The 56,303-nt window shown below is 63.0% G+C and carries 53 protein-coding genes and 2 pseudogenes (1 of these 55 running past the window's edge); 19 read left to right on the top strand and 36 right to left on the bottom strand.

Annotated elements, in window-relative coordinates; translation table 11 throughout:
- Window positions 1-118: the 5' portion of a DoxX family protein gene (locus tag NKI61_RS16770; protein WP_023700688.1), read on the bottom strand. It extends 296 nt beyond the left edge of the window; the window shows 118 of its 414 coding nt (coding positions 1-118); it begins with the start codon at window positions 116-118; the stop codon falls past the left edge of the window.
- A 145-nt stretch (window positions 119-263) separates the two neighbouring features.
- On the bottom strand, window positions 264-767 hold the full coding sequence (locus NKI61_RS16765) for an Lrp/AsnC family transcriptional regulator (RefSeq protein ID WP_023671442.1): 504 nt from the start codon (window positions 765-767) through the stop codon (window positions 264-266).
- A gap of 84 nt (window positions 768-851) precedes the next feature.
- Here NKI61_RS16765 and NKI61_RS16760 point away from each other — a divergent pair, with 84 nt between their 5' ends.
- The 4 genes from NKI61_RS16760 (at window position 852) to NKI61_RS16745 (ending at window position 2,844) form a co-directional block, all read left to right on the top strand.
- Entirely contained in the window at window positions 852-1,409 is a 558-nt protein-coding gene (locus tag NKI61_RS16760) for an RBBP9/YdeN family alpha/beta hydrolase (protein ID WP_023697757.1), read from the top strand.
- An 83-nt stretch (window positions 1,410-1,492) separates the two neighbouring features.
- Window positions 1,493-1,858: a VOC family protein gene (locus NKI61_RS16755; protein ID WP_023697758.1), complete on the top strand. Its 366-nt coding sequence runs from the start codon at window positions 1,493-1,495 to the stop codon at window positions 1,856-1,858.
- A gap of 402 nt (window positions 1,859-2,260) precedes the next feature.
- Window positions 2,261-2,437, top strand: a complete 177-nt coding sequence (locus NKI61_RS16750; protein WP_023671438.1) for a hypothetical protein — start codon at window positions 2,261-2,263, stop codon at window positions 2,435-2,437.
- Window positions 2,438-2,550: 113 nt separating this feature from the next.
- Window positions 2,551-2,844: a DUF982 domain-containing protein gene (locus NKI61_RS16745; RefSeq protein WP_023685943.1), complete on the top strand. Its 294-nt coding sequence runs from the start codon at window positions 2,551-2,553 to the stop codon at window positions 2,842-2,844.
- 49 nt (window positions 2,845-2,893) lie between these two features.
- On the opposite strand, the gene NKI61_RS16740 is transcribed toward NKI61_RS16745, so the two are convergent.
- Window positions 2,894-3,613, bottom strand: coding sequence for a Crp/Fnr family transcriptional regulator (locus NKI61_RS16740; protein ID WP_023671436.1), 720 nt, complete (start codon window positions 3,611-3,613; stop codon window positions 2,894-2,896).
- 283 nt (window positions 3,614-3,896) lie between these two features.
- On the opposite strand from NKI61_RS16740, the gene NKI61_RS16735 reads away from it, so the two are divergent.
- Both NKI61_RS16735 and NKI61_RS16730 read left to right on the top strand, forming a co-directional pair.
- Window positions 3,897-4,127: a DUF6894 family protein gene (locus NKI61_RS16735; RefSeq protein WP_023671435.1), complete on the top strand. Its 231-nt coding sequence runs from the start codon at window positions 3,897-3,899 to the stop codon at window positions 4,125-4,127.
- A 106-nt stretch (window positions 4,128-4,233) separates the two neighbouring features.
- Complete coding sequence (locus NKI61_RS16730; protein WP_023671434.1) at window positions 4,234-4,734, top strand: hypothetical protein; 501 nt, start codon at window positions 4,234-4,236, stop codon at window positions 4,732-4,734.
- A gap of 37 nt (window positions 4,735-4,771) precedes the next feature.
- On the opposite strand, the gene NKI61_RS16725 is transcribed toward NKI61_RS16730, so the two are convergent.
- From NKI61_RS16725 to NKI61_RS16715, 3 genes are all read right to left on the bottom strand, one after another.
- Window positions 4,772-6,886: an EAL domain-containing protein gene (locus tag NKI61_RS16725; RefSeq protein ID WP_023697759.1), complete on the bottom strand. Its 2,115-nt coding sequence runs from the start codon at window positions 6,884-6,886 to the stop codon at window positions 4,772-4,774.
- Window positions 6,887-7,010: 124 nt separating this feature from the next.
- A complete protein-coding gene (locus NKI61_RS16720; protein WP_352840098.1) occupies window positions 7,011-7,586 on the bottom strand; it encodes a sigma-70 family RNA polymerase sigma factor in 576 nt (191 codons plus the stop codon).
- 150 nt (window positions 7,587-7,736) lie between these two features.
- Entirely contained in the window at window positions 7,737-8,126 is a 390-nt protein-coding gene (locus NKI61_RS16715; RefSeq protein WP_352840097.1) for a DUF427 domain-containing protein, read from the bottom strand.
- Window positions 8,127-8,945: 819 nt separating this feature from the next.
- Here NKI61_RS16715 and NKI61_RS16710 point away from each other — a divergent pair.
- From NKI61_RS16710 to NKI61_RS16695, 4 genes are read left to right on the top strand one after another with little or no spacing between them, the layout of a single operon-like run.
- Entirely contained in the window at window positions 8,946-9,437 is a 492-nt protein-coding gene (locus tag NKI61_RS16710) for a Csu type fimbrial protein (RefSeq protein WP_023685937.1), read from the top strand.
- A 26-nt stretch (window positions 9,438-9,463) separates the two neighbouring features.
- Window positions 9,464-10,186 (top strand): fimbrial biogenesis chaperone, encoded by a 723-nt coding sequence (locus NKI61_RS16705; RefSeq protein WP_023819045.1) that lies wholly within the window; start codon window positions 9,464-9,466, stop codon window positions 10,184-10,186.
- A complete protein-coding gene (locus NKI61_RS16700; RefSeq protein WP_352840096.1) occupies window positions 10,158-12,578 on the top strand; it encodes a fimbria/pilus outer membrane usher protein in 2,421 nt (806 codons plus the stop codon). The genes NKI61_RS16705 and NKI61_RS16700 overlap by 29 nt, the downstream gene beginning before the upstream one ends.
- Before the next feature lie 14 nt (window positions 12,579-12,592).
- Window positions 12,593-13,546 carry a Csu type fimbrial protein gene (locus tag NKI61_RS16695; protein WP_031246640.1) on the top strand — a complete coding sequence of 318 codons (954 nt, stop codon included), beginning with the start codon at window positions 12,593-12,595 and terminating at the stop codon, window positions 13,544-13,546.
- On the opposite strand, the gene NKI61_RS16690 is transcribed toward NKI61_RS16695, so the two are convergent.
- The 7 genes from NKI61_RS16690 to NKI61_RS16660 form a co-directional block, all read right to left on the bottom strand.
- Window positions 13,540-14,526, bottom strand: a complete 987-nt coding sequence (locus NKI61_RS16690; protein ID WP_023743307.1) for a branched-chain amino acid ABC transporter permease — start codon at window positions 14,524-14,526, stop codon at window positions 13,540-13,542. The genes NKI61_RS16695 and NKI61_RS16690 overlap by 7 nt on opposite strands.
- A 1-nt stretch (window position 14,527) precedes the next feature.
- Complete coding sequence (locus NKI61_RS16685; protein WP_023693757.1) at window positions 14,528-15,415, bottom strand: branched-chain amino acid ABC transporter permease; 888 nt, start codon at window positions 15,413-15,415, stop codon at window positions 14,528-14,530.
- Between the two features lie 175 nt (window positions 15,416-15,590).
- On the bottom strand, window positions 15,591-16,295 hold the full coding sequence (locus NKI61_RS16680) for an ABC transporter ATP-binding protein (protein WP_023743305.1): 705 nt from the start codon (window positions 16,293-16,295) through the stop codon (window positions 15,591-15,593).
- Window positions 16,292-17,095 carry an ABC transporter ATP-binding protein gene (locus tag NKI61_RS16675; RefSeq protein ID WP_286441604.1) on the bottom strand — a complete coding sequence of 268 codons (804 nt, stop codon included), beginning with the start codon at window positions 17,093-17,095 and terminating at the stop codon, window positions 16,292-16,294. The genes NKI61_RS16680 and NKI61_RS16675 overlap by 4 nt, the downstream gene beginning before the upstream one ends.
- A gap of 2 nt (window positions 17,096-17,097) precedes the next feature.
- Window positions 17,098-18,306: an ABC transporter substrate-binding protein gene (locus NKI61_RS16670; RefSeq protein WP_023743303.1), complete on the bottom strand. Its 1,209-nt coding sequence runs from the start codon at window positions 18,304-18,306 to the stop codon at window positions 17,098-17,100.
- 208 nt (window positions 18,307-18,514) lie between these two features.
- Complete coding sequence (locus tag NKI61_RS16665; protein ID WP_352840094.1) at window positions 18,515-19,573, bottom strand: GSU2403 family nucleotidyltransferase fold protein; 1,059 nt, start codon at window positions 19,571-19,573, stop codon at window positions 18,515-18,517.
- 207 nt (window positions 19,574-19,780) lie between these two features.
- A complete protein-coding gene (locus tag NKI61_RS16660; RefSeq protein ID WP_352840093.1) occupies window positions 19,781-20,371 on the bottom strand; it encodes a YdeI/OmpD-associated family protein in 591 nt (196 codons plus the stop codon).
- A gap of 171 nt (window positions 20,372-20,542) precedes the next feature.
- On the opposite strand from NKI61_RS16660, the gene NKI61_RS16655 reads away from it, so the two are divergent.
- Window positions 20,543-21,157, top strand: coding sequence for a hypothetical protein (locus NKI61_RS16655; protein WP_352840092.1), 615 nt, complete (start codon window positions 20,543-20,545; stop codon window positions 21,155-21,157).
- A gap of 190 nt (window positions 21,158-21,347) precedes the next feature.
- Here NKI61_RS16655 and NKI61_RS16650 read toward each other — a convergent pair whose 3' ends face one another.
- Window positions 21,348-22,259 (bottom strand): S1C family serine protease, encoded by a 912-nt coding sequence (locus NKI61_RS16650; protein WP_023832787.1) that lies wholly within the window; start codon window positions 22,257-22,259, stop codon window positions 21,348-21,350.
- Window positions 22,260-22,680: 421 nt separating this feature from the next.
- On the opposite strand from NKI61_RS16650, the gene yghU reads away from it, so the two are divergent.
- The gene (gene yghU / locus NKI61_RS16645) at window positions 22,681-23,550 is read left to right on the top strand and encodes a glutathione-dependent disulfide-bond oxidoreductase (protein WP_023693764.1); all 870 of its coding nucleotides are present in this window, start codon (window positions 22,681-22,683) and stop codon (window positions 23,548-23,550) included.
- Window positions 23,551-23,670: 120 nt separating this feature from the next.
- Here the strand turns inward: yghU and NKI61_RS16640 are convergent.
- Window positions 23,671-24,869, bottom strand: a pseudogene (locus NKI61_RS16640) (aminotransferase-like domain-containing protein).
- Window positions 24,870-25,138: 269 nt separating this feature from the next.
- On the opposite strand from NKI61_RS16640, the gene NKI61_RS16635 reads away from it, so the two are divergent.
- A complete protein-coding gene (locus tag NKI61_RS16635; RefSeq protein WP_023734005.1) occupies window positions 25,139-25,879 on the top strand; it encodes a sulfotransferase family protein in 741 nt (246 codons plus the stop codon).
- A gap of 22 nt (window positions 25,880-25,901) precedes the next feature.
- Here NKI61_RS16635 and NKI61_RS16630 read toward each other — a convergent pair whose 3' ends face one another.
- The 4 genes from NKI61_RS16630 to NKI61_RS16615 all read right to left on the bottom strand — a co-directional run bounded on the left by NKI61_RS16630 (window position 25,902) and on the right by NKI61_RS16615 (window position 27,719).
- Window positions 25,902-26,090 (bottom strand): hypothetical protein, encoded by a 189-nt coding sequence (locus tag NKI61_RS16630; protein WP_023671412.1) that lies wholly within the window; start codon window positions 26,088-26,090, stop codon window positions 25,902-25,904.
- Window positions 26,091-26,373: 283 nt separating this feature from the next.
- Window positions 26,374-27,078, bottom strand: a complete 705-nt coding sequence (locus NKI61_RS16625; protein WP_352840090.1) for a Crp/Fnr family transcriptional regulator — start codon at window positions 27,076-27,078, stop codon at window positions 26,374-26,376.
- Between the two features lie 171 nt (window positions 27,079-27,249).
- On the bottom strand, window positions 27,250-27,423 hold the full coding sequence (locus tag NKI61_RS16620) for a hypothetical protein (RefSeq protein ID WP_023754596.1): 174 nt from the start codon (window positions 27,421-27,423) through the stop codon (window positions 27,250-27,252).
- 140 nt (window positions 27,424-27,563) lie between these two features.
- The gene (locus tag NKI61_RS16615; RefSeq protein ID WP_023671409.1) at window positions 27,564-27,719 is read right to left on the bottom strand and encodes a DUF1127 domain-containing protein; all 156 of its coding nucleotides are present in this window, start codon (window positions 27,717-27,719) and stop codon (window positions 27,564-27,566) included.
- A gap of 618 nt (window positions 27,720-28,337) precedes the next feature.
- Between NKI61_RS16615 and NKI61_RS16610 the strand changes: the two genes are divergently transcribed.
- Complete coding sequence (locus NKI61_RS16610) at window positions 28,338-29,174, top strand: SLC5/6 family protein (RefSeq protein WP_352840089.1); 837 nt, start codon at window positions 28,338-28,340, stop codon at window positions 29,172-29,174.
- 318 nt (window positions 29,175-29,492) lie between these two features.
- Here the strand turns inward: NKI61_RS16610 and NKI61_RS16605 are convergent, their stop codons facing one another.
- Window positions 29,493-30,560 (bottom strand): M35 family metallo-endopeptidase, encoded by a 1,068-nt coding sequence (locus NKI61_RS16605; protein ID WP_023735414.1) that lies wholly within the window; start codon window positions 30,558-30,560, stop codon window positions 29,493-29,495.
- A gap of 269 nt (window positions 30,561-30,829) precedes the next feature.
- On the opposite strand from NKI61_RS16605, the gene NKI61_RS16600 reads away from it, so the two are divergent.
- From NKI61_RS16600 to NKI61_RS16590, 3 genes are all read left to right on the top strand, one after another.
- The gene (locus NKI61_RS16600; protein ID WP_023697777.1) at window positions 30,830-31,456 is read left to right on the top strand and encodes a nuclear transport factor 2 family protein; all 627 of its coding nucleotides are present in this window, start codon (window positions 30,830-30,832) and stop codon (window positions 31,454-31,456) included.
- 48 nt (window positions 31,457-31,504) lie between these two features.
- A complete protein-coding gene (locus NKI61_RS16595; RefSeq protein WP_352676042.1) occupies window positions 31,505-33,463 on the top strand; it encodes a hypothetical protein in 1,959 nt (652 codons plus the stop codon).
- A gap of 97 nt (window positions 33,464-33,560) precedes the next feature.
- The gene (locus NKI61_RS16590) at window positions 33,561-36,644 is read left to right on the top strand and encodes an ATP-binding protein (protein ID WP_352840087.1); all 3,084 of its coding nucleotides are present in this window, start codon (window positions 33,561-33,563) and stop codon (window positions 36,642-36,644) included.
- A 234-nt stretch (window positions 36,645-36,878) separates the two neighbouring features.
- Here NKI61_RS16590 and NKI61_RS16585 read toward each other — a convergent pair whose 3' ends face one another.
- From NKI61_RS16585 to NKI61_RS16530, 12 genes are all read right to left on the bottom strand, one after another.
- On the bottom strand, window positions 36,879-37,862 hold the full coding sequence (locus NKI61_RS16585; RefSeq protein WP_023689831.1) for a substrate-binding domain-containing protein: 984 nt from the start codon (window positions 37,860-37,862) through the stop codon (window positions 36,879-36,881).
- A 120-nt stretch (window positions 37,863-37,982) separates the two neighbouring features.
- On the bottom strand, window positions 37,983-39,035 hold the full coding sequence (locus tag NKI61_RS16580) for an ABC transporter permease (RefSeq protein ID WP_023705098.1): 1,053 nt from the start codon (window positions 39,033-39,035) through the stop codon (window positions 37,983-37,985).
- Window positions 39,035-40,552 (bottom strand): sugar ABC transporter ATP-binding protein, encoded by a 1,518-nt coding sequence (locus tag NKI61_RS16575; RefSeq protein WP_352744680.1) that lies wholly within the window; start codon window positions 40,550-40,552, stop codon window positions 39,035-39,037. The genes NKI61_RS16580 and NKI61_RS16575 overlap by 1 nt, the downstream gene beginning before the upstream one ends.
- Complete coding sequence (locus NKI61_RS16570; RefSeq protein WP_352840085.1) at window positions 40,549-41,562, bottom strand: LacI family DNA-binding transcriptional regulator; 1,014 nt, start codon at window positions 41,560-41,562, stop codon at window positions 40,549-40,551. The genes NKI61_RS16575 and NKI61_RS16570 overlap by 4 nt, the downstream gene beginning before the upstream one ends.
- 263 nt (window positions 41,563-41,825) lie before the next feature.
- Entirely contained in the window at window positions 41,826-42,290 is a 465-nt protein-coding gene (locus NKI61_RS16565; RefSeq protein ID WP_352840084.1) for a GFA family protein, read from the bottom strand.
- A 31-nt stretch (window positions 42,291-42,321) separates the two neighbouring features.
- Window positions 42,322-42,858, bottom strand: a complete 537-nt coding sequence (locus NKI61_RS16560) for an isochorismatase family protein (RefSeq protein WP_352840083.1) — start codon at window positions 42,856-42,858, stop codon at window positions 42,322-42,324.
- Between the two features lie 80 nt (window positions 42,859-42,938).
- A complete protein-coding gene (locus NKI61_RS16555; protein ID WP_352840082.1) occupies window positions 42,939-44,945 on the bottom strand; it encodes an amidase in 2,007 nt (668 codons plus the stop codon).
- Between the two features lie 99 nt (window positions 44,946-45,044).
- The gene (locus NKI61_RS16550; protein WP_352840081.1) at window positions 45,045-46,109 is read right to left on the bottom strand and encodes an SEL1-like repeat protein; all 1,065 of its coding nucleotides are present in this window, start codon (window positions 46,107-46,109) and stop codon (window positions 45,045-45,047) included.
- Complete coding sequence (locus NKI61_RS16545; RefSeq protein WP_352840100.1) at window positions 45,998-46,810, bottom strand: tetratricopeptide repeat protein; 813 nt, start codon at window positions 46,808-46,810, stop codon at window positions 45,998-46,000. Before NKI61_RS16545 ends, NKI61_RS16550 begins: the two co-directional genes overlap by 112 nt.
- A gap of 343 nt (window positions 46,811-47,153) precedes the next feature.
- Window positions 47,154-48,761: a WD40 repeat domain-containing protein gene (locus NKI61_RS16540; RefSeq protein ID WP_023749536.1), complete on the bottom strand. Its 1,608-nt coding sequence runs from the start codon at window positions 48,759-48,761 to the stop codon at window positions 47,154-47,156.
- 105 nt (window positions 48,762-48,866) lie between these two features.
- The gene (locus NKI61_RS16535; protein ID WP_023708724.1) at window positions 48,867-49,637 is read right to left on the bottom strand and encodes an exodeoxyribonuclease III; all 771 of its coding nucleotides are present in this window, start codon (window positions 49,635-49,637) and stop codon (window positions 48,867-48,869) included.
- Window positions 49,638-49,644: 7 nt separating this feature from the next.
- Window positions 49,645-50,292, bottom strand: coding sequence for an alpha/beta hydrolase family protein (locus NKI61_RS16530; RefSeq protein ID WP_023708723.1), 648 nt, complete (start codon window positions 50,290-50,292; stop codon window positions 49,645-49,647).
- On the opposite strand from NKI61_RS16530, the gene NKI61_RS16525 reads away from it, so the two are divergent.
- A complete protein-coding gene (locus NKI61_RS16525) occupies window positions 50,183-50,629 on the top strand; it encodes a hypothetical protein (RefSeq protein ID WP_198018664.1) in 447 nt (148 codons plus the stop codon). The two genes, NKI61_RS16530 and NKI61_RS16525, sit on opposite strands and share 110 nt — an antisense overlap.
- Before the next feature lie 21 nt (window positions 50,630-50,650).
- On the opposite strand, the gene NKI61_RS16520 is transcribed toward NKI61_RS16525, so the two are convergent.
- The 4 genes from NKI61_RS16520 to NKI61_RS16505 all read right to left on the bottom strand — a co-directional run bounded on the left by NKI61_RS16520 (window position 50,651) and on the right by NKI61_RS16505 (window position 55,780).
- Entirely contained in the window at window positions 50,651-51,778 is a 1,128-nt protein-coding gene (locus NKI61_RS16520; protein ID WP_023708721.1) for a tetratricopeptide repeat protein, read from the bottom strand.
- The gene (gene ku / locus NKI61_RS16515; protein ID WP_023685883.1) at window positions 51,775-52,680 is read right to left on the bottom strand and encodes a non-homologous end joining protein Ku; all 906 of its coding nucleotides are present in this window, start codon (window positions 52,678-52,680) and stop codon (window positions 51,775-51,777) included. The genes NKI61_RS16520 and ku overlap by 4 nt, the downstream gene beginning before the upstream one ends.
- A 271-nt stretch (window positions 52,681-52,951) precedes the next feature.
- Window positions 52,952-55,438, bottom strand: a complete 2,487-nt coding sequence (gene ligD / locus NKI61_RS16510; protein ID WP_023708720.1) for a DNA ligase D — start codon at window positions 55,436-55,438, stop codon at window positions 52,952-52,954.
- Between the two features lie 117 nt (window positions 55,439-55,555).
- On the bottom strand, window positions 55,556-55,780 hold the full coding sequence (locus tag NKI61_RS16505; protein ID WP_023673483.1) for a hypothetical protein: 225 nt from the start codon (window positions 55,778-55,780) through the stop codon (window positions 55,556-55,558).
- 399 nt (window positions 55,781-56,179) lie between these two features.
- Between NKI61_RS16505 and NKI61_RS16500 the strand changes: the two are divergent.
- Window positions 56,180-56,303 (top strand): annotated as a pseudogene (locus NKI61_RS16500) (aldo/keto reductase); the annotation flags it as partial.

The following is a 56,303-nucleotide window of genomic DNA, read 5'->3' as shown; positions in this document are numbered from 1 at the left end:
CGGCGGTCATGTTCATATCCATGAACTTGAAGGCTGCTCCCATCGCGAACATGGCGGCCAAGGTCAGGCGGGCGATGAGAATGGCCGCGGTCTGCCACGGCGATTGAACGGCTTCCATGATGTGCTCCAAAGGTTTGCAACGGGTTTCGCCCCAAGGACGGGCGCCACGCCGCCGATCCTACACCAGCCCGCGAAATTCTTTCGCGGCAAAGCCGGACCTCGCAAAAGGAGGCGCTTGCAATCCTCTTGCCGCGCGTGGCCGCTCAGAGCTTCGCCATCAGCTCCCGCCCCAACCGTTTCGGCGGCTCGGCGCGCAGCACCACATTGGTCGTCACCGCGCCGTAGCGGCCGATGGCATCGACGATGCTTTCGAGGTCGGGCGGCGACGGCACGACCACCTTGACCAGAAAACAATCCTCGCCGGTCACCCGCAGCACCTCGACCACTTCCGGCATGGCCGCGAATTTCTTCAGGCAGGTCTGGATGTGCTCATGCGTGGTGCGCAGGCGGATCATGGCCATGGTGCCGAGACCGAGGGCGGTGGGATCGATCGCGGCCCGGTAGCCGGCGATGATGCCGCGCTCCTCCAGCCGCTTCACCCGCTCCGACGTCGCGGGCTGGGACAGGCCGACGCGGCGGCCGAGTTCGGAAATGCCGATGCGGCCATCCTCCTGCATGATCTCGATGATTGCCATGTCGGTGGGGTCGAGCCGTGGCCGGTAATCGCCGTTTGCCATGAACACCTTCAATCCATCGGAATTCTTCATCGCTTTCCGATGATCTCTCATTCCGCGAACAAGGAGAAGCCCTAGGATTGGGACATCATCTGCGGCGAAGAAACAGGATTTTCCATGACCGACTTCATCATTCTGCCGGGCAGCGGCGGATCGGGCGAGGCCCACTGGCAGACACGCTGGCAACAGGCCGACCCGGCGATGCGCCGCTTCAGCCCGGCAAGCTGGGAGCTGCCGGATTTCGACGACTGGGTGGCGGCGCTGGACGTCGCGGTGTCACAGGCACAGACCCCGCCGGTGCTCGTCGCCCACAGTCTCAGCTGCCTGCTGGTCGCGCATTGGCAGGCGGTGTCGAGCCGTCGGATCGGCGGGGCGTTTCTGGTTGCGGTTCCCGACCCGGCCTCGCCGGTCTATCCCGCTTACGGAATTCCCTTCGCCGATACGCCGCGCGGGCCGCTTCGCTTCCCCTCGCTGATCGTGGCCAGCACCGACGATCCCTATGATCCGAACGGCTATGCCGGTGAGAAAGCCACACAATGGGGCAGCGAACTGCACATCGCCGGGCCGCTTGGTCACATCAACAGCAATAGCGGGCTGGGCGACTGGCCGGCGGGAATGGAGCTGCTGACGGCCTTCGTGAGAGACAGACAGGCCGACCACGCAATCGCACCGTAGGCGCCCGAAGCGTGCGCGCGGGCTTGCCCCGACTTGTCCCGCCAGCTATCTCTCGGGAGGGGCGTTTGTGAGGGAGCCTGCGAATGGTGTCCGTCCGATATCTGGTCCGCGATGTCGATCTGTCCATCGCGTTTTATACGAGCTATCTGGGCTTCGCGCTGAAGCAGCAATTCGGTCCGGCGATGGCCATCCTGACGCGCGGCGACCTCTCGCTCTGGCTCGCCGGTCCCTTGGCGTCGGCAGCCAGGCCGATGCCGGACGGCCGGACACCCGAGCCGGGCGGATGGAACCGCTTCGTGCTCGAGGTCGAGCAATTGCCGTCAATCGTGACTAAGATGGTCGAGGCCGGCGTGCGGTTCCGCAACCAGATCGTCGAAGGTCCGGGCGGGCGACAGATTCTTTGTGAAGACCCGTCCGGCAACGTGATCGAGCTGTTCGAGCCCAGCTAGACTTCGGCCGTCGCCTCGGATTCGGCGCCGGGCTTTGCCTGGCCTTCCCACTGCCGCTCCGCCTCTGCTTTACGCTTCGGACAATCCTCGTAGTCATGCTCTCGCGAACCGCAATAGGAGCAGCATTTTGCCGGCGTGTCGGTTCGAAGCATTGTGGCCATGCACAAGAATGCACGAAAATTCATCCGGTTGCAGCAGCGTCCGCGACGTCGCTGCTGGGATGCGTGACCGCCAGCCTGGCACCGCCCTCAATAGCCGCCGCCGAGGATCGGCAGAATCTCGGCGGCAGACATTGCGCGCGGCGCGTATTCGTCCGGCCTATATCAAAGTTAAATGCGGATGCTGGGCGTGAGGTGGTAGGTGATCGCGATGGGGGGACTCTCAACGCGCTCGAGGTGTCCCATGGACGTTCGAAATCTGATTGCCAAATTGTCAGCCGCGGTATTGCACCGCCGCGCCGCGTCTTCGCCGATACTGTTCAGGCCGATCCGCAACTCGCTCGCCGACATCCCGTTGAAGCCGGCGCCGCGGCCGCCTTATCGTCCGCATCGGCCGATCTGGCCGGCAAGCAACATGTAGCTCGCCGGGCTGCAACCAGTTTGTGATTTCCTCGTTTATGGCGATCCCGTTTTCAAGGAGGCAAGTGATGAGATCGATCCGGGCGAGGCGCGAATGGTTTGGATGGTGAGCGCATGAGCCGTTTTCTGCCCCTGACGATCAGATTCGTGGACGGCAGCGCGATGACGGTGTCGTCGATCGCCGACGCCAGGAGGGCGCTAGGCGGAACATGGAAGAACAAGCAGACGGCGGCCTACAAGGCGGCCGACAGGCTGGTGGATGACGCGTTGAACGGCATTTGCCGCCCGGACATCGCCTTTGCCGCTTTCCAGAATGCCGCCGCCCAACAGGGCTTGCTGAAGCCGGCGAAGCCAAGTGCCGCCCTTGCCATGCTCGACGAATTGGCGTCGCTGGATGGGCATCGTTGAAAGACCGGCTGACGGATTGCCTGCGATGTCATGGCGAACGCCGGATAGCCTATCTCGGCTCGCGGTTCATGCTGAGATAAGTCGGGTCGAACTCGGCGATTTCCACCAGCTGCTGCCAGTCCAGAATGGTCACCATGTAATTTGCCCAGCCGATCACACCGATCTTGCGCAGCGCGCCGATGACCCGGTTCATGTGGACGACCGAAAGCCCAAGCACATCGGCCAGTTCCGCCTGCGACAGGGGAAGCCGGAAACTCATGCCGTTGGTCTGCTTGACGACCTGGAGCCGCACGAACAGCTCGCACACAAGATGCGCCAGATGCGAAGTCTTGGACCGCCGGCCCATGGCCACGATCCATTCCCGATGGATGGCGCCATCGACGAGCGTGTCCAGCCAAAGCAAGCGGCTGAGATGAGGCGCCTGTTCGGTGATCGTCCTTAGCCGACTGTGGTCGGCGGCGATCACCCGGCATGGCGACAAAGCTATAATGCCATGGTCCATTGTCTTGAGCAGGAAGGCGTGCAAATCGACAAAATCGCCTGGCACCTGCAACGAGGTGAACTGGCGGCCGCCATCCTCCAGCACCTTGTAGCGCGCCGCCAGACCCTCGATGATGAGCGTGCTGTAGCCTGGCCTCGATCCCTCTGAAACGATGTCCTGACCGGTGGCAAAATCCATCTCGATGGTCATGGCGGCGGCCAGCAGCCCCTTTTCCTGCTCGGACAAAGCGTCATGCTGGCCAAGGTTGAGATAAAGCGGTTCTAGCATCGAGGATCCAGTTCGAGATTTCGTGGACATTCGTGGCCTAGCCAAACGCCGGAGATCGGGTGCGGTTGCAATCGGCCGGCACGGCGACGGCTCCTGGCAGGAAATCTGCTCAGGGCACAGTCGCATGGAACCATGGGTGCGGGTTGGGATTTAATCCATGTCGCTCAAAAATGGCCCCGATTTTGAGACAACGACATGCATAAAAACACAGACCTGAAGCGCGTCGCCTGCGTCCTTCAACCGCGATGCGCCTTAGCGTTCTCACGCAGGGATCCTTGCACACATGGAACGGTTCTACTTCGACTTGTACAACGCCGAGACCCAGATTGATGAAGAGGGGCAGCTTTTTCCCAGCCGGGAGCGTGCGGGAGCCGAAGCGCTGCGCATATTGCACGATGTGGCGCGCGACGAGATACCGGAGGGCGACCACCGGCGGATCACCGTCAAGATGCTGAACGAGAACAGGGAGCAGATATTCGAAGCGTCGCTGACCATGGCGTCGCTGTGGAGTTGAACTCGTCGACCCTGTCGAGGACTGTATGGAACCTCTTGCCCTCCCCTCTGTTTCCTAAGGAGGGGCCAGCGGCAGAAGCTGCACGGCTGATTGACTGGAGGCATCTATGTCCTTGCAAAAGCTTCATCCCGAGCAGGTCGACGACACACGCAGGCTTGCCTATTCGACCTTTGCCCCGGCGCTGATCGGTTCGCTCACCAAGCGTCTGGCGCGGTGTCAGGGCGTCAAGGAACTGGGCGCCCTGGAAAAGTCGCTCATCCGCCTGATCGAAGACTCTGATGTCGATGGGCCGCAAGCCGAGGCGATGAAAGAGTTCGCCATCGAGCTGGTGGTGTCGACGATATCGGAAGCCCGCGCTCACCCCGACACCAAGAGCGATGTCGAAGCCGTTGGCGAGCGCCGCGCCGAAGGCCGCTCCGAGAACCCGCAGACGCTCGAGGAGCAGTTGCAATCAGGCCTCGAAGACAGTTTTCCGGCCAGCGATCCGCCCGCCGTCCTCTCGACCGCCATTTCCGGCGGCTCGAAGGACCTTGTCGGCACCGACGAGGTGTTGCGCCGCAAGAAGGAGGCGGCGCAGCGAAAGCAGGAGAAGGCCGACGCCGGTTAGCCGGACAAGTCGCGCCAGCTCGGGCGATGAGAAGCCGTCAGCCGAAGCGCTTTTCCGGTGACTGTCCGCTGGATGGTGACTGTTCGCCGGCCCGCGCGACGATCGCCTCGAGCGGCTCCGGCCGGTGCAGCAGAAAACCCTGGCCATAGGCCACGCCCATGCCGCGCAGAATGTCGAGCGCTTCCTGCTGCTCGATCTTTTCGGCCACCACCGCGCAGCCGAGACTTTTGGCGATGCCCGCTATGGCCGAGACGATCTCGCGGTCGAAACGGCTTTCCGCGATATTCTCGATGAACGAGCCGTCGATCTTGATCTGATCGACCGGAAAGCGCCGCAAATATTCGAACGAGCTCATGCCGGCGCCGAAATCGTCGAGGCTGACACGGCATTGCCGCTCGCGCGCCTTGCGCACGAACTGCTCGGCGGCGTCGAAATTGGTGACGGCCGCGGTCTCGGTGATCTCGAAGCCGATGCCGGAATGCGGCGCCCCGGTCTCGGCGATGACGGCGTCGACGAAATCCCATAGCAGCGGATCGCTCAGCGTCTGCGCCGACAGGTTGAAGCCGAGCATGATGGCGCCTGACCGCATCGCCGCGCCATGCTGCGAAAGCGCTGTCCTGATGATCCAGCGGTCCAGCCGCGAGGCAATGCCGAAGCGCTCGGCGACCGGAATGAATTCGTTGGGCGGGATCAGCTTGCCATTGCGCCCGGCAAGCCGCGCCAGCACCTCGACGTGGCGGCTCTCCTGCCAGGGCTGGCCGAGCAGATGGATTTCCTGGCCGAACAGTTTCAGCCGCCCGTCATCCATGGCGTCGACCGTGTCGGCGGCGACACGCGCCGCGTTGAGGCCGCCGGAGCCCGACGCCGCATCGGCCGAAAACACCGCGAAGCGATTGCGCCCGGCCGCCTTGGCGGCATAGCAGGCGTCGTCGGCGCAGGCCAACGCATCGGCAACTGTGGTGGTGGTGTCCTCGACGAAGGCGATGCCGATGCTGGCCGCGAGTTTTCGCGAGGTCGCCGGCAGTCCGAGGTCGGCGTCACGGACCGCCGCAAGAATCGCGCCGGCCAGCGCCTCGGCCTTGGCCGATTGGCAATTGGGCACCAGCAGCGCGAACTCGTCGCCGCCGAGGCGCGCGGCACGCGCCGATGCCGGCAGGCAGCCCAGAATACCGGCGGCGACACCCCTCAGCGCCAGGTCGCCGGCGGCGTGGCCGGCAAAGTCGTTGAGCGCCTTGAAGTAGTCGAGATCGACATAGAACACCGCCAGCGGCAAAGCCCGCTCGGTGGCGATATGCACGGCCAGCAGCCGGTCGAAGGCGGCACGGTTCAACAGGCCGGTCAGCGCATCGTGGTGAGCGGCGTAGGCGAGTTCCCGCTCGCGCTTCTTGTCCTCGGTGATGTCGCGCACGGTGCCGAGAATCTGGCCCGCCGTCTCGGGCGCCGCGATGAAGCGCACCAGCGATTCGACATGGCGGATTTCGCCGTCGCGCCTGACGATGCGGTATTGCGCGGCGACGACGCCGTCGGTCGAAAGCGGCGCCAGATGGGCGCGCTCTGCGGCATCCTTGTCGTCGGGATGCAGATAGGAATGCCAAAGGTCGGCAGCCACCTCGTCGGTGTCGGCGACCAGGCCGAATATCTCCCTGGTGCGGGCGTCCCAATAGCTCTTGTTGGCGTCGATGTCGTGATGCCAGATGCCGGTGCCGCTGGCCGCCAGCGCCAGGCGAAAGCGCACATTGACCCGCTCGAGTTCGGCTTCCGCCTCTTTCTGCCGGCTGATGTCGGTCTGCACGCCCATCAGCCTGACCGGCTTGCCCGTCTCGTCACGCTCGACAATGCCGCCGCGGTCCAGCACCCAGATCCAGTGGCCGTCCTTGTGCTTGAGGCGCAGCTCGGTCTCGATCGAGGCGGTCAGGCCGGAAATGTGCCGCTCGCCGCTGGCCAGCGCCCGCTGGCGGTCGTCGGGATGCGTCAGCTTCAGCCAGAGGTCGTCGCTGTTGGCAAGCTCGCCATCCTCATAACCCAGCATGTGCGACCAGGTCGGCGAATAGAAACAGTCGCCGCTCAAAATATCCCAGTCCCATACGCCGAGATGAGCGCGTTCGAGCGCAAGCGCCCAGAATTCGCCGTTGCGTATTTTCTCTTCAGCCATGCCCTGGTTTCGCTCACTCCGTCGCCGCCACTATGCACGCAAGCAGAGAAGAAACCGTTACCGGGTGCGCCGCGCCCACAGTGCGGACAAGGCCTGCAATCGTGGACCATGCCGTAAGGCGTCATCATGCGATTGGGGCTCGTCCTGCCATTGGCGCCCTGATTGGAACCGCCCTGGCCGGGCCTGGCTCGACGATCCTTATCGCGCGGCGGCGCGCATTGTCCTCGAGCAGGCCGCGCAGTTCCTCACGGCCGCGCGCGATGCGCGACATCAGCGTGCCGGCCGGAACGCCGAGCATCTCGGCGGCCTCGGCATAGGAGAAGCCCTCGATGGCGACCATGGTCAGCGCGGCACGGCGGTCCGGGCTGATCGCCTGCAGCGCGTCGATGATCTCGCGCGCGGCGACGTTCTCCAGCTGGTCGGCGGGAGAGGCTTGCGCCTCGCCGGCCTCCAGCGGCAGCATCGAGGCCTCGCCTCGCCGGTTCACCTTGCGCATCTGGTCGATGAACAGATGATGCATGATCGTGAACAGCCATTTTCGCGGGCTCTCTCCCGTCTGCCAGTTGTCCAGCCGCAGCAGCGCCCGCACCAGGCAGTCCTGGACGAGATCGTCGGCGGAATCGCGGTCGCGCAGCAGCGAGCGCGCATAGCGGCGCAGGCGCGGGATTTCGTCGAGAATGGCTCTCTGCTTTTCGTCCATGACATTTTGTCTTTGTTTCGGCATGCCGTTGCCGCAAAACCGCTGCGCCCCCGGGTGAGGACAGCTTTGGCTGATCTGAAAAATTCCTCTGTTCATGCCTGTCGTCGGCTCCAAAAACGCTGGGCACTTTTGGGCGACAGGCATGACGCGCTAGCGCGGCGTGGCGTCGATGGCGACCCGGTCGGGATAGAAGGCGCCGTGGGCGCGAATCTCGGCCATCTCGTCGAAGGGCTGCTCATAGGCCCACATCGCGTCGTTACCGGTTTCGCCCGCCGGCAGCACGTTCCAGTAGCTGGAGTCGCCCTTGTAGGGGCACAGCGTCGACCGCTCCGTCTTCCTGAGCTTGCGGAAGTCGATGTCCTCGAACGGGATGTAGAAGGAGAAGGGATGGGGCGGCTCGGTCACCATTTTGGCTTTTGCCGAGGAAGCGATGATGTTGCCGCTTGCAAACACGACGACACGCCCGTTGAAGGGCTCGACGGTGATCACCTTGCCGGGATTGCGCCTGAAGCCGGGTGACGGGTTCGCATGCTGATTCATGACTGCTCTCCTTGTCCACTGGTGGTTCGATGCCGGGTCGACGGCGTCAGCTCTCACTGGTCACTGATGGGCCGGCGACAGCGGTCACACGCGACAGCTTCTGGCGCTTTTCGAGCTGTGGCTTTTCATAGGTCTTCTTCATCGTTCTTCCTTTTCTGACGTCTGGCAGCCGGTCCGCGCGGCTGCCGGCCGTGGATCATGGCTCCAAGGGACAACAGGCGCATCTCCCGTCCGGCCGATGCGCCGCCGAAGGAAATCCGGGCCAGCGTGGCAAGAACGATTCGCATGTGTTTCGCCGCGATCCGACGGCGGTGGATTTATCTCAGCCGGGACGGCCATGCTTGGGCCGGGCGGAACACGGTTTGGCGAATGCGGCCCTGTCAGCACGACCGCAAGGCTTGGACAGGCGCGAACAGCTACCGGCGCGGCTATGGCGATGGCTGCTTGGCGCCGGTGCACGCCGCGAAATATCGATAATAAAGGACGAAAGGTGAGACTCTACAAAATAAAGATGATTTGCCAGATATTTTCTTCTTTTCGGCACGAGAAGCAAAATAAATTTTCGACAGACGAACTTTCACTTCGGAAAAATGTCCATTTCATCTCTGTTAACCAAATATTAACCAAAATTATCCGATACATACCGAAGTTATTCGCTGTCGTAGTCCGAATCTAAGTTGTAATAATCATTGCACAGTTCGCTTCTGACATTACTGTATCGTTGATGTCTTGCGAAGCATGCAACGGAGGAGCTGTAGGAGTGAAATCCGGGTCAAGACTGTGTTGCGAGGAACGGTCTGCCCGACGGAGGAAACACGCATGAGATTGCTGAAATATGCGCTGCTGGCGGGAGCGTCGCTGCTTCCCATCCTGCCCGCGATCGCCGCGACCGCGACGGGCAGCATGAATGTCCGCATCACGATTACCGACGAATGCAAGGTGCAGACGGCGAGCGATCTCGATTTCGGCTCGCACGGTGTCATTGATGCGAATGTCGACCAGACCAGCACCATCAACGTGCAATGCACGACCGGCAAGTCCTACAATGTTGGTCTGAGCGCCGGAGCGGGCGCGGGCGCAACGGTTGCTGTTCGCAAGATGACCGGGCCGGCGTCGGCGACGATCGACTACACCATCTACAGGGAAAGCACCCGGACGCAGCTTTGGGGCACCACGATCCCCACCGACACGGTCGGCGGAACCGGCAACGGCGCCATTCAGCCGCTGACGGTCTACGGGCGTGTTCCACCGCAGACGACACCGGCGGCGGGCCTCTACACCGACACGGTTGCGATCACCATAACGTACTGACAATCGATACCAACACGAGGACGATCATGCGATCCATGCTTTCATGCATCGGAGCCACGGCTGTTCTGTTGCTGTGCGCCGGTCTCTCACAAGCCGCTTCGCTCAGGGTGGCGCCGACAGGTCTCGAGCTGATCTCGCCCGACGCCTCGGCGGTTCTCAACCTCAGCAACGATGACCCCAAGCGGCCGATCAATGTGCAGATACGCGTCTTCGCCTGGAGCCAGGCTGGCGGGATCGAGACGCTGACGCCGACTACCGACGTCGTCGCCAGCCCGCCATCGACCAAACTCGGACCCAATGCCCAATACGTGGTTCGCGTCGTGCGCGTCAGCAAGGCGCCGGTGCGGGCCGAGGAAAGCTACCGCGTCATCGTCGACGAGTTACCCGACCCGTCGCGCAAGAAGGCCGGTACGGTCGCGCTCGCGCTGCGCTACTCCGTGCCGGTGTTTTTCCGCGACGCCGATGCCGCCGCGCCGGCAGTCGCCTGGAGTGTTTCGCGCAAGGGCGGCAGTCTTGTGCTGACAGCCAGCAATACCGGTGAAAGTCGTCTCCGCTTGTCCAACCTATCCCTGACCCAGAACGGCAAAAAGCTCGGCAACCGAAACGGGCTCGTCGGTTATGTCCTGGGCGGCGCGACCATGCAGTGGCCGATCGGCAGCGGCAAATCACTGTCCGCGGGCTCCGTGCTTTTGAAGGCACAGAGCGATCTTGGACCCTTCGATGCCAACGTTGCCGTCAAGGGCAAGTAGCGTCGCTGTCATCGTCGCGGTTGCGACTTTCACACCTTGCTTGGCGGTGCGTTCGCAGGAATTTCCGGCCGTGACGAACCTCGAACAGCCGGCTTCCGTTTTACCAGCGGGCCGCAGCCTCTATCTCGAGGTGTTCATCAACGACGTTTCGACCAAGCTGGTCGGCAATTTTATCGAGATGCCGGATGGTGGGCTGGCGGCGGCGCCCCAAGAGCTGAAGGAGGTCGGCCTGAAACCGCCGGAGGACATAGCCGACGCCGGCGGCCTGGTCAGGCTCGACCAGTTGGCCGACGTTTCGTTTCGGATCGATGAGGTAGCCCAGCGCCTCTACGTCACCGCCGCCAATGACAGCCGCGAGGCGCGCATGGTGGATCTCGGCTTGCGCTTGCAGGACCGGCCGGCGCCGCAATCGGGCTTGGGCGCGGTTCTCAACTATTCGCTGTTTGCCAGCTCCAACACATTGTTCGACAAGGACGTCGAGCTGTTCCAAGGCGTTTCCGGCGGCTTCGATGCGCGCGCGTTCAGCCCCTATGGAACGCTCAGCCAATCCTTCATCGCCGGCTATTCCGACGGCAGGCTGGGCGGCTTCACGCGGCTCAACACGACATGGAGCTATTCCGACCCCGACCGGCTGATGACCTACCGCGCCGGCGACTTCATCTCCGGTGGATTGTCGTGGACGCGTCCGATCTATCTCGGCGGCATCCAGGCGCAACGCAACTTCCACCTGCGATCGGACCTGGTGACGCTACCCCTGCCCTCCTTCGGCGGCACGGCGGCGGTGCCGTCGACGCTCGAGGTCTACACGCAGAACGTGCGCACCTATTCCGGCGACATCCAGCCCGGGCCGTTCCAGGTCACCAATCTGCCGGTGTTCACGGGCGCCGGACAGGCGCAGGTGGTGCTGCGCGACAGCCTCGGCCGCGAGACCACGGCCACCTTGCCGTTCTATGCCTCCAGCATGCTGCTGCGCCAGGGACTGCTCGACTTTTCCGTCGAGGCAGGGATGGCGCGGCGCAATTTCGGCATCTCCTCCGACGATTATGACGGCCGCGTCATGGGGGTCGCCAGCGCGCGTTACGGCGTGACCGACCGGCTGACATTGGAAGCCCATGCCGAGGGCGGCGCCGATCTGATCAATGGCGGCATAGGTGCTGCCTTCCCGCTCGGGGCATATGGCGCGGCTTCGCTGGCGGTCGCCGGCAGCCATCATGACCGGCGCACCGGCTCGCTGGTCGATGCCAGTGTCGAATTCGGCTATGACGGCTGGGCGATCAACGCCCACATGCAGCGGGCCTTTGGCGGCTATGAAGACATCGCCTCGGTGACGGCACAGCCGGTCATACTCGATCCCGATGATTTCACCCGTTTCAGCGCCGGTGTGCCGCGGGCGGTCGACCAGGTGACGCTCAGCGTGCCGATGCCGATCGATTTCTCCAGCCTCAACTTCTCCTATACCCACCTCAAGGATGCCGAAGGCGAAAACAGCCAGATCGTCGGCCTGTCCTACAGCCAGGCGATCTTCAAGCGCAGCACGCTCTATGCCACCGCCTTCGCCGATCTCGACGACGACAGCAGCTATGGCGTGTTCGCCGGGATTTCGATCCCGTTCAACGACGAGATCTCGGCGTCGACAGGCGTCGAGCAAGGCCCTGAGGGCCTCAATGTCACTGCCGACCTCGCCAAATCGGAGCGGGCCGAGGACGGCAGCATCGGCTGGCGGCTGCGCACCTCGGAGGGCGAGGTCCCCAATCGTTCGGCAGCGGTCAGCTACCGCGCGCCGTTTGCGCGTTTCGAGGCCGGCGCCCAGCAATTCGACAAGGACTTTCGCGTGACCGGCCAGATGGACGGCGCCATTGCGGTCGCAGGCGGCGGGGTGTTCGCCACCAACCGCATCGACGATGCCTTTGCCGTTGTCGATGTCGGCACGCCTGATGTCGAGGTCTTGCATCAGAACCGGCCGGTAGGCAGGACCGACAGCAAAGGCCGCATCCTGGTCACCGGGCTCAACTCCTATGAGCTGAACACGGTCTCCATCGACCCGAAGAATCTACCAGTCGACGCGGATGTCCCGGCTACCAAGGAGACCGTCGTCCCAGCCGACCGCAACGGCGTCGTGCTGAAGTTCGGCGTGTCCGAGGCGGCGCAGGCCGCGCTGGTGACGCTGGTCGACTCGAGCGGAACGCCGCTCGAAGCCGGACTGTCGGGACGCGTCGATGGCGGCACTGAAGACTTTGTCGTCGGCTATGACGGGCAGGCCTATATCAAGGGCCTCGGCAAGCAGAATTCCGTGCAGGTCGAGCGCGCGGACGGCGGTTCATGCCGGGCAGAGTTTCCCTTCGAGGCGGTGCGTGGCCGGCAGGTGGTGATCGGGGACGTGGTGTGCCAATGAACATCCGACGCCAGGTGCTGCGCGCAACGTTCATCATTGTCCTTATGCTGCTGCCGTCGCTCGCCCGCGCGCAAAGCTGCAGTTACACCGTCACCAGTTTGAATTTCGGCCTCATCGACACGCTGTCGGGCACCGCGGCGACATCGACAGCCACCTTCACCGCGACTTGCAGCGGCAGTTTGCCATTGCTGCTGCCGGTCCTGGTGTGTCCGCATATTGCCGCCGGCACCGGCGGTGCAACCTCGGCGGCGGCCCGGCAGATGGCGAGCGGCGTCAACAGCCTCAACTATCAACTCTATTCGGACCCCGCAATGACCGTTGTCTGGGGCACCCATAACTGGGCCTATGCCTCGCGCCCGCCACCGCTGCTGCTGAGCCCCAATCTCTTCGGCAACTCAACCGACACCCTGACGCTCTATGGGCGGGTTCCCGGCGGCCAGGCGACCGTCCCGCCGGGCACCTATGTGTCGACATTTTCGGGCGGGCAACTCGAGTTCCGCTCCCGGACAACCCTGTTGAGCAGCAGCTGCGACACCGGCGCGGGCAACTTGGGCACCAGTCCGACCTTCACCATCAACGCCACGGTCGCGGCAAACTGCCTGGTCGCCACCCAGAACATCGATTTCGGCCCCAAGGGGGTGCTCGACGCCAATGTCGACGCCACCGGCCAGGTTACGGTCACCTGCACCCCGTCTACCGCGTACACGGTTTCCCTCAATGGCGGCACGACAGGGGGCACGCCGACCACCCGCAAAATGTCGAAGGGCGCCGAGAGGGTCACCTACGGCCTCTACAAGGATCTGGCGCGCTCGCAGCCCTGGGGTGACGCCGGAACGCCGGGAAGCACGGTGGCCGGCACCGGAACCGGTACGGCCCAGGCGCTCACCGTCTATGGCCGCGTGCCGCCGCAGACGACGCCCTCGGCCGGCGTCTACACCGACACGGTGGTGGTGACCATCACCTATTGATCGCGGCCCGCCTCGCCGTTGGCCGGCGCCAGCCAGCGCGCGTAAATCTCGCCGACGATGCCGCGGCGAAAGACCAGCACGCAGATCATGAAGATCAGGCCGGTGGCGATGGTCACCGGGAAGCCGGAGGTGGCGAGCGTGTTTTCCAGCCCGACGACGAGGCCGGCGCCGACGACAGGACCGACCATGGTGCCGATGCCGCCGAGCAGCGTCATCAGGATCACCTCGCCCGACATCTGCCAGGTGACGTCGGTCAGCGTCGCGAACTGGAAGACGATCGCCTTGGTGGCGCCGGCAAGCCCGGCAAGGGCTGCCGACATGACGAAGGCGGCGAGCTTGTAGCGGCCGACCGAATAGCCCAGCGAGATGGCACGGTTCTCGTTCTCGCGGATCGAACGCAGGATCATGCCGAAGGGCGAGTTGACGATGCGCCAGACGGCGAAGACGCCGATGAGGAATACGGCAAGCACGACGAAATACATGTTGAGCGTGACGTTGAGATCGACGATGCCGAACAGATGCCCGCGCGGCACGCCCTGTATGCCGTCCTCGCCTTCGGTGAACGGCGCCTGGACGCAGAAGAAATAAAACATCTGCGCCAGCGCCAGCGTGATCATCGAGAAATAGATGCCTTGCCGGCGGATGGCGAGGAAGCCCATGACCAGGCCGAGCACGGCCGCTCCGGCGGTGCCGAGCAGGATGCCGGCCTCGGGCGGCCAGCCCCATGCCTTGACGGCGTAGGCGCAGAAATAGGCGGCGGCGCCGTAGAAGGTGGCGTGGCCGAAGGACAACAGCCCGGTGTAGCCGAGCAGCAGGTTGAAGGCGCAGGCAAACAGCGCGAAGCACAGCATCTTCATCAGGAAGATCGGATAGACGAAGAAGGGCGCGGCTATCAGCGCCAGTATGGCCAATGCCAGCAATACCCGCTCAAGCCGCACGGAGGCGGCGGTGCGCTGGTCGTGAAGGGCTGCCTCGCTCATCTCAGGCGTCCCTTCCGAACAGGCCGGCGGGGCGCAGGAGCAGCACGATCGCCATGATGACGAAGACCACGAGGTTCGACGCCTCGGGATAGAACACCTTGGTCAGGCCCTCGGCGAGGCCGAGCATATAGCCGGTGACGATGGCCCCGAGAATCGAACCCATGCCGCCGACCACGACGACGGCAAAGACGACGATGATGATATCGGAGCCCATCAGCGGACTGACCTGGTAGACGGGTGCTGCAAGAATGCCGGCCAGGCCTGCAAGGGCCGCGCCCAGCCCATAGGTGAGCGTCAGCAGCAGCGGCACGTTGACGCCGAAGGCCTGCACCAGCTCGGGATTTTCGGTCGCGGCGCGCAGATAGGAGCCGAGCCTGGTCTTTTCGATCAGGAGCCAGGTGCCGATGCAGATAATGAGCGAGGCCACCACCACCCAGCCGCGATAGTTGGGCAGGAACATGAAGCCGAGATTGGTGCCGCCGGCAAGCTGCGCCGGAACGGCATAAGGGTTGCCCGACACGCCGTAGTAGAAACGGAACACGCCTTCGATGACCAGCGCCAGTCCGAAGGTGAACAGCAGCCCGTAGAGCGGATCCAGGCGGTAGAGCCGCGACAGCGCCACGCGCTCGACTGCCATGCCGAAGACGCCAACGATGAGCGGAACCAGGAGCAGCGCCGGCCAGTAGCCGATGCCGAGATGGACGAGCAGCAGGTAACCGATGAAGGCGCCGAGCATATAGAGTGCGCCATGGGCGAAATTGATGATCCGCAGCAGGCCGAAGATGACGGCCAGGCCGAGGCTCAGCATGGCGTAGAAGGAGCCGTTGATCAGCCCGACCAGCATCTGGCCTAGTAAGGCCTGGACGGGGATGCCGAAGATCATGGTCATGGCGTCACCGAGGGTGTTGCAAGCGGGATGCGTCTGTGCGGCACGTACCCCCACCCGGACCTTCGGTCCGACCTCCCCACAAGGGAGAGGTAGGGCGGTGGCCCTCCACCCTCCCTCTTGTGGGGAGGGTCGCTGCGCAGCAGCGGGGTGGGGGTACTGCCGTGGGCTGTCGTCATCATACCCCCAACACCTCGTGCAGCTGTTGCGTGTGAGCGGCAAGCTCGCTTGCGGCAAAACCCTCCACCACCTTGCCGTGCTCCATCAGGTAGAAGCGGTCGGCGATGCGGGCGGCGAAGCGGAAATTCTGCTCGACGAGCAGGATGGTCATGCCGCGCTTTTTCAAGGTCGCCAGCAGTTCGCCGATGCGCTGGACGATGACCGGCGCCAGGCCCTCGGTCGGCTCGTCGAGCAGCAGCATCTGCACGCCCGTCCGCAGGATGCGGGCGATGGCCAGCATCTGCTGTTCGCCGCCGGAGAGTTTGGTGCCGGGGCTGTTGCGGCGCTCCTTGAGGTTGGGAAAGAGACCGAAGATTTCCTCGACGCTCATGCCGCCCTTGGCCACAACCGGCGGCAGGATCAGGTTTTCGTCGACGGTGAGCGTGGCGAAGATGCCGCGTTCCTCCGGCACGAAGCCGATGCCGCGATGGGCAACACGATGCAGCGGCAGGCGCATCAGGTCGCTGCCGTCGAAGGTGACACTGCCGCTGCGCTTGCGGACCAGCCCCATAATGGCGCGCAGCGTTGTGGTCTTGCCGACACCGTTGCGGCCGAGCAGCGTCACCGTCTCACCGCGAAAAACGTCGAGGTTGACGCCATGCAGCGCATGGCCCTCGCCATACCAGGCATGGAGATCGCGCACGGCAAGCAGCGGCTCACTCATGCTCGGTCCCCCTGCTCGGTCCCCATGTAGGCGACCCTGACGCGCTCATCGTTGCTCACCGTTGCGTAGTCGCCGGCGGCGAGCACCTGGCCGCGCTGCATGACGGTGATCCAGTCGCAAAGGTCGGCGACGACGGTGAGATTGTGCTCGACCATCAGCACGGCGCGGTCCGTTGCCAGCGAGCGGATGATGCCGGAAATGACGCCGACATCCTCGTGCCCCATGCCGGCCATCGGCTCGTCGAGCAGCAGCACTTTCGGGTCGAGCGCCAGCGTGGTGGCGATCTCGAGCACGCGCTTTCGGCCATAGGAGAGATCGCCGGCCGGACGATGCGCGACATCGTCGAGACCGACGACGGCAAGCAGTTCGCGCGCCCGTGGCGTCAGTTGGTCAAGCGCGGCCAGCGAGCGCCAGAACTGGAAGCCGAGCCCGCTCGGCCGCTGCAAGGCGACGCGGACATTGTCGAGCACGCTCAGATGCGGAAAGATCGCCGATATCTGGAACGAGCGGACGAGACCCATGCGCGCCACCCTGGCCGGCGCGGTGCGGGTGATGTCGTTGCCCAACAGTTCGATCCTGCCGCTGCTCGGCTGCAGGAACTTGGTCAAGAGGTTGAAGATCGTCGTCTTGCCGGCGCCGTTCGGCCCGATCAGCGCATGGATCTGGCCGTGATGGACGTCGAGGTCGACATTGTTGACGGCAATGAAACCGGCAAAGTCGCGCCGCAGGCCGCGGGCGGAGAGCACCACCCGCGGCTTGATTTCGGCACCGTCCGGCTGGACGGCCACGGCTTGCGCCATCGTCACTTGGTGACGAGCGGGCAGCCGCTGTCTTCGGCCTTGATGAAGGCCTTGTCGCCCGGAATGGTCGCAAGGTAGGTGTAGTAGTCCCAGTCCTTCTTCGACTCCTCGGGCTTCTTGACCTGATAGAGATACATGTCGTGCACCATCGACCCGTCGGCCTGTACCTTGCCGTTGGCGTTGATGATGTCGTCGACGGGCATTTCATGGAGTTGCTTGGCGACCGCCTCGGTCTCGTCGGTGCCGGCCTTGTCGATGGCCTTGAGATATTGCAGCACCGCCGAATAGGTGCCGGCCTGGATCATGTTGGGCATGCGGTTGGTGCGCTTGAAGAAGCGCCCGGCGAAGTCGCGGCTCTTGTCGTCGCGGTCCCAGTAAAACCCTTCGGTGAGCACCACGCCCTGCGCCGCCTGCAGGCCGAGGCCGTGCACCTCGGCAAGGGTGAACAGAAGGGCTGCCAGCCGCTGGCCGCCGGCGACAATGCCGAACTCGGCCGCCTGCTTGATGGTATTGGAGGTGTCGAGGCCGGCATTGGCAAGGCCGATAACCTTGGCGCCGGAGGACTGCGCCTGCAGCAGGAAGGAGGAATAATCCGTCGATCCCAAGGGGTAACGCACCTCGCCCAGCACTTTGCCGCCGCTTGCCTCAACAACCTTTGAGGTCTGCTCCTTCAGCGAATAGCCGAAGGCATAGTCGACGGTGATGAAATACCAGCTGTCGCCGCCCTGCTGCACCAGCGCGCCGCCGGTGCCGACCGCCTGCGAGTGGGTATCGTAAGCCCAGTGGAAACCGTAGGGCGAGCATTGCTTGCCGGTCAGGTCGGCCGATGCCGCTCCGGTAACGATGTCGATCTTCTTCTTTTCCTTGGACAACCCCTGGACGGCGAGCGCCACCGAGGATGTCGTCAGTTCCATGATCGCGTCGACCTGCTCGGTGTCGTACCACTGGCGCGCAATGTTGGAGGCAATGTCGGGCTTGTTCTGGTGATCGGCGTTGACGATCTCGATCGGCGCGCCCTGCACCTTGCCGCCAAAATCCTCGACCGCCATCTTGGCGGCCTCGACCGACCATTTGCCGCCGAAATCGGCATAGACGCCCGACTGGTCGTTGAGGATGCCGATCTTGACCTTGCCGTCGGAAATTTCGCCGGCCGCCGCCGGCATCGCAGTCGCCGCAAGCAGCGCGGCTGAGACGAGATAGGATGCTTTCACAGGTGGTTCCTCCCTTGTGGCCGACGCTGGAAAACGCGGCGGCCTTGCAATGGTTCAACAGTTCCGTCCGGTTCTCGCTGAAATCCGGGCCAGCGCCCGCCACTTCTCCTCTTGGCAACCCCTCCGCCCTGGGTGCGCCGGGAACCGTAGCATCACATTTCGCGAGGCGAGAATGCTATTTTCGTAGCATGGCGTGCTAGCGCGGCCGCTACCAGTCGGGCTCAATTGGAGAGTCTTCGGAAAAGCCGCTCGGGCCAGGCAGAGAGAGCGTTGCGGCCGAAGCGTCCAGCAGTGCCCCCGGAAGCCCTTTGAGATGCTCGCTGTCCAGCGGAAGCGCAAGATAGCCCGTGGCAATGCGTGCAGCCGCTTCCGCCTGTTCACGATCTCTCATTGCCTTGACCGCAGACCGATCAGGCAGCGTGGCCAGCCAAGCCTTGTGCAGAGCGAACATTCGAGGGTCGACCGTCGGCATGCTTACGGGATAGCCACGCTCATCGATCGCCACAGCCTCCACCTTTGGAGCGTTGATGAGCCATTGCAGCCCCTCCATGGGTGCGCTGTCGAGATCGTCGGCAAGCTGTGTAATCGAGGTAGTGGCGTTGTCCTTGAGGACATGTCTTGCCTGCGGACGGATCAGGTCGACCAGATAGCCATCACGGTTCGCTGCCCTGAAGGCCCGGGGCTGGAGCGGCTTGAAGGACCTGTCCACTTTACGCAACACGCCTATCAGGCCGGACTGGCTTACCCTCTCGCCGGTCACGAAGCTGATGCGGCCTCGGGAATCGAAGAGCAGGTCGATGTCGCCGGTTGCCGTGAGACCGCTGGTGATCTGGACGCCCGCCAGAGCCTCGTAAGCGAACAGCGCATTCGTGCCGACGACCAGCAACTGCTTGCCCAGCAGGTCTGTTTCGGCGCACCGCCGCAATATCCGTGCGGCGATGGCCGGTACCCTGCCCAACCCCATTGCCACATTGACTTTCGCCAGGCCGTTCAGGCGATCGGCCAGACCTGCCAGCAGATCCTTGTTCTGCACCCTGCCCTCGGAAAACGCAGCGAACGCCTTCTCCGTCTGGCTGCTTTTTGGCCCGAGTGAATTCTCGACCTGCCGGACCTTCCGCAGCAGGTATTCAGCACCGTTGCGCTCAACCCAGCGCATGCTGCCTGCAAAGCGCCTTTGGCGCTGGTCATCAGCATGCTGCCAGGCCTCGTAGACCTGTTGCGTATCTATGAGTTGGCGCCGCTGCTCGCCGGTCAACTCTCTCAGCATCGGTTTCCACTCTTAAGTCAGGATCAAGTCAACATAGTGGAAAACTCTTAATTAACAACATGTTGTTATGTTTTTTCCACTATCGCAGCTATCACCCGAACGAGGAGTGGAAAATACCGTAAAAACAATAGGTTATGTCCGAGCAAGGCCAGAACCTCACAAGCGGGTTTTTAGCTGCGCGCACCATGGCAGCCGCTTGCCGTCGCCTCACCGCTTCTGCGGATAGATCGTCTCGCCGCGCTTCAGCATCGCGACGAAAGCCTCGATCTTCTTCTTGCGCCCCGCCTCCGTCTTCATGTTGTGGGTGCGGAAGGCGAGCGCGAAGCGGTTCTGGGCGGAAAGCTTCGCCAGCATCTCTTTTGCCGCGGGTTCGGCATCGATGGCTGCCTGCAGATCGTCGAGGATCTTCATGGCTGAGCCATAGGCACGGTCCCAGCGGCCGTCGGCCTTGGCCGCCTCGACCTGTTTCAGCCCGTGTTCGGTCATGCGGCCCTCCTCGACCAGGCGGGCGACATTGTCGATGTTGATCTTGCTCCAGATGCTCTTTTTGCCGCGCGGCGTGTAGCGCTGCAGAAAGCTCTTGTCGTCGAGCGGCTTGCGTATGGCGTCGATCCAGCCGAAGCACAGCGCCACGTCGATGGCCTGCTTCGGCGTGATCGAGGCGAGGCCGGAGCCGACCTTGTGGACCTTGATCCAGACCTCGCTCTCGCCGGCATGATTTTCGCGCAACCAGGCGTAAAAACTGTCGGGATCGGGGAATTCATGAACCTTGTCGGGATCGACCTTGAACGGCGCCATCATCACCTCGTTGTTGCCGGGCCGGCTGTATCGGCTGTCGATGCCAGTTTCCGTCCGCGGCGTCGATACCCCCTAGCCTATTGCGAGCCGGCTTGCGCCCAAGCCGGCGCTCATGGCAGTTTCCCGGCTGGTCGAGCCGGGCAAGGCAGACTGCAATTCGGGGGAAATGCCATGCGATCGATGTTACTCGGCCTCATCCTTCTGCTGCCGGCCTCGGCGCTCGCCGAACCCATCGAAACCCAGAAGATCATCACCGCGCTGACCGGCGACTTCAATGGGGACGGCGCCGCCGATCTGGCGATGATCGTCGAGACCGAGCCCGAAGACGATACCATGGACATGCATTTCTTCCTGAGGGACAAAAAGTACAATTTTCTGAAACCCGCCGGCGTCGTGCATGAGCAGGTCTACGGCGAATGGAACGACTACGACCAGCCGCATTATGAGGGCTCCGGCATCGAACCTGAGTTGACCGCACTGCCCAACGGCTCGATCAAGATCTATCTGCCGGGGCTGATCGGCCCCGGCGAGCGGACCGACATGACGCTGACCATCGCCTGGCGCAACGAAGCCTTCGTCGTCGCCGGCGTTGCCTATGACCATTACAAATACCAGTCCGTTGTCGTCTACAGCAGCTGCGACTACGACGTGCTGACCGGCAAGGGCAAAAGTATGCAGACGCAGGATGATGACAGCAAGGTGAACAGTATCGTGTCTGTCGAAGGCCAGGTCGTGCCCTTCGCGGAGTGGGACACGGGGACGCCTTTTAGGGTATGCGGGGATTGAGGGGGCAGCCAATCTCCCCCCTCGTGGGGGAGATGGCCGGCAGGGGGGCCGCTGTCCCGCCAACGCACCGGCCAGTGTCAGCCACGTTTATCCCGCGATTCTTGTCAGAAAATAGATCGAGAGGTCGCGATCCTTCGCGCCCCCCCCTCTGCCCTGCCGGGCATCTCCCCCACTTGGGGGGAGATTGGCTTCACTGCAGATGCGGTTTCTTCAAAAAGCTGTTTCGGTCGGCGGATTTCACTCGCAGCCAAGTCTCACGACCGTCACGCACGACCCTGAGAGGAATCTCCGAACCCGCCGGATTCTGCCATAGCTTGCGGTAGAAATCGGCGAGACCGTCGACCTCGCCATCGCGCACGTCGGAGATGATGTCACCCTGGCGCAGGCCGGCCTTGGCGGCGGGGCCGCCTTCGGCGACGCTCATCACCACGACCGCGCCGTTCGACTCGGCCGAGAAGGCGCCGAGCCATGGGCGTGGCGGCTTCGCCACTTGGCCGCGCGTCAGCAGATCGTCGAGGATCGGGGTCAGAAGGTTGATCGGCACGACCATGTTGATGTCGGCGACCTCGCCGTTGCGGCTCATCTGCAAAAGCAGCGAACCGATGCCGAGCAGGCTGCCATCCTGGCCGATGAGCGCCGCGCCGCCCCAGGACGGGTGCGCCGGGGCAATGAAGATCGCCTCGTCGAGCAGATATTCCCAATAGCCGGCGAATTCCTGCTTGGTGACGATGTGTGCCTTGACCGAGCGGCCGGTGCCGTCGGCAAACACCACGGGGTCGCCGATCTTGGCCTTTGACGCGTCACCCAGCGCCACCGCCGGCAGGCCGAGCGGCGCCAGCGCCTGCACCAGTCCGAAGCCTGTCTCCTGGTCATAGGCCAGCGCATGTGCCGGCACGACGCGGCCGTCCTGGTCGGTCAGCCAGACCTCCTCGGCCTCGGTGATGAGATAGCCGATGGTGAGCACCAGCCCGTCGCCGCGGATGATGACGCCGCTGCCTTCCCGGCGCGTGCCCAGGGCATTGGCCGTGAAGGCATCGTCGGGAACCATGGCGCGCACGCCAACGACGGAGCGCAAGAGCGGGGAAACGGGATCGATCGGCATGCTTTCATCCTGGCAGATATGCGTGGGCAGTATCCTCTATAGGTATGCCGCGCTGCACAGGGCGCAAGGGCTTAGGCAACAAGGCAATCATTTCAGAGGCTGGCGCTGCTCCTCGTCCGCCTGCCGGCACCTTCTCCCCCGTATAGCGACGGGGAGAAGGGAGATGGCCGCAACATCGGCGCTCTTGGCAACGCTGGCAATTGGCGAAATCAGTAGGCGACAGCGTCCTTCTCCCCGTCACTATACGGGGAGAAGTGCCCGGCAGGGCGATGAGGGGCGGCGCTGACATCGATAATAGTTCAACACAAGTTGAACCTTTCTGAATTGCACCTATGTGTTCCAGCATCTACGTTCCGCCGACTTTTCCGCCATCAGTCCCGCGCCGTCGTTTTCGCCCCGCCAAACCCAAGGAATTCCCCGCATGACCGAATACACCCCGCCGAAAGTCTGGAGCTGGAAGAAAGCCAATGGCGGTACTTTCGCCAGCATCAACCGGCCTATTGCCGGTCCGACGCATGACAAGGTGCTGCCGGTCGGCAAGCATCCGCTGCAGCTCTATTCGCTGGCGACGCCGAATGGGGTCAAAGTGACTGTCATGCTGGAGGAGCTTCTGGCGCTCGGCCACAAGGGCGCCGAATACGACGCCTGGCTGATCCGCATCAACGATGGCGACCAGTTCGGCTCGGGCTTTGTCGAGGTCAACCCCAACTCCAAGATCCCGGCGCTGCTCGACCGCAGCGGCAAGACGCCTGTCCGCGTCTTCGAGTCCGGCTCGATCCTGCTTTATCTCGCGGAAAAGTTCGGCGAGTTCCTGCCGACCGAACAGCCGGCGCGCGCGGAAACCTTGTCCTGGCTGTTCTGGCAGATGGGTTCGGCGCCCTATCTCGGCGGCGGCTTCGGCCATTTCTACGCCTATGCGCCCGAAAAAATCGAATACGCCATCGACCGCTTCGCCATGGAGACCAAGCGCCAGCTCGACGTGCTCGACCGGCGGCTGGCGGAGACCGAATATCTCGGCGGCGCCTTCTATTCGATCGCCGACATGGCGGTATGGCCCTGGTATGGCGGCCTGGCGCTCGGCCGCATGTACAATGATTCCGCCGAGTTCCTGTCGGTGCAGGACTACGAGCACGTACAACGCTGGGCCAAGGCGATCGACGCCCGCCCGACCGTGCAACGCGGCCGCATGGTCAACCGCGCCTTCGGCGACCCCGCCATGCAACTGCACGAGCGCCACGACGCCAGCGATTTCGAGACGAAGACGCAGGATAAATTGGTGGTGGCGGAGTGACTTTTTTACCCTCCCCCTTGTGGGGAGGGTCGATCCGCAAAGCGGATCGGGGTGGGGGTCGGCGCCAAGCACCCCCACCCGACCTTCGGTCGACCTCCCCACAAGGGGGAGGTAGGGCGCCTAGCCCTTCATCAATTTCGCCAGCCTCGGCACGCCTTCACCCACCGCGCGTTCATCTGCCAGCGTAAAGCTCATCCGCATCGTGTTGCGGCCCGAACCGTCGGCGTAGAATGCGTTGCCCGGCACGAAGGCGACGCGGCTTCCTTGACCGAGCGGGCGAGCAGCGCGGTGGCATCCGAACCCTCAGGCAATGTCAGCCAGACGAACATGCCGCCTTCCGGTCGGCTCCAGCTGACGCCATCCGGCATTTCCGCTTCGAGTGCTGCAAGCAAGCCGTCGCGGCGCTGGCGATAGGCGCCGATCAGCTTTTCCACCTGGCTGTCGTACACGGCCTCGGAGACGCGGTGCATGACCAGCTGGTTGATCGACGGGCTGTGCAGGTCCGACGCCTGCTTCATCAGCACCAGCCGCTCGACGACGCGGCGCGGCGCGCAGATCCAGCCGACGCGCATGCCCGGCGACAGAATCTTTGAGAACGAGCCGCAATAGAGCGTGCGGGCGTTTTCGATGCCGCCGGAGCGTTCGCAGTCGAGCGCCAGGATCGGCGGCTGGCCCTCGCCGTCATAGCGCAGCGCGCGATAGGCGGCGTCCTCGATGACGGCAATGTCGAGCTCGCCGGCAAGGTCAAGCACCGCCTCGCGCTGCTGGCGGTTCAAGGTCTCGCCGGTCGGGTTGGCGAAATCGGGCACCAGATAGGCGAATTTCACCTTGCCGCCTGCAGCGGCAGCAGCGGCCTGGTAGGCGGCAGGCGTCATGTTGCCGCCGTCCGGCGTCAGCCGGTCGTAGCGCGGTTCGTAGGCGTTGAAGGCCTGCAGCGCGCCGAGATAGGTCGGCCATGTTACCAGTGCTGTGTCGCCGGGCGACAGGAAAAGCTTGCCGAGATAATCCAGCGCCTGCTGCGAGCCGGAGGTGATGAAGATGTTGTGCTCGTCGCAGGCAATGCCGAGCTTGCCCATCTGGCCGGCCAGCCATTTTCTGAGCGGCAGATAGCCTTCGGAGACCTGATACTGAAGTGCTGCGCTCGCCTCCGCACCGCCCAGCACCGAGGCATAGGCATCGGCGATCGCCTGCGCCGGAAACAAAGCCGGATCGGGGATGCCGCCGGCAAAGGAGATGATGTCGGGCTGGTCGAGCAGTTTGAGCAGCTCGCGGATTTCCGACGCCTTCATGCGTGAGGCGCGCGACGCCAACAGGTCCATCAAACTCACGAGCCCACCTCCCGGGATACGGCATCTGGTCCAGCATGACCGTTCCGGCCATGCGATTTAGGTCAATCTGACTGACCTATTATCAGGCTCCCTCACCCGCTGGAATAGCCAGACCCTCATTCCGCGTGGCCCAGACGAAAAAGCAAACACATTTTGGCCGCTGCACAGGGAAAATTGTTGCGCGCCGAGGGGCGCGGATGCAACCTCATTCCGAGCGGACCGGCATAAAAAGAAAAGCGGTCTCAACAAGGGGGGTTAAAATGACGCTTGAGCTCATCGGTGCCGGATTCGGCCGCACCGGCACATGGTCGACCTTTGCCGCGCTGAACAGGCTGGGCCTTCCCAGCTATCACATGCAGGAAGTCATCCTCAACAAGGCCAACAAGGGCCATCTCGACTTCTGGCGCAAGGTGGCCAACAGCCCGCCCGGCACCCAGCACGACTGGACCAAAGTCTTTGCCAACTACAAGGCGACGGTCGACAATCCGGGATGCTGCGTGTGGCGCGAATTGATGGCCGCCTATCCCGACGCCAAGGTGCTTTTGACGCTGCATCCGCGCGGCGCCGAGGCCTGGTACGACAGCACCATCGACACCATCCACTTCACCGAGACATTGTGGCAGTTCAAGGTGCTGGAATGGCTGACGCCGTTCGGCCGCAAATTCGGCGACATGTCGCACAGGCTGATCTGGGGCCGCACGCTTGCCGGCGTGATGGACGACCGCGCCAAGGCGGTGGCGCGCTACAACGCCTACACCGAGGAGGTGATAGCGGCCGTGCCGCCGGAGAAGCTTCTGGTATTCAAGGTCAGCGATGGCTGGGCGCCGCTCTGCGGCTTCCTCGGCGTGGCGCTGCCCAACGAGCCCTTCCCCAACCTCAACGACCGCGAAAGCGTGAAGAAGATCATCCGAGACATCATCAAGGGCAGCTACATCATGCTGGGGCTGTCGGTGGCGGCGGTGCTTGCGGCGATCGCGGCGCTGTGGTGGTGGCTGGGGTAGCCGCCGGACCGTCAGAATATTGCTACTTGCGCGTGATCCAGCCGAGCAGATCCGGCTCGACGTCTTCGTGGTCGGTCAGGTCGCGAACCAGGGAAGCGGCGAGCGCGCGCCACCGCTTTTCCGGGACATTGTCTTCCATCACCGATTTGATGAAGGCGGCACGCAGGATGGCGCAATCGAAGGCGGATACATCGAAAAGCAGTTCTGCCATTTCGGTTTTCCCCGTTCACATCGGCGGGCGGGCCTGTCGAAGCCTCAGGCGCCAGCGCCCCCTATACATGGTCACGACAGCAGATTCATACTCTTGCCGAACCAAGGTTCAACACAATTCGATTGTACGGTTTTTACCAAGCCATTGCGGTTCGTTGCCCGCTTTTGCGCCGATGCTAGATTTGCCGGGCGGCCTCTCCCCAGATGGCCGCAAATGGCCGGCGCGGCTCTGGCAACATGCTTTCACCGGCATTCGCGTCGGCCATTTCCAGCCCGTGCCAGGCTCAGCCCAGCAGGCGTTCGTATTCGGCCTCGGCCTGGCCATAGAAGCCGTCGGCGACGGCGATCAGGCCATCGCGGTCGCGAATGACGATCTCGCCGCGCCTCGACCGGATCAGGCCGCGCCCTTCCAGGATCTGCAGGCCGATGGTGACGCCCGGACGCCTGACGCCGAGCATGACGGACAGGAACTCATGCGTGATCTGGATCTGATGGCCGACCACCCTGTCGTCACACATCAGGAGCCATCGGGCCAGCCGATCCTCGAGCTTGGCGCGGGCATTGCTCAGCGCCGTGGATTTGGTCTGGCCGTGCAGGTAGTGGGCATAGCGCAGCAGGAAGGCGCGAAGCGTCGGGCTTTTCTGCAGCGCTGCCTTGAACGGCTCGGAATCGATGCACACCGCCTCGCCCGGCATCTGCATGTAGCAGTCATGGGGCGCCCAGTCGGCGCCCATCACCAAGGCGGAGCCCGACATGCCTTCGTGGCCGATGATGCCGACCTCGGTGTCCAGGCCCGGCCGGTTCCTCGCCACCACCGAGGCCAGGCCGCTTTCCAGGAAGCAGGCCGAGGCGACCGGCTCGCCCGCCATTTCGAGCGGGGCCTTGAGATCGAGCACACGATGGTGCAAATGCGGCGCAAGCAGTGCGAAGTCGGCCGGGTTCATGCGGCGCAAAAGGCCGCTTTTCTCCTTGCTGACCGACTGGTCCATCGCTCTCTCCCCAAGGGCAAGAGCACATGTCATCTCCCAGCCGTCGGCGCCCTGCCCAAATGCAAACGGTCATTGGACGATAGCTGACTCGGATTCAGCCATTGTACTTCGTACAAAACCGACAAATCAGGGGCGACGCCCCATCAATCAATCCAGCAGCTTTTTCCTGGATCAGCGCTTCGGGCGGTCAGCCGCAACCATGCGCGCTTCGCGCACGATGGACGGGCGATCGTTGCCGATCAGCGATGCGATCTCTTGTATCTGCTGCTCGGAGGCCCCGGTTTCCCGCGCCAAGGCCGCGAGCGCCTCGGCGCTCAGACCGGACTGTCTCGGTTGCTCCGCCATGGCTCCAATGCCTCCTGTCGGGGCAGGAGTGCGATGGTCGCTCCCAAGCGTCGGCGCCCATTGATGTGGCCGACGATGCTGCACTGTACGCTTCCGAACAATCGATGGCGAGCGATATATTAGCGACGCTGGATGCGGCCCTAGAACGGCAGCCTTATCTCATCGATCGACCTCGACTCCGTCCAGCCAATGTCCTTCTGGATCTCCGTCGGCAGCGCATTCAGTGCGCGCACGGTCTTCCTGTGCTTGCTGGCGCGCGCCAGGGCAGCGCGAATTCTGCTGAGACTTTCAAACATCGGTTACCTCCATGCAGCAGCAGAGCGCTGCCTTAGGCCCGCTCTTGCGCCACCTCTGTAACCGATCGATTGCGCGGCAACGGTGAAGCGCTTCACAAACCGATGCCGGCCAGAAACATTTGTATACAAATTAGTTGCACTCCCGCGGTGGCGTGATCCGACCTATGGCAGGGCGATCGCATATGGCGCTCCCTCGGGTTCGGCGACCCACCTACCCTTCGTCGGCGCAAGGCGATCACATATGAGTTCTTACGAAGAGGACCCCCACCCTAACCCTCCCCACAAGGGGGAGGGAACGCTGCCGCAAGCCACCCATTCTGGCGTGGAACCTAGGCGATTTGCGGCGATCAGCGCCTACCAAGTCTCCCTCCCCCTTGTGGGGAGGGATTAAGGGTGGGGGTATTCGCTGGCGCCGCCTTATGCGATTGCCCTGCCCTCCTCCGCGCCATCGCCGGCATCGGCGTCCGCCAGCCTCGCCTATGGACGAATCCCATCATGCGCAATAAGGATGGGGTCTGCCGTGGCGCTTTCGCGCCGGGGCAGGCGACGTTCGTTCAATGACGCTGCGCCGGGCGCCTTTGACGCCCCGCAAACGTGTCGATACCGGGGGATCTGGTCATGACCGACAACAAGCCGACCGTAGACGTTACCAAGGACTGGCAGGCAACGCAGGGCCAGAAGTCCGGGGCCACGCGGCTGCGCCTGTTCGCCGTGCTGTCGTGGGTCATCGCCATTGGCGGCGAGATCGCCGGGATCGTACTGCTCTACAAGCACAAGTTCGACCAGGGCAACCTGCCGCTGCTGATCGGCATCCTGGTCGGCATCGCGATCTTCGCCATCGCCGGCAGCCTGCTCTGGAAGGCGGCCAACCGGAAGGACCCGGCCCGCGAATCCGACACGTTCCGGTTCTTCGTCCAGAACCAGCTCGGCGCGATCATCACCCTGATTGCCTTCCTGCCGCTGGTTATCTTGATCCTCAACGACAAGAACATGGACCCGAAGAGCAAGAAGGTGGCCGGCGGCATCGGCGCCGTGCTGGCCGTGCTGGCGACGCTGATCGGTGTCAGCTACCAACCGCCGTCGGTCGAGCAGTACACGCAGGACATGAACACCTGCGCGGAACAGATCAAGGCGGGTCAGCCGACCACGGCATGCTCGCCCGAGGTCGCCGCCCAGGCGCAGGCGATCGCCACCGACTCCACCACGGTGGCCGCGGCGACGAAGGACGCGGCACACCCCAATGGCCAGGATGTCGTCTACTGGATCGCGCCGGAAAACGGCGCCGCCAAGTCCGACACCGAGCATGTCTTCCACCTCTGCGCAGCCGTCAGCCCGCTGAAGGACAAGTCCGTCAACAGCGGCTCGGTGACCGAAGCCTACGCCCAGAACGCCATCCGGATCACCAAGCAGATCGACATGGAACAGAAGCAGTGCGGGTTCACGGCTGCGCCGTGAATCGGCCAGGGTTTGGCGCGCGCAGTGGATCACTGCCAAACCGGTCCAGTTCGTGTTGTCCGCATTAGCATGCGCGCCCAGGACTTCGATCCTACATTTCGGAGCCAGCCGGCGGGTGGCTTGCCAAATCCTGACAGGACGAGACGAAAGTTGAATGTCGCATTTTGGCCGAGAGCGACCGGACCGCTTTCGGTGTGCGGGAGCGATAGCGGACATTCACCATGCGATCGCAATGTGTCCGGCCCTCGGTGATCTTTTCTCGTTTCTGATGGCAATACGGCACCCGTATCCACGCTGGATCAGTTGCCTGGGTGTCCCTCACATCGGAAGATCCGGGTTGTTCTCCGCAAAGTATTCATGACTATCGGCATTTTCTGTGGCTTGCGGGGGGTTTTCAACCGCGAGTAGCTTGGCGGTATTTTGACCACCAGAGGAATAGTCGTCTGTGAAGACGACGACCTCAAAGTGACTAATTTCGTGTACAATCGTTCCAGATCTTGAATCCGTTCCTTTCAGAGCGGCTGACCAGAACTTTTGACAAACAAAGATATTATAAGGTTGACCACGGAACACATACGCATAAACTCCCGGTCCGCAGACGCTGCCGTGACATCCAAACGATATTGCTTTGTTTGCAAGAGCATCCGCAATCTTCGAGAAATTTCCAGTGGCCTTCGCGTACAGTCCTACGGTATGCGCCCCAAACCATGTCAGATATCGTTGAGAATTCGGTTGCTGGGCAGAAGGCGTGCCCTGCAAAACCTGCAGGGCAGCCGAGGCTATGTTGTTTGCTTCAGCCAGCGCAGCGCCAATATCGTCCTGTTGAGAGCTGTCACACTGGTCGAATTTGGGTGCCGAGAGCGGTATCCGTTCCGGAGGAATTCGACCGGATAGAAGCCTGAACGTGACGGCGTTGCTCAGAACCTGGGCGCGTCTCAGGGCACCTTGAGGGCCAACCAGCAGACCCACTCTCTCTGTATCATAGGTAACCGCATAGATCCCTGCTTCATAGATGGCGTAGTACAATGACAGATCGACGGGCACCGAAATCGATTGTCCGGGTTCGATATTGATAAAGTCAGCCTCGGTCGGTTCTGCTCGCTTCACCAAAGGGCCAATATACTGAATTGGCTGCGACCCTCTCGCTACTGAAAAAATCTCGCCCGAGACGCCGTCGATCGGCGTGGTCCACCTGAGCAGTCTGATCGGGCTGCGTGACCGGTTCGTGAGAGTAAAGTCAATAATTAGCGGGGTATCGTTTCCAAAAGAAGTCAGGCGCGATTGCAGAACTATCTCAATTTCCTGATTCTGCTGCGCAAACGCCAAAGGAACTATACTAAAAAAGGCTGAAATTAGAAACACCATATTTCGAACAATGTTTGGCATTTTTTGCTCCTGTGTAACCACGATTAGAATCTATTGTTTCGCCTACGTGAGCTTTTATTTTGCTAACGCATACCAGGATCACCCACAGCTGATCTGGCAATCAGGAATGAAATTGCTGCAGACAGGGGAGTACAACTTACCACAAATTCACAAATTCAGGAATACGACATCCCCGGCCTGCAATGACATCGATTTTCACTGGCGCCTTTTTTGGCGTGGTATAAGATGAACCGCTACTTTCCCATCAAGCTCCATCCGAGGGGGCCATTATGAGCGAGCGTTGGAAAGGCTTAATAACAGTCTGCGCGATTTTGAGGTATTTTGCCCTGGCGTATGGGTTCTGTTTTGCTTTCAGCGGCACTGCTTTGGCTGATTCATGTGGAACAGAGGCTACTCATGGCTGGAACGTCAATAATAATCCTCCGGCCGAAGACCGTCAGGCAATCCAAGATCTTTTGTCCCGCTACGCCTGGACGATCGACGAAAAAAATGCAGCCGCGTTCGCCACCCTCTTTGCGGAACCTAAATCGTCTTACTATGAGATTTGCGATGCAGGCAGCAGTGTCCTCGAGCTGACACTCGACCTTGGCCCAGAGTCGGCACATGATCTTCTCGTGCAAATGAAAATAATAGTTAAGAAACTGGAAACCGATAAACTCCAGACCCGGCATCTCGTGACCAACACCTTGTTCGACGTGGTTGACGACAAGACGGTGAACACCAAATCGATAGTCCTTGTGACAATGCAGGACTCCCACTCTTCGGCACCGAGTCTTGACTATTCGGCGGATGCCCGCGCGTCTGTTGTAAAGGGCGATGACGGCATGTGGCGATTTCAATCGCTTACTGTCCACGCTGACTATGACGCTGGCTCTGTCGCAGCGAAGAAGCGATGACGCCCAGAGATCGGCCATGGGTTCACTGGCACGCTCCAGTGGGCTGAGATGCGTGCTGTTGCGCTGATCGCTGCTGTCCTCGGCGTTGCGTTTCTCCTGTTGTCCGGGACGATCGGACATGAAGCTTTCGTGTCGGCGCCGCGAGCCGGCGAGAGGCAAGGCTCCAATCAGGCCGACATGATTTGCAGCAAGGCGGGCAACTGCGCGGCGTCACCATTGCCACGCAGTTCCGCTTTCGAGCCGCTGCGCCCTCGCAGCGTCGCTTTCGCTCCCGCTGAACTCGATGGGAAGGCGTTCGCCGAAGCCGTTACGCGATGGAACCCTGACATCTTTTGGGCGCCAGCCTCAAAGAGCACCGACGTCATAACGAGGTCTGGCGATGAAGCGCGGGCGGTGTTCGGTCCTATTCCAGAGGGCGATTGCGGCAGCCCACAGATGAAGGTCATCCCACTGGAAGTTGATGGCAATGTCGTCGACCTCAAGCCCAATCCGACAAAACCGGGCTCTCCGCTGGAGTTCGAGCACAGCAATGAGAACGGAGAGGTGGTGAAATGGACGGCGACATTGCCCAGATGCGACAAGCCTTCGCTAACTGGCAGCTCAACCTACTGTGGGCTGAACTCACGTGCAGTAAGGGTCGTGCGCGGCAACGTGGAATGGCTGTTCCTCTGCAGAAAGTCCAATATCAGCCACGAGGTCAGCACCGATCCCTACTGGACACGGTCGGATCCGAGATTTTCCGTCTTCGGCACCATCGGGTTCAATCGGAAATCCGGAGAAATCATCTTCTTCGACGGCCGCAAGGACCGGAGCGAGTTCGATTGGTCAAAGCCCTTCGTTCCGCCAGGCGGGCGCAACTATTCCGATGACATCGGAAGGCTTGCGGCGGAGAAAATCTATGACCCGACGTTCCAGATCTCGTGCCATGCATGCCATGACAACAAAAGCCCCTATGTGATAGATCCGCACATTGAACAGAGCAGGGTCGGTTTCCGTTCAGCCCGCGATTCCAAATCGACCGCCTTCAGCCTGGGAGATTTTCTACCGCGCCGACCGCGGTTGCCGGGCGCGCCGTTCCGCGTGGTCGGCTCCGGTTACACCGGCACCTATCCCAATGAACTTAGCCAAGCCAGGACGGTCGAAGATCCGACCGGAAACTGCACAAGCTGCCACACGCTTACCACACAAATCACCGGCCGCCGTTTTGCCGCGGACGCAGTCGGGTACGAACCGGCGGTCACATCGCCAACCTGGGTCCAATTGCTCGAGCTGCACGAGGAACAGACCGTCTACGCCGGCATAGAAGCACATCGCACGGACTGGGCGATCGGCAGCAGCGGCATCCATCCCTGGATGGTGCCGGGGTCCGGCAATGACCTGTCCTCAGGAACGCCTCGATTGAGCTTGGAAGACTGGCGCAAGCTGAGCGACTGTCTGTGGGGAGCCGGCGGTCCTGAGTGTGGCTACCGCCCACTCTACACGCGCTGCCCGGCGCCAGAAGCGCAGGATGAAGGCTCTTCGCTTGCCGAGGCCGAGATTCGGGTTTTGCCTCCACCGCCCGGAGAGGACGTCAGGACGCGTGTCCTTCGCTTAAGCTGGACCTTTCGCAACAGCTACGGTGGTGTTCCCGAGCGCGACGATATCAGGATCAATGTGGCAGTCAGCGCGGGCACGATTCCGGCAAACGGGGATCCGCCGCAAAGTGGCGAATATCCAAGCATCGAGCAGGCAAAGGGCATCAGCTTCGAGGCTATCTCCGGTCCAGTCGGTTCAGCCGGCTCCAGCTTGTTGATCGAGAACGTTTCGTTTGCTGGTCACAAGAAATGGAGCGATCCGGCGCAGTCGATGTCGCCGCGCACATTCCAGATCGATCTGCCCGGTGAATGCAACCGACGCACCTTAGTTCGTTTGGTGCCCAAACGGTTCTGCTTCGACCAGAGCCAAGCGGCATTTAGCGAGGCAGACCATTTGATCTACGCCGATGTTCAGTGTGGCGAGCTTCAATGAACCACCTGACGCGATCGAAAGCGACTGGTGAGCACCGGGATTTGCGATAACATGACTGGGTGCTACATGGTCGCCGCACTAAGGAGGGTCCCGGAGCGTGACCACGCCGGTTCCATTGGCTAGCCCTATTTTGCCCGGCAGTCCGGCGAAACCTGTTGCGGAACGGCGTTATCTCACCATCCTGTTCTGCGACATGGTGGGGTCAACCGAATATGCCGACCGCCTGGATCCCGAGGATTTCCAACACCTGATTGAGAGCTTTCTACAGACCTGCAGCAGCGTCGTCCGGCGCCGCAAGGGTGTGACGGCTAGTTACATCGGCGATGCTATTCAGGCCTATTTCGGCTATCCAACAGCTGGTGAGGACGACAGCGAGTTCGCGGTGCTGGCCGCACTCGAGATCGTTGATGCGGTGGCCACCATCTCCGCAAATCAGGGATATCCGTTGCAAGTGAGGATGGGTATCGCGAGCGGCCAAGTCGTGGTGGGTGAGTTCGTCGGCGCACCGAGCGGTGTATCCACCGTCGCCTTCGGTCACGTCGCGCATCTAGCGGCACGGCTGCAGGTACTGGCCAAGCCGAATACGATCCTTGTCGACGCGGCGACCTTCGAGGCCGCAAGCGGCGCGGTTGATTTCACCGGGTTCGGCAAACATGAGCTGAAGGGATTCGCCGCGCCAGTCCAGGTTTGGCAGGTGCAAAGGGCGCGCATGGTGCCGACCCGCTTTGCAAAGCGGGCGCGTATGACCAAGCTGTGCGGCCGCAACGCCGAATTGCGACTGCTGATGGAGCACTGGGAGACTGTCGTGCGCGACAGGCGTGGCAATGCCGTGTTGGTCTCGGGGGAGTCGGGAATCGGCAAGTCCCGGTTGCTCAACGAAATCCAGCAGCGTCTGCGCAGCTTTCCGCAACTGACCATGCAATGTTCTCCGACCTTTGAGAACAGCACCCTTTATCCATTCCTCGCAGAGTTGCAGAGGATTGCAACGATCGAGGACGGTGACTCAACGGAAGAAAAGCTTCGAAAGCTCCGCAACGGATTGTCGATAGGCTCGGTGTCCAGCGACATCGCGCTGGCGATCTTCTCAGGCCTGCTCGGGATGCCGACGACAATGCCGGACAGGCTTGAAGGGATAAGTGCCGAACGACAGCGCAACATTGCCGAGCAAGCATTCATCGATCTGGTCAGTTATTTGGCGCGAACTACCCCGATCCTGATCTTGTTCGAGGATGAGCAATGGGCCGATGCGACCTCGCGCGACCTTCTCGACAAAGTCGTCGCCAGCCTGGCTTCGACACCTGCCCTCTTGCTTGTGTCGAGCAGGAACAACGCAAGCGTTCCATGGGTCGACGGTCCTGACGGGCACCATATCAGGCTTGAAGCGCTCAGCCGAGCGGACGCTGAAGCGATTGTCCATGACATTAGTCCGAATGCGCTCGCTGCTGACGTAGCAGCGGTGCTCGATCGCGGTGAAGGCGTCCCGCTCTATATCGAAGAGCTTACTCGAAGCGTGGTCGAAACAGGGTTGCGCCTAGACGTATCGCAGCCCAAGCGTCTGTCACTCACGAACAACATTCCAAACTCTCTGCAGTTCTCGTTGCTTGCCCGTCTCGACAGGCTGGGGACCGCCAAGGAAGTCGCGCAGGTCGCGGCGGCGATCGGCCGCGAATTCGATTTCGACATGCTGCGCGAAATTTGTGATTGGCCTGAGGCGGAGTTGCGCGCTGCGGTTGGTGAGCTGATGCGCACAGGGCTGATCGTAGCCGAGCGAGGGACGGCCGGAGCAGGCTTTTCGTTCACCCACGTGCTGCTCCAGCAGGCCGCTAGAGGCACGATGCTGCACGAACGTGCGCAACAGATTCACAAATCGATTGCCGAATGCATCGAGCTGCGCGACCCCAATGCGGGCTTTGCCTATCCCGAAGTGCTCGCTGAGCATTTCGCCGACGCCGGTCTGTTCGATCGCGCCGCTGACTACTGGCTGCAGGCAGGGCTGAAGGCCGCCAAGACTTGGGCTAAAGTTGACGCAGTGCGTATCTTCAGGAAGGGGCTTGAAGCCGCGAAACTCTTGCCTGACTCCGACGATCGTAGCCGCAGGTTGCTTCGCTTCGAACTGGAACTGGGCGACGTTCTGTATGCTGCGCTCGGCTACGTGACGGGCGAAGGCAGTGCCGCGTATCAGCGGGCCATAGCGCTGAGCGGGAAGCTTGGCGAACTGGAAGCGACGATTAGGGCACTCGACGGGCTTTTCGGTACCCATTTCAACTCGGGCCAGTTTGGTAAGGCCCTCGCGGCCAGTGATGAATTAATTCGGGTCGGCGAGGAGGGCGGCTACCTAAACGCGCTCGTTATAGGTCTGCAGTTTAAGGGGATGAGTCTGTTCTGTCAGGGTGAGTTGGCGGAGGCCCGGCAATATCTTGAGCGCGCTCTCAGCCACATGGGCAGTGCAGACGAGGTCGGCAGCGACTTTCCGAGTATGGCCATGATCTACCTTTCGTGGACCTTGCATATTCTGGGGTATCGCCGTCAAGCGCTGAAACTCTACCTCGAGGCGGAGGCGACCGTTCGGCAGCAATCCGCCTATCGCTTGGCGGCCTGCTTGGGAAACGGGTGCGTGTTGTTCGCCTTCCGCGAAGAGAGCAGGGATATCGCTCGGCTGGCGGATGAACTTCTGCCATTAGCGCAGGAAAACGGTTTCAATCTCTGGACACGGGTGGCGCGCTTTTTTGGCGGCTTGGCTGCATCAAGCCTCGATGACAGTCTGGTGGGAAGCCATATGATGGCATTGACCGAGAGTGACCTTGAAGATCAGGAAGTCGACAAATCGTGTTATTTAGGCTTACTGGCCAAAGCTTTCATTAACTCAGGACAATTCGATATAGCGGCAGAGACCGTCGAGAAAGGTCTGCGCGAGGCCGAAAAGATTGGCGAGCATTACTTTACAGCTGCCTTGCTTCGCATTCGCGGCGAGATCGAACTTGCAAATGGAGTCGGAGACAGAGCGGCAGAGGCTTCTTTCCGCGAGGCTATTGCCTTTGCGCGGCAGCAGCGCGCTAGGAGTTGGGAGTTGCAGGCGACCAATAGTCTGGCAAAGCTATTGCGGTCACAGGGTAGGTTCGAAGAGGCGCGTGCGGAATTGCGGGAGGTCAACGATTGGTTCATCGCAGCAGACGTTGAGTGATTAACGACGCATCACGTTCTGCCGGCAATCTCGACGAGCGCGGAATCGGCAACATCACGATCCCCGGCGCAGCCGCAACTTACGGTTTTTAAGCAGACCAACGTCCGCTTACGAGTAGCGATGGCATTGATCTGAAGGCCGGCAGCGGCCATTCAGCCGTAGCTTGCCGCAACGCAACAAGGCCCCTCCCGGGGCCTTGCTTTCAACCTCAGTGCCGGGCTCCTACCGCCCCCCTCACTTCCCCATCAGCTGCTTGGCATTCTCGGCCGTGATCGCGGTGGTCTCCACCGTCACCGTCTTGTCCACCTCGGTCGCGCAGTCGAGCAGGATCTTTTTCGACATCTCGATCGCTTCCTTGGCGCCTGTCGGGTAGGTGAAGGTTGCGACCCAATCGCCCTTGGCGACCGCCTCGATGCCGCCTGCCGGGCCAGGCAGGCCGTCGGTGCCGATGATCTTGACGTCCTTGCCCGCGCCCTTGGCGGCGAGCAGCGCGCCGGCCGCCATCATGTCGTTGGAGGCGTAGAGCACCTTGATGTCGGGGTGCGCCTGCAGCATGGCGGCGAAGGCGACCTGCGCTTTATCCGGGACCCAGTCGGCGGCCTGCTCGGCGACGATCTGGACTTTCGGGTTTCCCTTGACGCCTTCCTTGAAGCCGTTGAGGCGCTCGACGGCCGGCGTCGAGCTTGGCAGGCCTTGCAGCACCGCCGCCTCGCCGCCATCGGGCAGCAGCGTCTTGGCGGTGTATTTTCCGGCTTCCTCGGCGATCTTGAAATTGTCGCCGCCGATGAAGGCGGTGTAGTCCTTGCCGGGGTCGCCGACCGTCTTGCGGTCGAGCTCGATGACCGGGATGCCGGCATCCATGGCGCGCTTCACCGCCGGCGTCAGCGGTGCGGCCTCGAAGGGCGAGATCAACAGGATGTCGACCTTCTGGGTGATGAAATTGTCGACCTGCGAGGTCTGCGTGTTGACGTTGCCGGCGCCGTCGGCGATCTGCAGCGTGAAGCCGGGCACTTCCTTGGCCGCTGCCTCCAGCTCGTCATTGACGTGTTGGCGGTAGGGCTCGGCATTGTTGGCCTGCGAAAAGCCGATGACGAACTGGCCGTCCTTGGCGCAGGCTTTCACCAGCGGCTCGGCGGCGTAAGCGGAGCCTGCAATGCACAGGCCAGCGCCGGCCAGCAGCACGGCCTTGAGGGTCGATCCTCTTAGTGTCGTTTTCATAACTCACTCTCCTCCTCGTCTGGCCGGGGGGCCAGACCTTGGTTTGACGTTCACGTGTTGCCGTCTCCTCCTTGTTTGTTTGTGCATGTCGTCATCGCAAAACCTTTTGCGCGACATGCACTAACGACCCAACCCCTCGCGGCGGCGAACGAGGGATTGAAGCACTGCCGCCAAAACGATGATCGCGGCGGTCGCGAGCAGCTGCATGGCGGGCGTGATGTTGTTGAGCTGCAGGATGTTGGCGAGCGCGCCCAGCATGATGGTGCCGGCAACGGTGCCGACCATCGAGCCGGCGCCGCCGAACAGGCTGGTGCCGCCGATGACCACGGCGGCGATGGCCGTCAGCTCATAGCCCATGCCGTCATTGGCGCTGCCGAAATTGAACTGGCCGGCATGCACAATGCCGGCAAGGGCGGCGGCAAAGCCGGTGATGGCATAGACCGAGATTTTCACCATCGACACCGGCACGCCGGATATGCGCGCGGCGCGCTCATTGCCGCCGACGGCAAAGACATAGCGGCCGAAGCGCGTGGTGTTGAGCACGATGGTGGCGATCGCGGCAAAGACGACGAACACAAGCGTCGCCACGGGCACGGTGTTGTTGAACAGCCGCTCGCCCAGCACGGCGAACACCGGCGGCGCCAGGCCCGGCCCTTCGCCATAGGAAATGTTGATGTACTGGTTGCCGGAGACGACCAGCGCCAGCCCGCGCGCGGCCTGCAGGCCGGCCAGCGTGACGATGAACGGTTCCAGCCTGAAACGCGTCGAGATGGTGCCCTGGATGGCGCCGAAGACGATGCCCAAAGCGAGCACGGCGAGGATGGTGGGGATCAGGCCGAAGCCGCCGGAGATCATCATCGATGCGGTGACGACGCTGGACAGGCCAAGCACTGCGCCGACCGACAGGTCGATGCCGGCGGTGATGATGACGAAGGTCATGCCGATGGCGATGATGCCGGTCTCCGACACGGCGCGCACGATGTTGGCGATGTTGTCGGGGTTGAGGAACAGGATCTCGCCATGGCGGCGCGGCGAGAAGATGATGCCGCCGATCGCCACCAGCACCAGGCCGATAAGGCTCTGGAAGCGCACGATGAGCGCCAGCGGGTCGCGATGCTTTTGAGGCGCCGCCATCACCGGGCTCGCTGCCACTGGATTGTTGTCCTGAGACATCAGGCCTCCCTGCCGTTAGCCGCGGCCAGCACCGTGTGCTCGTCGACGCCGCCCAAGAATTCCGCCACATTGCGCCCCTGGCGCAGCACCACGATGCGGTCGCACAGACCGATCAGCTCCGGCATCTCGCTGGACGCCACCAGAATGCCCAGCCCTTGCGCCGCGAGTGCCCTGAGCCGCTGGTAGATCTCGCCCTTGGCGCCGACATCGACGCCGCGCGTCGGCTCGTCGAGCAGAAGCAGCCTGGGGTTGCCGAGGATTTCTTTTGCCAGCACCACCTTCTGCTGGTTGCCGCCGGACAGTGCGCCGACGGCGATATCAGGGTTCTTCGGCCGGATGTCGAACTGACCGAAGGATTCCTTCACCGCCTCGGCCTGGCGGCGCGGCGAGACCAGCCAGTTCGGCGAGATTCTGGATATGACCGACATCACCAGATTGAGGCCGACCGCCATGCGCAGCATCAGGCCCGAGCCCCGGCGATCGTCGGTGACGAAGGCGATGCCGGCGTGGCGGGCAGCACTGATCGAATCCAGTTTCACCGGCTTGCCCGATATGGCGACCTCGCCCTCCCAGCGGCCGGACAGGCCGGTGCCGTAGAGCGCGGACAGCAGCTCGGTGCGCCCTGCCCCCATGATGCCGGCAAGACCGACGATCTCGCCTTCATGGACATCGAGCGAAACGCCTTGCGGCGCCTGCCAGCCGGCGCTGTCGCGGGCGAGCTTGAAGCTGGCGTTCCTCAGGCTGAGCAGCGGCTTGCCCGCGGCCTTGGCGCGTTGCGGATAGAGTTCGTCCAGCGGACGTCCGACCAGCAGCCTGACCAGCTCGGCCTGCGGCGCGTGCGGCTCGGTGATGCCGGCGACACGGCCGTCGCGCATTACCGTCACCCGGTCGGCAATGCCGGGCACTTCCTCCAGCCGGTGCGAGATGTAGACGATGCCGACGCCGGTGGCGGCGAGCTTGCGCATGATATCGAACAGCCGCTCGACTTCGCCGACGGTGAGTGCGGCCGTCGGCTCGTCCATGATCAGCACGCGGGAGGCGTAAGACAGCGCCTTGACGATCGCTACCACCTGGCGCTGGCCGATCGACAGATCCGCCACCATGGCGGCCGGATCGATGGCGATCTCGATCGCCTCCAGCCGCTTCTTGGCCTCGCGGCGCATTGCCGGCACGTCGAGGAAGCCGCCCGGACGCATCAATTCGCGGCCGAGGAACAGATTGGCGGCGACATCGAGCGACGGCACCAGGTCGAGCTCCTGGAAGATGGTGGCGATGCCGGCCGCTTGCGCCTCACGCGGGTTGTTGAAACGCACGGGTTTGCCGTCGATCTCGATGATGCCTTCGTCCGGCGTGTAGACGCCCGACAACAGGTTCATCAGCGTCGACTTGCCGGCGCCGTTCTCGCCGAGCAGCGCGTGGATCTCGCCCGCCTTCAGGTCGAAGTCGACGCCGCGCAGCGCCTGCACGCCGCCGAAGCGTTTGACGGCGCCCGTCATCACCAGCAGCGGCGCGGTCATGTTAGCCTCGTGTGGGTCGGCCTCCCGCAGGAGGCGCGCGCCCGCAGAGTCGCCTGCAGCCGCACCGAACGTGGCTCTGAACCGGTCGCCGCGATGCGGGCGCTGAGCAGGGCTGCCGCCTGCCTGCCTATCTCGGTGCAGGGCTGCGCGACCAGCGTCAGGCGCGGCTCGAAGCAATCGGCCCATTCGAAATCGTCGAAGCCGGCCAGCGACAGATCGCCCGGAATGGTGAGGCCTTTTTCGCGGATGGCGCGGACGGCTCCGATCGTCGTCATGTTGTTGCCGGTGACCAATGCGGTTGGTGGCGACGGCAGCGACAGGATGGCGTGGGTGGATGCGGTCGCCGCCGCCGTGTCGACATTCTCGGCCGAGAGATAGCGCGTCACGCACTCAAGTCCATTGGCGGCGAGCGAAGCCTGGAACGCCTCGATGCGCTCGCGCGTCGTCGTCAGGCCGGGCTGTCCGGCGATATAGCCGATGCGCTTGTGGCCGAAGGAGGCGACATGGTCGATCAGCGCGCGCATCGACGTTTCGTTCTCGACGCCAATCTGGTCGAAGCGCTGGTCGGCGAAACGGTCGATCAGAACGCATGGCATCTTCTTGTCGGCGAGATAGTCGATGGCCCGCTGCGGCGAGCCCGAGGGCGCCAGGATGACGCCGTCGACGCGGCGCTGATGAAAAGCGCGCACCACCTGCAGTTCGCGGTCGGGATCCTCCTGGGTATCCGACAGAAACACCATCAGCCCGAGCCGCGCGCATTCGGCCTCGACCGCGCAGATGATGTCGGTGAAATAAGGGTTGGAGATCGCCGAGATCGCCAGGCCGACGCTGTTGGTGGTCGAGGCCTTCAGCGAGCGCGCCAGCTCGTTGGGCTGGTAGCCCATGGCGGCAATGGCGTCGTTGATCAGCCTCGCCTTTTCCAGCGAAACGAAGCGCGTGTTGTTGACGACATGCGAGACGGTCGACACCGACACGCCGGCGCGCCGCGCCACTTCAGCCATTGTCGGCAAGGCATATCAGCGCCTGCAAGCGCTCCTCCCTTATGCGTTTCCCGTCCGCTCTGATGGCGGATTTTGAGGGAGCTTAGTGCGATCGAAACGTTTGCGCAATCGATTCGATGAAATTGTTAGCGGGGCTTATCTCCCCCCTCGAGGGGGAGATGTCGCCGAAGGCGACAGAGGGGGTCGGTTCGACTAGGCTCGGCCTCATGCGGCAGATGGAGGTTGGCGCTTCACGCGATGCGACCCCCTCTGGCCTGCCGGCCATCTCCCCCTCAAGGGGGGAGATTCGCAGTTTCACCGAACTCCGCCACCAGCCCCTCATATTCCTCGAAGGCCGGCAGCGCCTCGTAACTGTGCACCGCGGGCGTCGTCGCCCAGGGGAGTTTCTCGCTGGTCCATGTCTCGATGAACGGCGTGAACCAGCCAGGCTCGTCGAGCATGGTCGGACGCAGATTGACGAACCAGTCGAGCCCTTCGGGGCGCGTGAACATCCAGCTCATGCAATGTGGGCAGAAGTAATGACGCGAGGCGCCGTGCAGCCCGCCGATCACCGGCACGCCTTGCATGATTTCGAAGCCGTCGGAGGGGATGGCGGCGCTCAGCGAATAGGCGCTGGCCGACATGCGCTGGCAGCCGATGCAATGGCAAGCCATGGTGAAAAGCGGTTTTGCGAAAATCTTGAGCCGCACACGTCCGCAGCGGCATCCGCCTTCGGCCGGCAATTTCAGGGTTGGCACGGCAGTCTCCCACTCTTCGAAGCGCGGTGCTTCAGTCGCCGGTCAGCGCCTTCGTGGTCACCAGCGTGACGCCGGCATCGGTGAAGTCCGCATTGTACCGGGCGATGATCTCGGTCGCGGTTTCGCCTTCAGTGTCCAGCGTGGAATGGGCATCGGAAACGACGGTAACGCCGAGGCCCTCGGCCAGGGCGCCCTTGACGGTGCCGGCGATGCAGAAATCGGTCTGCGCTCCGGCGAGCACGACTTCGCCGGCCCCCTGCCCGGCCACCCAGGCGCCAAGCTCGGCATTCGAGAAGGCGTTGCGGACGGTCTTGGAGAATGTCGGCTCGTCCTTGGCCTGGCCGAGTTCCGGCCATACCGGCCAACCCGGCTCGCCCGGCGCCAGCGGATCGCCGGCCGGCCCATCATGCCGCACGAACGCTATCCGGCGCCCCTCGCGCCGCGCCCAGTCGATCAGCGAGCGGGTACGCTCGGCGATACCCGGCGCATCATGGATCGGCGGCTCGACGCGCCCGTCGAACATGTTGGTCTGGAGATCGATGACGATGAGGGGAGCGAGGTTTGGCATGGCGCGAAGATAACGCGGGCGATGGGAGGGTCAAGACGGCGAAGCTGCTGATCTCCCCCTTGGGGAGATTACCTGTACCCTCACCCGATTCCACCCGCGACCACGTAAGCACCAGCCGTGCGTCCATCCTCCAGCCGCATGACGGCCGTAACGATCGAGCCGTAAGCGCCTCGCCACACACTGTGCATTCTTTCATGCTCGCCGGCCGGCACCAGGATGCGACCGTGAAAGCTTGTGCCGCTGCGCCGCAGAGCGACCGGTTCGCCATTGACGTGAACCTTGACGCCAGCGGTCTCCGCATCGAGTTCAACCGTCACGGCGATCTCGGCCTGGTCTCCTCGCCGCGTCGTCTCGGCAACAAGCGTAAGCCTCGGCGTCGGCGCATCGCTGGCCCGCAATCCACCAGGCCGCCCCGCAAACACATCGTCCGGCAATTCCGGCGTGCGCGGCGGGCTGGTGCGGCGTTGGGTGGCGCGCTCGTAATCGCCGGCGAGCCGCAGCAACTCCGCATCATCATAGGCCTTGCCCGCAAAGGTCAGCCCGACCGGCATGCCGATATCGGCCATCGTTCCCATAGGCACGGTGACGGTCGGAATGCCGAGATGACGCCACACCAGATTGCCATTGGCGACCCAGGTGCCGTTGCGCCAGGCGATTTCTGCAGAGGTCTGGTTGACGTCGGCATCGGCCGGGCCGACATCGGCGACCGCCGGCAGCACGACGGCGTCGAGCCTGTGCTCGTCCAGCCAGTCCTCGAAGTCGATGCGCCGCGTCGCCTCCAATCCCTTGAGACCTTCCGCCAGCGTTGGGATATCCAACAATGGCATCACGCCCTGCTTGGCGCTCGTGACGTAGTCGGCCAGATCGAAACCGTCGTCGCCATAGCGGTCCGGCAGCGCGCCCGGCGGCTGCGGGAAAATCTTTGGGCCGTCGACCGCAGCCAGATCGGGGATCGCCGGATCGGCATTTGCGCGCAGGAAATCGTCCCAGCCCCAGATGCAGAGATCCCAGATTTCGCGCTCTGCAAAGGCTTCCGGCACCAGCCCGCGTTCGACCATGGTTTTTGTGCCCGGACGGTCGCGCTCATAGTTCGAGACGACGGGGAAATCGACCTCGACCACCTCCGCGCCGAGCTTTTCCAGGTCACGCGCCGCCTGCCGCCAGAGGTCGAGCACCGAGGCGCGGGTCTCGATGGGTTTGGGCGCGCCGCCGTCGCGGCCGATATACATTTTCGGCACGCCGAGGCGTTTGCCTTTCAACGAGCCCTCCAAGGCTAGTGTAGTGTAGCTTGGCGGCCTGAGATCAGCGCTTTTCGCGATCGACACCCAGGGCTGCGCGCGCCAGAAATCGCCGCGCGTCTCGGCATCGTCGGCGACGATCACATCGAGCAGCTCCAGCATGTCGGCAATGCCGCGCGTGTGCGGCACCACCACATCCATGGTCGGCACCAGCGGCCAGTTGCCCCTGACCGAAATGACGCCGCGCGACGGCGTGTAGGCGACAAGTGCATTGTTGGACGCCGGCGCGCGGCCGGAAGACCATGTTTCCTCGCCGAGGCCGAAAGCGGCGAAGCTGGCGGCGGTGGCCGTGCCTGAGCCGTTGGACGAGCCGGAAGCGAAGGCCGCGGTCAAATAGTCGGCATTGCAGGGGCTCTCGGCGCGGCCATAGACGCCGCGCTGCATGCCGCCATTCGCCATTGGCGGCATGTTGGTCAGCCCGATCAGCACAGCACCACCGGCCCTCAGCCTGGCAATGGTGAAAGCGTCCTCATTGGCGACGAGATGCTCGAAGGCGGGCGAGCCAGCAGCCACCGTCAGGCCCTTCACCTTATAGCTGTCCTTGGCGGTGTAGGGGATGCCGTCGAGGGGCCCGAGGGTGGCGCCATTGCGCCGCCGCAGGTCGGACGCCGCCGCCTCCTCGAACATTGCCGGGTTAAGCACCGGCACGGCATTGAGCGCGATGCCATGGCGGTCGTAGTGCGCGATGCGCCTGAGATAAGCGCCCACCAGCTCGACGCTGGTGACGGTGCCGGCCTCCAGCGCCCGGCGCAGGTCGGCAATCGAGGCTTCGACGATGTGGAGGGGCATGGGATTCTCGAGATGCAGCGGCAAATGAATCTTCGCATCGTGCGATGCGAGTGTCACGCCTCAAACGGAAGGCGTGACGGCGACGCTTATGCACTCGGCTCATAGCATCTTGCTGTCGAGCTGGCCGTTTTCCTTCATCAGGTCGAGATAGGTCTTGGCGCCGGAACTGCCGTGGCCTGCCGCCTTGAAGAACCATTTGGCGGCTTCCTTGTAGTTTGGTTTCCCATCGACGCCGCGGTAGTAGAGCGAGCCCAGACTGAACTCGGCATCGACGCTGCCGGCCTTTGCGGCTTCCAGCCACCAGGACTCGGCAGCCTTGTCGTCTCTGGCAATGCCCACGCCGTTGGCCGAGGCATACGCTGAGGCGAGCTGGGCATCCACATTTCCCTGCCGCGCCGCCTTGAGCCACCAGCCCGCCGCATCCGCACTGCTTTGCGCAACGCCAACACCCTCGCAATAGGCCGTGCCGAGCGCTTTCTGCGCGAATGCATTGCGCTGGTCGGCGGCTTTGCGCCAGAGCCTTGCCGCCTGAACGGGGTCCTTCGTTACTCCTAGACCATCCCAATACAGTCCACCGAGAGCGAACTGCGCAAGGTCATTGTCCTTGTCGGCAGCCTTGCTCAGCCACTCGAACGCCTGCCTTTCATCCTTCCCGACGCCCTGCCCGTCCCGATACACGACCCCGACATTATACTGCGCTACCACATGGCCTTGGACAGCAGCCTTCATCCACCATCGGAAGGCCAGATCATTGTCTTGCGCAACGCCGCGGCCCTGGCTGTAGAGGATACCAAGCAGATATTGAGCGTCGGCGTTTCGCCCGTCGGACGCCTTTTGCGCCCAAGTCGCGGCCAACGCATCGTCCCGTCCCACGCCTTCGCCGAGCGAATACGCCCGGGCCAGATTGGCACCGGCTTCGGCATTCCCCGCTTCCGCGGCCTTGCGCCACCAATAGACCGCCTGCTCGGCGCTCTTCTCGACGCCTTGGCCCATCGAATAGTATCCGCCCAGATTCGACTGGGCGAACACAAAGGCCTGATTGGCGGCTTTGCTCATCCACGCAAACGCCTGGCCGTCGTCCCAGGGGTACCTTTTCCCTGGCCATAAGCGGCCGCCACCGCGTATTGCGCTTCTGTCAGACCGGTGGTTGCGGCCTTCATCCACCACCCGAACGCAAGGCGGTCATCCTGCTCAACGCCGTGGCCCCGCGAGTACAAAGTGCCCAGCAAAGCCTGGGCATTCGGCTCACCCAGATCGGCTGCCTTTTTCACCCACACTATGGCGGCTTGATCATCCTTCTTGACGCCTTGGTTAAGATAGTAGGCGCGTCCGAGACAGAAAGCGGCCTCCAGGCTTCCTTGGTCAGCCGCCTTGCGCCACCATGAGGCAGCCTGCTCGAAGCTTTGCGCAACACCCCGACCCTGCGCATACAGGACGCCGAGGGCGTACTGAGCGTTCGTATTGCCCTTGTCGGCTGACTGCCTGGAAAACTTCAACGCCAGTTGATCGTTTCTTTCGACCCCTTGGCCATTTAAATAGACTTGGCCGAGAGAATATTCAGCCTCGCCGCTCCCCTGATCGGCCGCCTTGCGCCACCAATAGAGCGCCTGCTCATAATTTTGCGCGACCCCTTGGCCCTGCCAGTACAACACGCCGAGCTGGTACTGCCCATTCATGTTGTCTTTATCGGCGGCCTTTCGTGAGAAACTCTCGGCAAGCCGACTGTCCTTTTCAACGCCCCTGCCCATAAGGTAGGCCTGACCCAGTGCTGCTATGGCTTCCGCATTGCCGCCATCGGCGGATTTCTTCCACCAATACACCGCCTGGCTGTCGTTATGAGCCACGCCCTCCCCGCGCCAGTACAGCGCACCAAGCTGCCCTTTGCGTCAACATTGCCAGCGTCCGCCATGATCTTCATTTGACGGAATACCTCGGCATAATCCTTTGCCTGGAGAGCCGCTGCACCCTTTTGTGCCGCTGACCACTGCACATAGTAATTTCGGCCAGGACCGAGCAGCACAAAAGCCGCCAGCAACACCAGAACGACGATAAGGACCCCTCGGCGACGCGACTTGGGCGGGCTGTAGACAGGTGTATCCACTTTGGGCGCCCACTCGTTGTTGCTCACCGTCCCCAATCCATTTGCAGCCACCAGTAATCCATAGCGCAAGCCAGGCTGTTCTGGAATATCCAAAGCATTTGATGTCGCTACTGCGGTGCGCCGGCGAACAGGATTTCGCCATCGCCGCCAGCCGCCGGCCAATCCCTGATGGTGCGATCGTCGCCGCCGGTGACCAGTGTGCCGTCGGTGGCGAAGGCAACGGCGTAGATCGGGCCGGTGCGGCTGTCGAACATGGCGATCTGGTCTCCAGTGCCGAGATCCCACAGCCGCGCCGTGCCGTCGAGCGAGCCGGAGGCCAGGCGCTTGCCGTCGGCCGACAGCGCCAGCGTATAGACGGTGCCTTCGTGGCCCTCGAAGCGGCGCAATTCCCGAAACGTGTCGAGGTCCCAGAGCTTGATCGTGTAGTCGCCGCTGCCGGTGACGACATGATGGCCGTCGGCGGTGAAGACGGCGCCGTAGGTGCCCTGCTCGTGGCCGTGCCAGCTTCGCAATTGCTTGCCGCTTTCGACGTCCCAGAATTTCAGCGTGCCGTCGATGGAGCCGCTCAGCGCGCGCGTGCCGTCGGGCGAGATTGCGACCGTGCTGATCGGCCAGTCATGTCCGGTCATCACATGCAGCACCGATTTGTTGACGAGATCCCAGACGATGACGTTGCCGGTGTCGTGGCCACTGACGGCGCGCTTGCCGTCCGGGCTGATCGCCAGCTTGCGCACGCCGCCATTCGCGCCCGACGAGAAGACATGCAGCACCGCGCCGTCGGCAAGCTTTCGCAGCACGATCTCGCCATCGTCGCCGGCGGTCAGCGCGGTGGCGCCGTCGGGCATGAACAGCGCCGTGCGCGCCATGTCCTTGTGTTCACCAAGGTTGCGGATCAGCCGCTTGCCGGCGACGTCCCAGAGCTTGATCATGTGGTCGGTGCTGGCGCTCATGACGTCGCGGCCATCGGCCGAGACGGCGAGCCAGACGACGGCGTCGCGGTGGCCGTCGGGCTCGGTCGGCAGCGCCGGCGGAGGCGGCGGCAACGGCGCGACGGTTTGCGGTGGCGTGGCCGGAGCCGGCGGTGGAGCAGTCTCCGGTGGCGGTGTCGCCGGAGCGAGTGCGACTTGTGGCGGCTGAGGGGGAGCAGCCAGAGGCGTAGGCTGCGCCGGCTCGGGCGGTTTGGCTGCCTGCACCGGCGGAGTTGGCTCGGGCGGCATGGTGACCTGCGGCGAACTCGGCGGGGCCGGTGGCGTCGCCAGGTCCGGCGGGACACCGTCGATGCCCTGGTCCTTCGGCTCGGCTTTGGGTTCGTTCGGGGCGGCCACCTCAGCGCCCGGGCCGGCGTCACGCGCCCAAGGGAAGTGGTCGGCCAGCAGCGCCAACACGGCGAGCACCGGCAACATGAGGAAGGCGCGCCGCAGACCGGGGCGGCCCTTTGGGTCGATCTCGGCGTCGCGGCCAAAAAGCGGCGTTCCAGCAGGCTGGCTTCGCCGACCCGGCAGCAGTCTGGCCCAGAACAACAGGGCGCCAAGCAGGCAAAGCCCGCCGACGGTCAGGAACACCACCGGTCGCAGCGTGGCTGGGCCGTGCAGCATGTGATCGATCCCGCTCCAGCTGAAATCTCTGTCGCCGAGCAGCAGATACGCCCGCACCAGACAAGCCAAAGCGGCCGCCAGCAGCGGAAGCGCAAACAGCCTTTCGGCCAACCTGTCCATCGGACTTCCCCTCCGGTGCCGCACCTTGCTCCTCATGCGGCCGCCGCACGAAACAAATAGTGCAAAACTGCGCCCACGAAAGTGGGCGCGATCACGCAGCCAAATTCACTTCAATTCGGCCCATACCGGCGCGTGGTCGCTGGCGCCGTCCTCACCTCTGACACCGCGGTCGATGCCGGCAGCGGTGAGGCGGCGCGCCAGTTTCTTCGACAGCAAGATGTGGTCGAGCCGCAGCCCGGCATCGCGCAGCCAGCGGTTGCGGCGATAATCCCAGAATGTGTAGAGCGTTTCCTTCGGATGCTTCTTGCGGAGCGCATCGGTCCAGCCCTGCTCGAGCAGACGCTGGAACGACGCCCGGCTTTCCGGCTGCACCAGCGCGTTGTCGTCATAGGAGCGGGTGGCGTAGATGTCGCGCGGCTCGGGCACGATATTGTAGTCGCCGACCAGCGCCACCGGCAGGCCAGTGTCGAAGAGTTCTGCGGCATGCGCCTCCAGCCTTTCATGCCAGGCCAGCTTGTACTGGAATTTCGGCCCCGGCTGCGGGTTGCCGTTGGGCGCGTAGACACAGGCGATGACGATGCCGTTCACGGCCGCCTCGATGTAGCGGCTCTGCTTGTCGGCGGTATCGCCGGGCAGGACGTCACGGGTCAGCACCGGCTTGGACCCGCGCGCGAGTATGGCGACGCCATTCCAGGTCGGTTCGCCCTTCCACACCGCGCCATAGCCGGCCGCCGCAAGCGTCGTGCGCGGAAACTGCGTATCGCGGGCCTTCAGCTCCTGCAGGCAGACGACATCGGGCTTGGCTGCCGCCAGCCACGCCAGCAGGTTTTGCAGCCGGCTGTTGATGTTGTTGATATTGAAGGTGGCGATTTTCATTTGGCGATCAGGAAACGATCCGCCCTGTCCACGCCTTCACCGTCCCGGCCAGCGTCTTCAAATGATCGGCGGTCGAAAACCCCGACACGCTCTTGCGCGGCTTCAGGTCGTGGTCGCCATCCTCCAGCCAGATCACCTCGATGGCTTTGGAAAGGCCGTAGGTCGCGACCTCTTCTTTCGTGCCGAACTCGTCGCGGGTGCCCTGGAAGATCAGCGTCGGCGTCTTGAGGTCGGCGAGATGTTTTGTCCTGAGTTGCTCGGGCTTGGCTGGCGGATGAAAGGGATAGCCGAGGCAGATGAGGCCCGAAATCTCGCCCTTGGCGAACATCTCGTCGGCGACCATCGAGGCGACGCGCCCGCCCATCGACTTGCCGCCGATGATGAGCGGACCAGCGACGCCCCTCGCCCTCAGATCGGCGATGGCCTTGATGTATTCCGGGTTGACCGTCTCGGCGCGCGGTGGCGGCTTGCGCTGGCCATAGCGGCGGGCCGCCATATAGTGAAATTCGAAGCGCGCGACCTGGAAGCCGGCGGTGGCGAGCGCCTTGGCGGTGGCGGTCATCGAAGGCGAATCCATCGATGCGCCGGCGCCGTGGGCCAGCACGATGGTGACCGGGGCTGTGTCAAAGCCGTCGAAGAGGAAGCTAGTGGGCATCAGGCTGCGGGACCCCGATATAGTGGTAGGTGGTTTTGGAACCGTGAACTTCCTTACGCCACTGCTCCGGATGCAGGGTAACATGGGTGAAAATGGCTGCAAAAAACCCTACGAGCACGATGAAGAATGGCCGGCCGAAGCAAACGCGCTGCTTGTTCGACATACGGTCCTCGGGGCGCTGGGGAAATGGCCAAGTTCTGCGGTTGTAATATGTGGCCCAATTGATTTTGCTGTCTTCGAAAAAATTCCAGCCATTGCTCCAGTAGAAGAGCAGCTCGCGGCCTCCTGCACCGCCAAAACGATGAAGCACGCGGTTAATCCCATACTCGAAATCTGAACAAGATTATCCACGGCAGCCTCACCCCGCCGTCCGCGCCAGCTGCAGATCGACGAACTGTATCCCCTTTTGCGCAGTGCGCGCCCATTCGCTGTCAGCATCGAGTTCGAGATAGCGCACCCAGTGGCGGCGGGCTTCGGTCAGATTGCCGGCGTCGAACTCCAGCCGGGCAAGGTTGAACACCGGATCGGCGTAGCTCTTGTCGAGCGCGATGGCCTTGACCAGATGCCGGCGCGCCGAGGCGATCTTGCCTTCGTCGCTCATCAGCCCGGCGAGGTTGAACCAGGCCTCGACGAACGCCGGATCGAGCTTGATCGCTCTTGCATAGTCATGCGCCGCGTCGGCCACGCGACCGGCGCCACGCAAGCAATTGGCGCGGTTGAACGCGGCGATGGCGTCGCTCGGATCGATGCTGAGGCAGCGTTGGTAGAGCGCCGCGGCATCGTCGTGCCGGCCCTCCTCTTCCGCGCTTTCAGCCTCGGCGAACAATTCTTCCAGCGTGTCGTCGCCGGCTGCGCTTGCGCTGCCGAGATCGAACAGCAGCTGGCCGTCGAGTTCGCTCTGGCCATCCTCGAGATAGATCTGATCGGGCCGGCCATGCTGCGAGCCGACATTGAGCGATTTGGCGGTGAGCGAAGCGACCGGACCGGAGCGATGCACGGAGCGCGCGATCGCGCCCCAGGATGCACCGCCGGCGACCAGCCCGGCATATTTGCGGGCAAGGATCAGATCGCGGAACGAGTAGGGCTCACAATCGTGCTCGAAGGCGTCGAACAGGCTGAGCAGGTCGAGGTCGGCACCGGACAGTCTGGACTGGTCGACGAGAGACTGCCTGGACAGCGAAGACGCCTCCGGCGCCTTCATCAGACCAAGCAGGCGCAGGAAGCCATTTTCGCTAAGGAGCGTGCGGCCGGCGGCTCGCACGGCCGCGACACGGCATTCGATCTCGGCATCGCCGCCCTTCGCCGTGCCGGCCTTGGCGATCAGCGTTCGGCCGAACACAACATGGCTGGTGCGCCTGGTGACGCCGCGCCGCAACTGGCCGTGCTGACGCTCCACCTCGCGGGCCGCGAGCCGCAGCGGAAATGCCGCCAGCGCGCCGATGGTGCCGAAGACGGCGCCCGGAATTATACCGGTCGGCGCCGTCACCCCTTGCTCTTGCCGACGGCCTTGAGCAGATTGGCCTTCAACGGGTTTTCCTTGGCCGCACCCGCCTTACCCTTGGCGGCAGGTTTTTCAGCGTCGTCGGCCTTGCTCTTCGACTTGGCCGGCGGCTTGGCTGATTGCGACAGGCTCGCCTTCAACGCGTCCATGAGGTTGATGACATTGCCACGCTCGGGCGCCGCCGCAATGATCGGCTTATGGCCCTTCAGTTTCTCGCGGATCATCGTCATCAGCGCGATCTCGTAGCGGTCCTCATAATTCTTCGGATCGAAGGTGGTTTCCTTCTGCTTGATCAGCGCTTCGGCCAATTGCAGCATTTCGGGATCCGGCTTGCCGGCCGGGATGTTGCCGAAATATTCAGCCGTGCCGCGCACTTCGTTCGGGTTCCTCAACGTACACACGAACATGCCGTTCTCGCGCGCGCCGATCGTCACCACGCGCTCGCGGCTGGACAGGACAAGGCGGGCAATGGCCAGCTTGCCGGATTTGCGCATGGCCTCGCGCAGCACGGCGAAGGTTTCCTCCGCCATGGCGCCATCCGGCGCCATGTAGTACGGCGCATCCTGATAAATGACGTCGACCTCGTCTTCGTCGACGAAGGCCTCGATGTTCATCGTGTGATTGGATTCGATGCGCACTGCTTCGAGGTCGGCCTCATCGATGATGATGTACTGCTTGTCCTCGTATTCGTAACCCTTGACCAAGTCCGCGCGCTCGACGAGGCCGAGTTCAGGGTCGACCGGCTTCATGTTGATGCGGTTGTGGGTCTTCTTGTGCAATTGGTTGAACGATATGCGCTCGCTGGTCGTCGTTGCCGGATAGAGCCGGACCGGACAGCTGACGAGGCTGAGCTTGAGGTAACCTTTCCAACTTGCCCTGGGCGCCATGATACTCTCCTACGCGGCCACGCACTGACATTTCAGACTGAGCATGATCTTACCGAAAACCGGTTGCCACTTTTCGGGATCATGCTTACTGCAGCGCTTCGTCCAAAGGACGAATGGTGCTGCGGAAATCCTACACCGACCGGGCACGCTACAGGCAAATCCCTAGCGAAATCTTCCAGTGCCCTGAAGGTCCAAGGCCGAGAATAATTCAAATTGTCCGAAGCGTCGATGGACTTGGGTTCCTCGCCCCCATGAAATGGGGAGAAAAACCTTATTTGAAGGCCGGCAAATCCCTCGCGAAATCCTCCATGTCCGCCCAGGGGTCGCCCGAGGTCGCCAACAACCCCGGCAGCGAGGAATAGTTCAGATCCTGCGGCGCATCGATCGTCTCAAGGTCGCTCCAGCTCACCGGCGTCGACGCCGGCAGGTTGGTGCGGGCGCGCAGCGAATAAGGCGCCGCGGAGGTGTGGCCGCGCGCGTTGCGGTGGTAGTCGATGAAGATGCGGCGCTTCCGGTTTTCCTTGCCCATTGTGGTGGTGAAAGTGTCGGGCGCCGTGGCCGCCAGATGCGTGGAGATGGCGCTGGTAGCCTGGTGCAGCTTCTTCCAGTTCTGCTTTTGCGTCACCGGCACGGTTATGTGGATGCCGCCGCCGCCGGATGTCTTGGCGAACGGCACCAGGCCGAGCCGTTCCAATTCGCCCTTGATGTGGACGGCGGCCTCGACCACCTCGCGCCAGGCGATGCCCTCACCCGGATCGAGATCGAAAACGATCTGGTCGGGCTTGTCGAGGCTCAAGCGATGCGTGCCCCAGGTGTGGAACTCGACGACGCCGAACTGCGCCAGCGCCAGATAGCCTTTTGCTCCCTCGACCGACAGATAGGATGTGGTTTCACCTTCGGAGTTGGTGGCGTCAAAAGTGACCACCGACGGCGGCATGCCGGTGAAGGCGTGGCGCTGGAAGAAACAGTCCTTCGGCAGGCCCGTCGGGCAGCGCACCAGCGACACCGGGCGGCCCATAATGTGCGGCAGCATGAAATCGCCGACCAGCGCGTAATAGACGGCGATGTCGAGTTTGGTCGGCCCGGTCTTGCCGAACAGCCGCCGCTCCGGATTGGTCACCCAGATGGTGGCGAGATCGGCTTCGGCGATCAGCCGCTTGCGCTTCGGCAACACCGGCGTCGACAGGCCGACATCCCTGAGGCCGCGAAATACACCGTGGCGCAGCGAATTGTCCGCCGTGCGGTTGGCGTAGTGGATGCGGGCCGACAGCATCGGCCGCACCCATTTCATCTCGCGCATGATCTCGCGCGGCACACCCTCGGGTGCTGTCGCGCCGTCGCGCAGCGGCTGCAGCCGGGCCAGCAAGTCGCCCGCCGTAGCGGCATCGAAGCCGGTGCCAACCTTGCCGCGATAGTGCAGTTCGCCATCCGCGAATTCAGCCATGCCGAGTGCCGCCAGTCCTTCGGCCGCGTCGGAGACGGTGTAGCCGGCGATGATGAAATCGCCGGTCTCCAGCGCCTTGACCTTGGTCCAGCTCTTGGTGCGGCCGCTCTGGTAGATGGCGTTGGCGCGCTTGGAGACGACGCCTTCCAGCCCAAGGATCGAGGCCTGATCGTACAGCCCCTGTCCGTCGCCTTCGACATGGTCGCTCAGCTGGATGGCGGAGGTAGCGCCCTGCCCGGCTAGCAGTTCGGCGAGCAGGGCCTTGCGGTTTGCGAGCGGCGCCTTGCGGAGGTCCCAGCCGTCGAGATGCAGCAGGTCGAAGGCATAGAAATGGAGCTTGCTGCCCGCACCCGCCGACAGCGCATCCTGCAGCAGCGCGAAACGCGAGATGCCCTTCTCGTCCAGCACCATGATCTCGCCGTCGATGATCGCCTGGCTGAGCGGTAGCCGGGAAAAGGCTTGCGGCAGGTCGCCGTAACGCTTCGTCCAGTCGATGCCGCCGCGGGTGATCAACCTGACCTCGCCATCTCCGACATGCGCCATGGTACGATAGCCGTCGAATTTTATTTCATGGAGCCAGAGTTCACCTGTGTCTTCCACCGGCCCGCCCGGCGGTTTCGGCACCTGCGTGGCGAGCTGCGGCTCGATGCGCGACGGCGGATCGCCCCTGACCGCACCGGACAACGCGCCGGGTTTCAGCGCGCCGGGCTTGGGCGGCAGGCGGGCCGGCTTCCTCGGCGGCGCCACCAGCTCCTCGATCCGCTTGCCGGACTTCACGCTTTCCGGCCGCGCTTCCAGGATGTCGAGGCCGGTATCGGCGGCGAGATCGCGCTCCTTGAACAGCAGCCAGTTTTTCTTCTCGCTGTCTTCGCCGGGCTTGGGCTTCAGACGGGTCAGCATCCAGCCGCCATTCAACTTGTCGCCGGCCAGCCGGAACTTGAAGGCGCCGGTGCGCAGGCTCTTGTCGACATCGTCCATCGGCGCCCAGGTGCCGGTGTCCCAGACGATCATCGGCCCGCCGCCATATTCGCCTTCGGGAATGACGCCCTCGAAGTCGATATATTCGAGCGGATGGTCCTCGGTCTCGACTGCGAGCCGCTTGTCGGCCGGGTTGAGCGAGGGCCCGCGCGGCACCGCCCAGCTTTTCAGCACGCCGCCGACCTGCAGGCGCAAATCGTAATGGTCGGCGGTGGCGTGATGCTTGTGGACGACGAAGCGGTTGCCGTCGCCTGAAATGAGCCCGCCCGCCGGTTCCGGCGTCTTCGTAAATTCGCGCTTGGCGCGATAGGCCTTGAGTGTTGGCGGGGTTGGCATGGGTCAGGCGGGAGCGGCGGCGGCGGACGAACCTTCCCGGCGCCGCGTTCCTGCACAGTGCTGTCCCGCCAACATTTCAAATTTCCCAGCGCGGTGCGAAGAATGTGGAGATCACGCTCAATCGTCTGAGGCGGGCGTCAGGTCTAGCTCGGCCGGGGACAGCCCTTGCTGGAGCTGGCTCAGCCGGAACTCGTCGACCCAGTAGGCCTCGCCGTCGACCAGCACGCGGGCCGAGTAGACGCCGCCGGAAAAGCTTTGCGCGGTGACGTAGACCTTGTGGCGGTCGAGCGCCTTGCGCACCGCGGCGCGCTTGGAATTCTGGCTGGTGACGGAACTGGCCATGGCTCACTCATACACAAGACCGCAAGACATGGCGGCGGCATAAGGATGCTGGAGATCGGCTGCTCTGTCAATTTTGACCGCCTGCTTCTGGCAGCGCTACGATCCGACGGCAGCAAAAAACCGCTGAGCCTCGGCAGTGGGCTTTGCAATGGCGACGACAATATTCGGTTAGTGGTCCGAAGGAATTATGAGCGCCGTGACGCGCGAGAGCTGCTGACGCCGGTCCAGCGTCGGCTTCTCGTAGATCTTCTTCATTGGTATCCCCATGGCCCCCAATGGCCGCCGGCAAAGGCGCTTGCGGCTGGGTTTTGTCAAGGGAAGCGCTGTTCTTCCGCCGAACAGCTATGGAAACTGGAGGAGCGGCCGCTATAGTTTTCCTCAGCCCCAAGGAGAACGGCAATGACCCTCAGCAACCGCAAACTCGGCAGCCAGGGGCTGCAGGTCTCGGTGATCGGCCTCGGCTGCATGGGCATGAGCCAGTCCTACGGCCCTGCCGCCGAGGCGGAATCGATCGCCACCCTGC

Origin of the sequence: Mesorhizobium sp. M0514, assembly GCF_040321145.1 — a bacterium.
GTDB lineage: Bacteria > Pseudomonadota > Alphaproteobacteria > Rhizobiales > Rhizobiaceae > Mesorhizobium.
Note: the sequence above shows the minus strand (reverse complement) of the source record. Positions and strands in the feature narration are given on the sequence as shown.

Excerpts from the sequence above, each read along its gene's own strand:
- NKI61_RS16765 (WP_023671442.1), bottom strand. The coding sequence starts at position 767 with ATGAAGAATTCCGATGGATTGAAGGTGTTCATGGCAAACGGCGATTAC.
- NKI61_RS16760 (WP_023697757.1), top strand. The coding sequence starts at position 852 with ATGACCGACTTCATCATTCTGCCGGGCAGCGGCGGATCGGGCGAGGCC.
- NKI61_RS16755 (WP_023697758.1), top strand. The coding sequence starts at position 1,493 with ATGGTGTCCGTCCGATATCTGGTCCGCGATGTCGATCTGTCCATCGCG.
- NKI61_RS16750 (WP_023671438.1), top strand. The coding sequence starts at position 2,261 with ATGGACGTTCGAAATCTGATTGCCAAATTGTCAGCCGCGGTATTGCAC.
- NKI61_RS16745 (WP_023685943.1), top strand. The coding sequence starts at position 2,551 with ATGAGCCGTTTTCTGCCCCTGACGATCAGATTCGTGGACGGCAGCGCG.
- NKI61_RS16740 (WP_023671436.1), bottom strand. The coding sequence starts at position 3,613 with ATGCTAGAACCGCTTTATCTCAACCTTGGCCAGCATGACGCTTTGTCC.
- NKI61_RS16735 (WP_023671435.1), top strand. The coding sequence starts at position 3,897 with ATGGAACGGTTCTACTTCGACTTGTACAACGCCGAGACCCAGATTGAT.
- NKI61_RS16730 (WP_023671434.1), top strand. The coding sequence starts at position 4,234 with ATGTCCTTGCAAAAGCTTCATCCCGAGCAGGTCGACGACACACGCAGG.
- NKI61_RS16725 (WP_023697759.1), bottom strand. The coding sequence starts at position 6,886 with ATGGCTGAAGAGAAAATACGCAACGGCGAATTCTGGGCGCTTGCGCTC.
- NKI61_RS16720 (WP_352840098.1), bottom strand. The coding sequence starts at position 7,586 with ATGGACGAAAAGCAGAGAGCCATTCTCGACGAAATCCCGCGCCTGCGC.
- NKI61_RS16715 (WP_352840097.1), bottom strand. The coding sequence starts at position 8,126 with ATGAATCAGCATGCGAACCCGTCACCCGGCTTCAGGCGCAATCCCGGC.
- NKI61_RS16710 (WP_023685937.1), top strand. The coding sequence starts at position 8,946 with ATGAGATTGCTGAAATATGCGCTGCTGGCGGGAGCGTCGCTGCTTCCC.
- NKI61_RS16705 (WP_023819045.1), top strand. The coding sequence starts at position 9,464 with ATGCGATCCATGCTTTCATGCATCGGAGCCACGGCTGTTCTGTTGCTG.
- NKI61_RS16700 (WP_352840096.1), top strand. The coding sequence starts at position 10,158 with ATGCCAACGTTGCCGTCAAGGGCAAGTAGCGTCGCTGTCATCGTCGCG.
- NKI61_RS16690 (WP_023743307.1), bottom strand. The coding sequence starts at position 14,526 with ATGAGCGAGGCAGCCCTTCACGACCAGCGCACCGCCGCCTCCGTGCGG.
- NKI61_RS16685 (WP_023693757.1), bottom strand. The coding sequence starts at position 15,415 with ATGACCATGATCTTCGGCATCCCCGTCCAGGCCTTACTAGGCCAGATG.
- NKI61_RS16680 (WP_023743305.1), bottom strand. The coding sequence starts at position 16,295 with ATGAGTGAGCCGCTGCTTGCCGTGCGCGATCTCCATGCCTGGTATGGC.
- NKI61_RS16675 (WP_286441604.1), bottom strand. The coding sequence starts at position 17,095 with ATGGCGCAAGCCGTGGCCGTCCAGCCGGACGGTGCCGAAATCAAGCCG.
- NKI61_RS16665 (WP_352840094.1), bottom strand. The coding sequence starts at position 19,573 with ATGCTGAGAGAGTTGACCGGCGAGCAGCGGCGCCAACTCATAGATACG.
- NKI61_RS16660 (WP_352840093.1), bottom strand. The coding sequence starts at position 20,371 with ATGGCGCCGTTCAAGGTCGATCCCGACAAGGTTCATGAATTCCCCGAT.
- NKI61_RS16655 (WP_352840092.1), top strand. The coding sequence starts at position 20,543 with ATGCGATCGATGTTACTCGGCCTCATCCTTCTGCTGCCGGCCTCGGCG.
- NKI61_RS16650 (WP_023832787.1), bottom strand. The coding sequence starts at position 22,259 with ATGCCGATCGATCCCGTTTCCCCGCTCTTGCGCTCCGTCGTTGGCGTG.
- yghU (WP_023693764.1), top strand. The coding sequence starts at position 22,681 with ATGACCGAATACACCCCGCCGAAAGTCTGGAGCTGGAAGAAAGCCAAT.
- NKI61_RS16635 (WP_023734005.1), top strand. The coding sequence starts at position 25,139 with ATGACGCTTGAGCTCATCGGTGCCGGATTCGGCCGCACCGGCACATGG.
- NKI61_RS16630 (WP_023671412.1), bottom strand. The coding sequence starts at position 26,090 with ATGGCAGAACTGCTTTTCGATGTATCCGCCTTCGATTGCGCCATCCTG.
- NKI61_RS16625 (WP_352840090.1), bottom strand. The coding sequence starts at position 27,078 with ATGGACCAGTCGGTCAGCAAGGAGAAAAGCGGCCTTTTGCGCCGCATG.
- NKI61_RS16620 (WP_023754596.1), bottom strand. The coding sequence starts at position 27,423 with ATGGCGGAGCAACCGAGACAGTCCGGTCTGAGCGCCGAGGCGCTCGCG.
- NKI61_RS16615 (WP_023671409.1), bottom strand. The coding sequence starts at position 27,719 with ATGTTTGAAAGTCTCAGCAGAATTCGCGCTGCCCTGGCGCGCGCCAGC.
- NKI61_RS16610 (WP_352840089.1), top strand. The coding sequence starts at position 28,338 with ATGACCGACAACAAGCCGACCGTAGACGTTACCAAGGACTGGCAGGCA.
- NKI61_RS16605 (WP_023735414.1), bottom strand. The coding sequence starts at position 30,560 with ATGCCAAACATTGTTCGAAATATGGTGTTTCTAATTTCAGCCTTTTTT.
- NKI61_RS16600 (WP_023697777.1), top strand. The coding sequence starts at position 30,830 with ATGAGCGAGCGTTGGAAAGGCTTAATAACAGTCTGCGCGATTTTGAGG.
- NKI61_RS16595 (WP_352676042.1), top strand. The coding sequence starts at position 31,505 with ATGCGTGCTGTTGCGCTGATCGCTGCTGTCCTCGGCGTTGCGTTTCTC.
- NKI61_RS16585 (WP_023689831.1), bottom strand. The coding sequence starts at position 37,862 with ATGAAAACGACACTAAGAGGATCGACCCTCAAGGCCGTGCTGCTGGCC.
- NKI61_RS16580 (WP_023705098.1), bottom strand. The coding sequence starts at position 39,035 with ATGTCTCAGGACAACAATCCAGTGGCAGCGAGCCCGGTGATGGCGGCG.
- NKI61_RS16575 (WP_352744680.1), bottom strand. The coding sequence starts at position 40,552 with ATGACCGCGCCGCTGCTGGTGATGACGGGCGCCGTCAAACGCTTCGGC.
- NKI61_RS16560 (WP_352840083.1), bottom strand. The coding sequence starts at position 42,858 with ATGCCAAACCTCGCTCCCCTCATCGTCATCGATCTCCAGACCAACATG.
- NKI61_RS16555 (WP_352840082.1), bottom strand. The coding sequence starts at position 44,945 with ATGCCCCTCCACATCGTCGAAGCCTCGATTGCCGACCTGCGCCGGGCG.
- NKI61_RS16540 (WP_023749536.1), bottom strand. The coding sequence starts at position 48,761 with ATGGACAGGTTGGCCGAAAGGCTGTTTGCGCTTCCGCTGCTGGCGGCC.
- NKI61_RS16535 (WP_023708724.1), bottom strand. The coding sequence starts at position 49,637 with ATGAAAATCGCCACCTTCAATATCAACAACATCAACAGCCGGCTGCAA.
- NKI61_RS16530 (WP_023708723.1), bottom strand. The coding sequence starts at position 50,292 with ATGCCCACTAGCTTCCTCTTCGACGGCTTTGACACAGCCCCGGTCACC.
- ku (WP_023685883.1), bottom strand. The coding sequence starts at position 52,680 with ATGGCGCCCAGGGCAAGTTGGAAAGGTTACCTCAAGCTCAGCCTCGTC.
- ligD (WP_023708720.1), bottom strand. The coding sequence starts at position 55,438 with ATGCCAACCCCGCCAACACTCAAGGCCTATCGCGCCAAGCGCGAATTT.
- NKI61_RS16505 (WP_023673483.1), bottom strand. The coding sequence starts at position 55,780 with ATGGCCAGTTCCGTCACCAGCCAGAATTCCAAGCGCGCCGCGGTGCGC.